Consider the following 44,202-nt stretch of genomic DNA (forward strand, 5'->3'; position numbering starts at 1 on the left):
CTCTTGTTTTCGGATCATTATAGCCACCCACTTTTACTTGATACTTGTATTGTAGCTAAAAAAAGATATGATTCCCATCATAAATTCGAGGAATCATATCTTTTTCGGACTTTTTCAGTGGCCTCCTCACGCTGCACGAGTCTTTTTACTACTTAAACTTTCTTGTTACCTTATATCTACTTATACATAATATTTTTTTAGGATAATCATATCATTTAAATTCAGAAACGCTTATAATATTGTTAGCGAAAACATTTAAGGGGAGGGTAGCCTATGCATCTTTTATCTTATAAAAAGCCAGGCCTAGCTTGGACTGAAGCACTGCCGCTTGGAAATGGAAGAATGGGTGCCATGCACTTTGGAGGGATTGAGGTCGATTGTTTTCAATTAAATGAAGATACTCTATGGTCAGGACCCCCAGTGAGAAAACAATATCAAGATCAATCATCGCTGCGAAAAGTAAGGGGTTACATTGAGGAGGAAAAATACGAAGCAGCGACAGATGAAACGAAAAATATGTTTGGTCCATACACGCAAGCCTATATGCCGTTGGGAGATCTCAACATTCAGTATTTTCATGGGGGAATTGCCCATTCTTACAAGCGTTCTTTAGATATTCAACATGCACTTTCAACCGTTACTTATTCAATAGGAGACATCCAATACATACGGGAGGCTTTTATTTCCCATCCACATCAAGTCCTTGCAATTCGTTTAGCTGCATCTAAGGAAAAAAGTTTGGATGTTCAAGTAGATTTTGCTAGTTTGCTAAAGACGCGTTTACAAAATGAACAAGGAAAAATCGCGATCCAAGGTGTCTGTCCCGAATATTGTGCACCCAATTATTTTCATTGGGATGATGAACCGATTGTTTACGGTGATTTCGAAAAAACGAAGGCGGTTCATTTTGAAGGAAGATTAGGTATTGTCACTCAAGATGGACAAGTGGAGAGTGCGAATGGACAAGTGCTGATCCAGAATGCATCAGAGGTAATTCTCTATCTGGCTGTTGCTACATCTTTTAAAGGGTTTGATCAATTACCTGGGAAAGATTTTGCGACATTAACAGAAAAAAATGAAGCGGTTCTCCTAGAAGCAATGAAGATGTCATATGAGCAACTAAAGAAAGAGCATATTCGAGATTATCAGCAATTATACAATCGAGTGGAATTGATGTTAGGGGATCAGAAATCAGACGATACAGTAGATACAGATCAAAGAATCGTCACACATGGACCGAATGATTTAGAAATGGCCACACTCTTGTTTCACTATGGCCGCTATTTAATGATTTCTTCCTCGCGGCAGGGAACACAACCCGCAAATTTACAAGGAATCTGGAATCATCATTTGCGAGCCCCTTGGTCATCCAATTACACGCTGAATATTAATACAGAGATGAATTATTGGCCGGCAGAAGTTACGAATCTGGCAGAATGCCATTTACCCCTTTTAAATATGGTGAAGGAATTGTCGGTAACGGGACAGACAATGGTTCAAGAACGATATGGAATGAAGGGGTGGACGGCTCATCATAACACTGATTTATGGAGACATGCTGATCCTGTTGGCGGAGAAGAGCGTCATGGCGATCCGATTTGGGCGTTTTGGCCAATGTCAGGTCCATGGCTATCCCGCCATTTATGGGAGCATTATCAGTATTCAGAAGATAAAAAGTATCTTGCTGAAGTTCTACCTGTTATAAAAAGTTCTGTTCAATTTTGCTTGGATTGGTTGATAGAAGATGAAGAGGGCTATTTGATCACATCGCCATCTACTTCTCCAGAGCATCCCTTTTATGCGGAAAATGGCAAGATGGGAACTGTTACAAAGGCAGCGACCATGGACCTGCAAATTATCTGGGATTTATTTACCAATTATGTTGAAGCTGCTTTGATTTTAAAAATAGAAGATCCATTCATTGAACAAGTTTGCCAAGCGAAGGAACGTCTTCATCCTCTCCAAGTTGGAAAGTATGGGCAGCTCCAGGAATGGTTGAGCGATTATGAAGATGTGGAACCTCATCATCGTCACGTTTCCCATTTGTATGGTGTGTTCCCGGGAAGGCAGATTACGGATGGTCCATTGCTGGATGCAGTTCGGCAATCTTTAAATAGAAGGGGAGACGCAGGAACAGGCTGGAGTTTGGGTTGGAAAATGTGTCTCTGGGCCCGATTAAAAGATGGTGAAAGAGTGCAAGCTTTGTTACAACAACTTTTCCGGATTGTTTCGGAAAATAATGAAGTATATGTGGGCGGAGGACTTTATCCTAATCTATTTGGCGCGCATCCACCATTTCAGATTGATGGCAATTTTAGCTATACAGCGGGTGTGGCAGAAATGCTTATCCAATCACATAAGGGGATTGTGGAAATACTCCCAGCACTGCCATCGACATGGATGAAAGGTTCTATCTTCGGATTGCGAATCCGTGGTGGGTTTGAAGTTTCTTTATCTTGGGATAAACTGAAAATGGTACAAATGGATGTCCTGGCAAAGAAAAAACAAACGTTTAAATTAGCATCAACGCAAGCAATTGCAGTGCGTGCAGAAGGAGAAATCATAGAAGAATTTCCATCTATAGATGGTGTTGTGTATATAGAAATGAAGGCTGGTTATAAATATCTATTATCCTATAAATAGGATAATAGATATTTACTTTGGATTAGAGCTCATAAAATGACGCTTGATTTAATGTCCATATAAAGGCAAAATGAAGAATAGAGGATTCTGTTATTCATGTGATCCAATCACTCAATTTATTTTTAGGGTAACTGGTAATCATGACAGTACCATATTTTGGATTTAGAGAATGAATACAAGTTTAGTGTATTCGCATTTTCTATAAAAAAAGATTGAGTGAGCATTTCAAGACCGTTGTGTTCACAGATTGGTGCAATAGAGAAGCTAGGGAATTATTGACCCAAGCGCGAGCGAGACAGAACCTTGAATTTTTCAATTATAAAAAGAGGTGTAAAAATGTCAAAACTAACCTATGATGAAAAGAATTTTTTACTAGATGGAAAGGAAATACGACTGTTAAGTGGAGCAATGCATTATTTTCGTACAGTTCCGGAATATTGGGAAGATCGCTTATTGAAATTAAAAGCTGCGGGTCTTAATACGGTTGAAACCTATGTTGCTTGGAATATTCATGAACCGGAAGAGGGGCAATTTAATTTTGAAGGAATCGCTGATATTGTTCGCTTTGTCGAAACTGCAGAGAAGGTTGGCTTACATGTGATTGTTAGACCTGGGCCTTATATTTGTGCAGAGTGGGAATTCGGCGGATTTCCATACTGGTTAATGACCGTTCCTGGTATTAAATTGCGTTGCTTTAACAAACCGTATCTCGAAAAAGTAGATCGTTATTTTGATGTTTTATTTGAAAAGTTGAATCCGCTATTATCTTCTAATGGTGGTCCGATTATTGCTTTACAAATTGAAAACGAATACGGAAGCTTTGGGAATGATAAGCAATATCTAGAATATATGCGAGACGGTTTGAGGCAAAGGGCTGGCGATATGTTCTTATTTACATCAGATGGTCCGACTCATAGTATGTTTTGTGGCGGTATGATTGATGAGGTATTTGAAACCGCCAACTTTGGATCACGAGGTTATGATGCTTTTCAGATTTTAAAAGAATATCAACCAAATGGGCCAGGAATGTGCATGGAATTTTGGCACGGATGGTTTGATCATTGGGGAGAGGAACATCATACAAGACCAGCTGAGAGTGTTGTAGAATCATTGGAAGAAATTCTCGATCAAAATGGCTCTGTCAATTTCTATATGGCGCATGGTGGAACAAATTTTGCATTCTATAACGGTGCTAATCATAATGAAGAAGTTTATCAGCCGACGATTACTAGCTATGATTATGATGCCCTTTTAACAGAATCTGGTGAAGTAACAGATAAGCTTTATCAGGTAAGGAAGTTATTTGAGAAATATGAGGATCTTCCAGAAATGTCATTACCAGAACCACTGCCGAAAAAAAATTATGGGACAGTGGAATTTACAGAAACTGCTGAACTACTGGGCTCACTAGAGCAAGTATCTAAACCGCAATTTAGCGCAGCTCCTCTCACGATGGAGGAATATGGACAAGGGTATGGATTTATTGTCTATGAAACAACGATTAAGGGAGCCTATGGCCAGCAAAGATTAACAGTTCAAGATGTTCATGACCGTGGGCAAGTATATTTGAATGGCGAATTTGTTGGGCTAGTGGATCGGATTAGTGGAAAATCAACATTAGAGGTAGAGATAACGGCAGAAGAGACAAAGCTGCAAATCATCGTAGAAAATATGGGCAGAATTAATTACGGTCCATTCCTTGTTGATTTTAAAGGAATTACAGAAGGAGTACGGTTAGGAAATCAATTTTTATTTGATTGGACAGTCTATCCGTTGCCATTAACTGATTTAAGTCAGCTATCCTTTTCAAATCAAGCAACGAAAGAGGAGCATCCTTATTTTCATCGTGGCACGCTGCATGTGGAAGAAGTGGCTGATACATTTATCGACGTTTCGGAATGGACAAAAGGTGTTGTATTTGTGAATGGCCATAATCTTGGACGCTATTGGGAAATTGGCCCGCAACAAACCTTATATGTGCCTGGCCCTTACCTTCGTGAAGGGGAGAATGAAATCATTCTGCTAGAATTGCATCATCATAAAAAAGAAATTACGTTAAAAGATACAGCAAATCTCGGTTAACGGGTTGAAGCAAGAGAAAGGAGTATTATACATAAAAAAGCAGGGATCGGCTTTTTATAGATTCTTGCTTTTTTCCTAACAAAGTAACCATTTAAAAGATTCCGCTAATCTCGCTGAAAATTTGCTCCTGCCTGGTTTCTCCGACATATAGTTCTGAGAGAGACCAGGTATATTTTTGTTACATCTAAGAAGAAGGTAGAGTGGAAAATATGTTGAAATTATTTAGAAACTTACAAGTCTATCAAAAAATGATGATGATTTTTGTGTTGATGTTATCCTTATTTTATTTGGTGAGTATCATCTTGACGAATTACGGAAAAAAGAATCTTGAAGAACAGTATTTGGATTCCGTTCAATCAAAAGCCAGTTTTTATGGAGATTTATTGAACAATCAAATTTATTATATTCGCACACGGCAGTTACAGCTTTTTTCCAATTCAGATGTAAAAAAATTAAGCTTTTTAGGAGATCAAGCATCTGGATATGAAGAAGTTGCCTTAATGAACGGAATAAAAGAAAACCTAAATAATTTAAATGATGCTAGTGATCTAATTGCTAATAATGGGATTGTGATGGAATCATACAGCCGTGTCCTTTCTTTCAATGATGGCTGGATGAGAGATGATGGCAGTACATGGAATCAATTGAAAAAAGAGATTGGTCAAAATAGTAATAATATTTTAACGGATTACAAGGGGAAATTTTACTTTATTGCTTTAGATAAAAGTGAAAGCATTTTGTCCTTTATCGAATTGTCTAAATCTCGATTATTAGCAGATTTGTCTCATATTATTGAAGACAAACAAGATGCCGGAATTTTTTTAGCTGACCATTCTGCGAATCACCTCTTAGTTAACCAGGAGAAGCATCAAGAACTGATCCAAGAAATTATCAAAACTGATAAAACTCATGTAAACAAGACAGATAAACAGGATGAGCAAAAAAATGAAACATTTATTGTGAAGAAGGGTCATGCTTCCTATCAAGTCACAAGCAATGAAATTAATGATTTAGGTATGACCCTATACACATATATAAATAGAAAAGAGTTGACGGAAGAGATGTCTCATTTAAGTGCTGGCTTTCTTCTATTAACCGTCGTTTTTTTAATTATCGCTATTTTATTTTCTTGGTCAATCAATCGAATGATTCACCAACCACTTAATAAATTGGTTTCTTTATTCAGAACATATCAGGAAAACAGTCAAAAGACCCCCTTAGATACAAAGCGAGAAGGGGAATTTTCTTATTTATATTCTAGTTTTAACGATATGGCGGAACGATTAGATCAATCGATTAAAGAGAACTATCAACAGAAATTAGCAGTACAAAAGTCGGAATTAAAACAATTACAATCACAAATTAATCCCCATTTTCTATATAACGGTTTCTACAGTATTTATCGTTTAAGTAAAATGGAGGATGTTAAACAAGTAGCTAATCTTTCACAAAAGCTAGCCAGTTATTATCAATTTATTACGAAAAATAGTCAGGATGAAGTGGAATTTGCTAAAGAATATAGGCATGCTTTAGATTATTGTGATATTCAAAAAATTAGATTTTCTAATCGGATTGACTTTCAAGCATCAGCATTAAATGATGACGTAAAATCGATTATGCTCCCACGATTAATTTTACAACCGATCATTGAAAATGTTTTCGAACACGCCTTTGAAAATAGTCACAAGGGGATATTACGGATAACGGTTACCTATGAACAATCAATTTTGGCAGTAACGATAGAAGATAACGGTGAATCATTAACAGATGAAAAACTACTCATTTTACAACAAAAATTACAACAGCCTGAACAAGTAGGTGAAACCACTGGAGTATACAATGTGAATACTCGCTTAAAATTAAAATATGGAAAAGAGAGTGGGTTGTTTGCTGGCAGAAGTAGTTTGGGAGGTTTAAAGATAGAAATGAGAATATGGACTAAGGGAGGATAATCATACATGTATAGACTGCTTATTGTAGATGATGAACCGATTATTGTCGATGGATTGCTTCAATTATTTTCGGAAATTGATCTCGAGCTTGAACTCTATTCCGCCTATTCAGTAACAGAAGCACTGAACTGTGCTCTAAAAGTTAAGATAGATATTGTTATCGCAGATATGAGAATGCCTGAAAAAAGCGGCTTACAATTTGTAGATGAATTGCAATTACTTTGGCCAAAATGCCGAATTATCTTTTTGTCTGGATATGATCAATTTGAATATGTGTATGATGCCGTCAAACGGAATATCGATAGTTATGTATTGAAAACAGAAGATGATGAGGTCTTAATTGCGGCAGTTCAGAAGTCTATTGAGAACATGGAACAAGAAAGGAAGATACAGACCAAGCTTGAAACAAGTGAAAAGCAAATGAAAGAGATTCTCCCACTTCTCAAAAAAGACTTTTTAGACTCTCTTTTAAACACAAACAAGCTAGATTATGCAGTACATAGCTTTTCAATCGTTGAAAATTCATTGGAGATTCAATTAGATGAACAATGGTTCATTATAGCAGGACAAATCACAGATGATCTGTCCGCAGATTTTCAAAACTTACTCCTTCTCAATGAACAGATGAAAAGAGAACTTCATCCTGATGTAAAGCTGGAGTTTTTTATGTATAAACGCGACTTAGCCATTTGGTTTCTACAGCCTCAAAAAAAGCAGGGAATATTCTATGAAAATGACAAGGTAAAGTGGAAAGCATTAAAAGAGTATAGCAAACGATTTTTAGAGAGTACACAAGAAAATTATATGCCGAAAAAAAATATAAAAGCGAATTTTGTTATAGGGAAAAGACCGGTTGACCTCCAAATAATTACAGAGGATTTTCAGCAGATTTGTGATTATTGTCAATTTATTTCTTCTTTCTCTGAAGAGATGATCATTGTTGATCAAGGGAAAGTAGATCCATTCTCCTTTTTAGGGAACGAAATACATGAGCCTCAGCTATGGAAGAAGAAATTAATCGTTTTAGAAAGCGCAATATCAGAAGGGGAAGAGCAAAAGGCAATCAATATAATAGAGGGATTATTTGATCAGATGCTGCATAACAAATATTCCAATATAGATATTACAGATTTCCTTCTATCTATCTCTCAATTGATTCTGGAATTTTTGCGTAATAATGATTTATATCAACATATTATCGAACAAAATGAAGAGGATGTACAAAAAAAATTACAACAGCTTCCTGTTCTATTTGATTCGAAGGAAACAGTTCTCCACTTAGTGAAAGCGATCTGTCAATATCAAGCAATAGCAAGGGAAGCAGGGAAGAATAAAGTAATCTTGACCGTCAATCAATACATCCAAGAGCATATCGCTGGAGATCTTTCTCTTACAGCCATTGCTGATTTTATTCATTTTAATCCATCTTATTTATCACGTTTTTATAAAGAAGTAACAGGACGAAATTTGTCTGATGTGATTAATGGAGTAAGAATGAAAAAAGCCAAATATTATTTAAGTGAAACGCAAATGGCCATACATGAAATTGCGCAACAATTAGGGTTTAATTCCCCATCCTACTTCACCCTCTATTTCAAAAAAAATACCTTACAATCTCCACAAGAATACAGGGATAAAAACAAAGAGGTAAAGAGAGTATAACAAAGTAAAAATTTTATAATTGTAAACGTTTCACCTATAAATCTACAATAAATGTAAGGGATTACTTAAATAAGAAAATGGGGGTTAAACAGATGAAGAGGAAAAATGCGCTGTTATTTGTGGTTATGCTTTTAATCGTAAGTACCGTATTAATGGCATGTCAATCAAAAGAGACAGGAGAAACGAGCAAGTCGAATGAAGTTGCTGGGGATAAAGATCCACTTGGAAAATACGAGAATACTGTGACAGTCCGAGAGGTAGCTGGTTATGGAAATCCAGAAGACTCTAAAACAAAGAAGGGCGTTACTCCCCAAACAAACGCCTATGTTTCCAAATTAAAAGAAATGCTTAATATCGAATTAAAATACGATTGGGAAGTACCTAATGAGCAATTTGAACAGAAATTTTCATTAGCGATTGCTTCTGGTGATTTTCCTGATATTATGCAGATTGATATGAATCAGTTTGAAAAGTTTAAGCAGCAAGGCATCTTAGCAGATTTAACAGACGCTTATAATGATTACGCTTCAGATGAATTACGGTCTTTCATGGACTTTGATGGAGGAAAAACCCTCGATTTATTTACAGAAGATGGGAAAATCCTAGGAATTCCAAGCTATGAAGACCCCTATATGTCTGCTCAATTTCTATGGGTCCGTAAAGATTGGCTCGATAATTTGAACTTGGATGTACCTGAAAGTCTAGAGGATTTGGAAGAAGTTGCACAGGCTTTTGTTGATCAGGATCCAGATGGGAATGGAACAGATGATACGTATGGTATCGCTTTAAATAAAGAATTAATTTCATGGGGATATGATGCTAGAGGACTATTCTATACGATGGGTGCTTATCCAAAGGCTTGGGTTAAAGATGGAGACGGAAAGCTGATTCCAGGTGAAATACAGCCTGAGACAAAAGAGGCTTTGTCGTTAATGAATAATTGGTATTCATCAGGCATTATTGACAAAGAGTTTGCTTTTAAAGATATGGACAAAGTCATTGAAGACTTTGCTGCAGGAAAAGTGGGCATTTCTTTTGGTGAATGGTGGTACCCAAGTGTCGTATTTAATGTTTCCAAAGAAGAAGACCCGAATGCAGATTGGATTCCATTAGAACTTCCAACCTATAAAGGGGAAGAATCCAAAACTTTAGTTCCTGCTTCAAGATTAAATAATGTCGTTGTGGTAAACAAAGACTTTGAACATCCAGAAGCAGCTATCAAAATGATTAATTTTTACCAAGAGTTGGAAAAACCAGAATATGATGAGGAAGTAAAACCGGAAAATGGCTATGTGTATAACTGGTTCCAGCCGCGAATATACAAACCAGATGATTTTCAAACAGCCTTTGAAGAGGTGAATGAAGCTCTTGATCAAGAGGCAGACAAGGTAGACTCTACTAATTCCACGACCTTAAGTGTTTTTGATGCGAGCAAAAAATACCTTGATGGTGACGAGTCTATGTGGGGAATCTATTATAGTCGAGCCGCAAAAGATGGTGGCTGGGCAACTGTCGAGAAAATTAGAGAAAAAGGCAATGTAGTCTACGATGAATTCAGTGGTGGAACAACAAAAACGATGGTCTCAAAAGGGAGTTCATTAGGGAAGATGACAGATGAGACCTTTACAAAAATCATTATGGGCTCAGAATCAATTGATAAATTTGATCAGTATGTGAAAGATTGGAAAAAATTAGGTGGAGATACCATAACAGGCGAAGTGAACGAATGGTATGAAGAAAATCAATAATACAGGAAGGGGGCTTCCCCTTTCTGCATTATTGATTGCTACTTCAAAGAAATGAGGGATTAGGTTGAAACAGAGCTCTTCTTTTAAAAATAACTTTAAAAAAGAATTACCGATGCATATCATGCTCATTCCGGCTGTCGTTCTATGTTTGATCTATGCCTATGGCCCCATGTTCGGGATTATTATGGCATTTCAGGACTTCCAACCCTATTTGGGATTTTTTAAATCTCCATGGGTGGGCTGGGAAAATTTTGAATATATTTTTCATTTACCTGATTTTGGACAAATCTTTTATAATACGTTATTTATTGCAATCTCAAAGGTTATTTTAGGACTCTTAGTTCCATTAATTCTAGCATTATTGTTGAATGAAGTTAGAAAAGTATTATTCTCACGGATTATTCAAACAAGTGTCTTCCTGCCCTATTTCTTGTCATGGGCCGTTTTGGGAGGCGTTATCTTCGAAATCTTTTCCTTGAATGGACCTGTCAATGCTTTATTAGAGTTCTTCCACATCGACCCGATTATGTTTATGGGAAGCAATGGTTGGTTCCGCTCCATTATTATCGGCTCCGATGTGTGGAAGGGAATGGGCTATAATATGATCATCTTTTTGGCTGCCATCGTTGGAATCAATCAGAGCTTATATGAAGCGGCAGAAGTTGACGGCGCTACTAGATGGAAGCAAATGTGGCATATTACGCTCCCAGGCATATTACCCATCGTGATTTTACTAGCGACATTAAGTATTGGGAATATTTTAAATGCTGGATTTGATCAAATTTTAATTTTGTATAATCCAACGGTGTATGAAGGGGCAGATGTTATTGATACATTTGTGTATCGCTTAGGATTGTTTGATCAGCAATATGCACCTGCGGCAGCGGTTGGCTTGTTTAAGTCGGTGATTTCCCTAGGCTTAGTCGGATTTTCATATTATTTAGCCTATCGATTTACGAATTACCGCATTTTTTAAAATAGATTGGGGTGGTTGTATGTTTTATAAAGAATCATTGGGTCAAAGAACGTTTAATATTTTTAATATGATCTTCTTAACTTTGGTTACGTTATTAGGCATTTTGCCTTTTGTTCATTTACTAGCTGTTTCTTTAAGTTCTAATAGTGCGGCAGTTGCTGGTAAAGTGTTTTTTCTTCCTGTAGAATTCACTACAGTATCCTATCAATATTTAGCGGAAAACTCGGCGTTTTTCCTTGCACTATGGGTAACGGTAAAAAGGGTTGTAATTGGGACTATTATTAACATGCTATTAGTTGTGATGACAGCTTACCCACTTTCTAGAAGCAATAAAAATTTTCGAGCAAGAACTTTATATGTATGGTTCTTTGTTATCACCATGTTTTTCGGTGGTGGGTTAATTCCTACCTATATGGTTGTAAAGGAAACTGGCATTCTAGATAGTATTTGGGCTTTGATTTTACCTGGCGCCTTAAACGTTTTTTATATGGTGATGCTGCTAAATTTCTTTCGGAATATTCCTAAAGATCTTGAAGAGGCTGCGGTTGTAGATGGTGCCGGCCATTGGACGTTATTATTTAAAATATTTTTGCCTATTTCCTTACCTTCTTTGGCGACAATCTTATTGTTTACGATTGTAGGGCATTGGAATTCTTGGTTCGATGGTATTCTCTATATGAATCGGCCAGACAACTATCCGCTACAATCGTATCTTTCAACACTAATTACATCACTTAATGTTCAAGCCATTTCGGTAGAAGACTTGAGCAAGTTACAAGAAATGGGTTCAAAGACATTAAGGACAGCGCAAATATTTATGGGGATTCTCCCTGTTCTATTAGTGTATCCCTTCTTGCAAGGTTTTTTTATTAAAGGAATTACAATTGGTAGTGTAAAAGAATAGACTGAAGGAGACGAAACACAGCTAATTTTATTAGCCTTGTAACCAGAAGAGAGGTATGTGTAGATGACTCAGTTAACATTGAAACTGTTGAAAGATGAGTATTGGTGGGGAGGGGCAGTATCAGACGGTATTTCAATGCCCTATGGGAAAGAGAGGTTCAAACGAAATTTAAATCCTTTGGCTTCTCCTAATCAAGCGAATCCTGTTTTGATTTCAAACAAAGGAAGGTATGTATGGTCAGAGAAGCCATTTGATTTTGAATGGATCGATGATTGTTTGCATATTGATAATGCTGTTGGAGAAATCAAATGGGAAGAAGGACATCGTGATTTACGAGAAGCTTATAAAGCAGTGCAAGAAAAATTTTTCCCACCTACTGGTGAGTACCCTGATTTAGCTTTGTTTTCTACTCCACAGTATAATACATGGATTGAGCTCATGTATGATCAAGAAGAGCAGAAAATATTGCAATACGCTGAGCAAATTATGGCCAATGATATGCCTGCTGGGGTTTTTATGATTGATGATAATTGGCAAGAGGATTATGGTGTTTGGCGTTTTCATCCCGAACGCTTTCAAAATCCTAAAGCCATGGTTCAAAAACTTCACGATCTCGGTTTTAAGGTCATGCTATGGACGTGTCCATTCGTCAGTCCTGATAGTGCGACTTATCGGGAACTAAGAGCAAAAGATTTGCTTGTGAAAAACCATGATGGTTCACCGGCGATCCGCGAGTGGTGGAATGGCTATAGTGCGATTTTGGATCTGACGAATAAGCAAGCGTTTGCTTGGTATCAAAAACAATTAGACATTTTAATCGAAGAATACAAAATTGATGGCTTTAAATTTGATGCTGGTGACCCTATTTATTATCGGAATGATGATCAATGTGCTAGGTCCATTCATGCAAACGAGCAGGCGGAATGGTTTGCAAGGTTAGGACGAAAGTATTCATTAAATGAATTTCGTGCTTGCTGGAAAATGGCGGGAGAGCCGGTTGGACAAAGATTATGTGATAAATTACATAGCTGGGATCAAGCTGGGTTAGGATCCTTGATTCCAAATGGAATCGCCCAAGGTTTAATGGGATACGCATTTACTTGTCCTGATATGATTGGGGGAGGAGAATACCAAAATTTCCTGCGAAATGCGAAAAATTTGGATCAAGAATTAGTCGTACGTTATGCCCAATGTTCTGCCTTGTTTCCAATGATGCAATTCTCAGCCGCACCTTGGCGGTTTTTAACGGAAGAAAATAACCAATATTGTTATGAAGCTGCTCAATTGCATGTGAAGTTTGGCGAAGAAATTATAGCACTAGTAAAGCATGCCAGCAAAACAGGAGAACCGATCATAAGGCATATGGAGTATGTCTTTCCGAACCAAGGATTTGCCGAGGTTAAGGATCAATTTATGCTTGGGGAGAATGTACTTGTTGCTCCAGTAGTAGAAAAAGGTAAGCGTGAGAAGGTAATTCAATTTCCAGAAGGAACATGGCATGGGGATGATGAAAGCATCGTAGTAGGCCCATGTACAACGACTGTTCGTGCCCCGTTATCTAGATTGCCTTGGTATAGAAAAAAATAAAATATTGTTCTTTAGAAGTCTATTAAGAGCTCGATTAGTTAGGGAGAAATGAGAGGATGTAATATGAATAAAATCGAAATTGTAGACCGTGATCAGAATATGCCTCCGTTGCTCAAACTAAAGATCCCTCATTCTGGGTATACGCGACGGAGATTTAGAGTGAGGACTGGGATTAGCGAGGGCAGAATGCACAATTTACATGATGTAACTTGGTCGATTAGCCCCTCGGTATCTGGTCTATCTATTGATCAAGAAGGATTGCTTGTTATTCAGCCAAAAGCAAATCCAGCAACAATCGAAGTGATGGCCAGTTCTATAGATGATCCCGAGTTCGTAGCGAAGCAAATGGTGGAAATCGAAAAAACCGCTGGGAAAGATATACCGCCAAATCCACTGGAAAAACCAGGTTGGCAGCTTTATCGTCATGATGAATTTGATAAGGAATATTTAGATCGTTCAATATGGGCAGACCAATATTTAAGAAATTGGTCTGATGATATAAAATCGAAAACAAATTATAAGTTGGAGGATGGGGCAATTGTCGTAAGGGCTGATATTGATTCTGCACCATGGAGCCCGTATGATAGAGCAGAAAATTCAAGTATTACTTCATTTGAGAAGACATATCTTCATAGATTTGGTCATAATAAGTATGAAGATAGTAGAATCATACCGGAGTTTGATGGCTTTGCCACCAAATATGGCTATTTTGAAATCCGCGCAAAATTGCCAAACACAGGGGATGGAAGTCATGTAGCGTGGTGGATGATTGGAGTACAAGATGATCAAAATCTATACGCAGAAATAACGGATCCAACCATCGCAGATAAACGAACATCGAATGAAACGGGTGAAGTCGATATTATCGAAATCGGATTGGATCAATTATCATCTTGGCGTCCAGTCATGCATCCGAACAACAGTACAAGCCTTGAGTATTTACATGTGTCGGAAACCTGGCTTGATTTTGACCCAGGGAACGAGTTTCATATTTACGGTTTTGAATGGGATGAAAACGGTACAAAGTATTATGTGGATAATCAACTTGTACAAACAACGGACCGAACATTCGATTACCGGATGATGACTTTTTTAGGCTTATACCCTCAAGGTGGAATGGGCAAAGCGAACCGGATTTTTCCAAAAGAGTTTATTATTGATTATTTTCGAGTGTATAAGAAAGATGAGCCTTTGAGAGCAAATGATATTCGCTTTGAGAAAGAGGGACTACGATACTGTATTAAACGACCAGAAGGACAGGAATTTGTTTCATTTAAATTGCAAGCAACTGTTCTCGATCAATTTGATGAACCTTATGCGGATAATTCTCTTGTATGGCAATTTTCCGAAACGATCTCGGGAGATTGTGCAAAGAATATTAGCGGGGCAAGGATGGATACTAAAACCGGAGAGATTGTCCTCACGCAAAATATTTCTGAGAACGCTGATTTATTTGTAACAGCCAAAGTAAAATCGAATCCAAAGGTGAAAAAGACATTTCACATCAAGGTGTCAACTGAAGCTTCACAGCCATTGCAAATACAAATCGTTCCCCAGCAAAAAGTAGTGGAGATAAACATTCCGGAGCACGAGAAAATTCAAAATCAAACATTCCACGCTCACTTATTGGATCAGTATGGGGACAAAGTAGGGGGCGAACCGATTGAATGGGCCATTGCGGAAGGAACCACACTGAAAGATATTACAAGGATTAGCGGAATCACCATTTCTAAGAATGGCGTATTACAAGTAACAGAAGACGCACAAAGGGGAAGTTACTTTTTTGTAATCGCGCTCACCTGTATACAAGCCAAGGAACCTGATAGACATTCTCTCGACAGTACAATTTATACTCATCAATTGGTAAAATTAGTATAATCGTAGAGAAAGTAGTAAGAGGAGGGAATGAAAAAATGGCGAATAAGATTGAGAGAGTCGTGATTATTGGCTTAGACGGTGCTGGAAACTTTATTAAAGAGACAGAAACACCGAATATTGATGGTTTGTTAGAAAAAGGAGTGCTTACCTATTCTGCTCAAGCAAATTCACCAACAATTAGTGCAGAATGTTGGGGTTCTTTATTACATGGTGTGTCACCAGATGTACATGGATTGAATAATGATATTGTTGCCACGAAAACATACCCAGAAGATTCCGATTATCCGTCTATTTTTAAAATCATCAAACAAGCAGACCCTGCTAGTAAATTAGCAGCCTTTAGCGCGTGGGAGCCGATCAATCATGGCATTATTGAACAATCCTCTCAAGATCATTCCGTCTCTCAACCTGACGCAGAATTGGCGGATTCTATAGCAACATATATTTTGGAAAACAAAGATGGAAACTTAATTTATGTTCAGTTAGACGGCCCAGATGCAGCGGGACATCAATATGGATATGGGACAAAGTCATATCTTAAAAGTATTACAGAAGCAGATAAACATGTAGGAACGATCCTTAATGCTTTACAAAAAGCCAATTTAGTAGATAGTAGTTTGGTGATTGTAACGGCCGATCACGGAGGTGGAGGAGATGATCCTTATTCACATGGAAGTGATCATCCCCAAGACAAAACGGTTTTCTGGGGCTGCCATGGCCCAGGAATCAATACAGAAATAGAATTAAAAACAGGTTTTCCAATTATGAATACGGCTGCCATTGTCCTCTATGCACTAGGAATAGAGCCACCTAAGTCATTTGAAGCTGAGGTACCAGAGGGACTGTTTTTAAAAGATAAGAAAGTGTAAAGTTTTTCTTAAGATATGCCTGATTGGGTTATTTACCCGATCAGGTTATTTTAGTCTATACTATACTTGCTTCCTAAAGGTAGCCATTGTGTCAGAATGTAACCATCTCGCGCCTATTTAAATACAATGATAGCTGTATCGTTATAAAAATGATTTGCTGTCATTAAAAATATTCATTCTGTTGGAATGTATTGCTTCATAAGGTAAAATAGAGTAAGAGCTTTTAAGAAGATGTTCAAAAAGTCCGGAAAAAAATGACACTGCTAGATAGATGATTTTCGACTAAGTACCGACATGTCCTAGGCCTGACGTCGAAGTCACCACATACGCACAAGTCCGCTCCTTGGAAAAGAAAACATCTTTTCCTTCGTGCGATGTAGATTTGTAGAAACCTTCCTTGTGCTCGAGACTTCGACGTAGAGGATGTACTAGTGTCGGATGTTTGCGATTAACGTCAGCGCTTTTATCCGACTTGGTCATTTTTAACCTCCTTTTTGAACACGCACTCTAAGAAAGGGATGAAAAGCATGAAGGTGACACTTTTTGTCACATGTCTTGTGGATATGTTTAACAGCAATGTAGGAAAAGCGACGGTTGAACTACTTGAGCATTTAGGTTGTGAAGTGGAGTTTCCGGAGTCGCAGGTTTGCTGTGGACAGCCAGCATATAATAGCGGGTATGTGAAGGAATCGAAAGAAGCGATGAAAAAAATGATTGCTGCCTTTTCAGATGCTGAATATGTTGTTTGTCCTTCTGGATCCTGTGCGTATATGTTTCATGAATACCAAAATCTTTTTAAAGATGATCCAAAGTGGGGGCCAAAAGCAAAGGAATTGGCAGGTAAAACCTATGAATTAACACAATTTATCGTCGATGTTTTAAAAATAGAGGATGTAGGAGCAACATTTGATGGGAAAGTGACCCTCCATACATCATGTCATATGACGAGATTGCTTGGGGTCAGGGAGGCTCCTATGAAACTACTAAATCATGTGAAAGGCCTTCAGTTTACAGAACTACCAGGAAAACATAATTGCTGCGGATTTGGCGGAACTTTTTCTGTCAAGATGACAACGATTTCAGAGCAAATGGTCGATGAGAAGGTACAGCATGTCGAGGAAACGGAAGCTGATGTGTTGATTGGGGCTGATTGCGGCTGCTTAATGAATATCGGTGGTCGGATTGATAGAAAAGAGAAACCGATAAAGGTTCTGCATATTGCCGAAATTTTAAACAGCAGGCAAGGAGCGTGAGAATCGATGCCAATGAAAATAGGAACAGAGGACTTTACCCAACGCATTGATAAGGGTATTCATGATTCATTCATGAGAAATGCTGTATCTGGAGCCCAAGAAAGATTGCGCACAAGAAGATTGGATGCGGCGGAAGAATTGGGGAACTGGGAAGACTGGCGGTCACATGGAGAAGAGATACGCCAGCATGTCTTAGAGAACCTCGATTATTATTTATATCAATTAAGCGAAAAGGTTTCCGAAAGGGGTGGTCATGTTTATTTTGCACAAACCCCAGAGGAAGCAAATCAATATATAAAAGAAGTAGCACAAAAGAAAAACGCTCGAAAAATCGTTAAGTCAAAATCAATGGTAACAGAAGAAATTAATATGAATGCTTGCCTTGAAGAGGCGGGTTGTGAAGTAATTGAAACTGATCTTGGAGAATATATCCTACAAGTGGATGATCATGATCCGCCATCCCATATTGTGGCACCAGCGTTACATAAAAACAAGGAGCAAATTCGCGATGTATTCACAGAAAAGCTCCATTACCAAAATACTGAAAAACCAGAGGAATTGGCCACGCATGCACGTGAAATGCTGCGACATGAATATATGACGGCTGATATTGGCATCACTGGCTGCAACTTCGCGGTGGCGGAGACCGGGTCCATCTGTCTTGTGACGAATGAAGGGAATGCCGATCTTGTAGCAGCGTTACCGAAAACACAAATTACAGTCATGGGTATGGAAAGATTGGTTCCTTCTTTTGAAGAATTGGAAGTATTGGTGAGCTTATTAACCAGAAGTGCTGTTGGCCAAAAATTAACAAGCTATATTACAACATTAACAGGTACGAAGGATGAGGGAGATGTTGATGGGCCAGATGAATTTCATCTCGTTATCGTTGATAATGGTCGTTCCGATATTTTAGGAGGAGAATTCCAGTCGATTCTTCAATGTATACGTTGTGCTGCCTGTGTCAATGTTTGTCCTGTCTATCGTCATGTTGGTGGGCATTCCTATGGATCTATCTATTCAGGTCCCGTTGGAGCAGTATTGTCACCTTTACTAGGTGGATATGATGACTACAAGGAACTTCCGTATGCCTCTACTTTATGTGGAGCTTGTACAGAAGCTTGCCCAGTCAAAATCCCGCTCCATGACTTATTGCACAAACATCGGCAGGTGATTGTAGAAAATGAAGGTAGAGCTCCAGTCTCTGAAAAATTATTGATGAAGGCTTTTGGTCTAGGTGCGGCTTCTCCAACTTTATACAAAATGGGATCGAAAATGGCTCCAACAGCTCTAAATCCTCTTACCAAAGATGGGAAAATCTCAAAAGGTGTTGGACCTTTAAAAGCTTGGACAGAAATCCGTGATTTTCCTGCTCCAGGTAAACATCGATTTAGAGATTGGTTTAAAGAGCATAAAAAGGGAGGAGATCGATCATGAGTGGAACCATTCAAAATCGGGATCACTTTCTGCAAAAGATTGCGAAGCAGCTTGGACATGAGGCAGTGCTTGATAAACCAGAAGTGCCAAAATGGAAGTATCAACCTCAAGCGGCTGTGCTCCAAGGAAAAAGCGCAGATGAGTTAGTCGAAGTTTTAAAAGACCAATGTCTCCATATCCATACAGATTTTATCAAAACCACACAGGCGGATTTGGAAGAAACCTTAAAACGGCTTGTAGAGGAGTATGGGGGTGGGCCGATCATTACTTGGAAAGACTCTCGTTTTGCAGCATACGGCTTATCCTCATTACTAAAAGAAAAATGGCCCCAAAAAAAGATTGAGGTTCATGAATGGGATTACCTAAAAGGAAGAGCGAATATCGATATTGCGGAGGCTTGCAATATTGGAATTACAATTAGTGATATAACGCTTGCTGAATCGGGCACAGTTGTGCAGTTTAGTCATAAAGATCGTGGCAGATCAGTTAGCTTTTTGCCGCTAAAATCAATTATGATTGTTCCAAAAAGCTCAATAGTTCCGCGGATGACACAGGCGGCACAAATGATAAGAGAAAAAACGAAAAATGGAGAAAATCTAGCCTCCTGTATAAATTTTATAACAGGTCCAAGTAATTCTGCTGATATTGAAATGGATTTAGTAGTGGGTGTTCACGGTCCTGTAAAAGCCGCTTATATCGTTGTTGATGATATATGATGGTGAAGTAAAAGCTAGATAGAGGTGTTAGCGCCTGTTAGACTTCTTTGTGTTTTGTAGTTTTGAAGCAGGGGTTTTACGGACGCTTGCACCAGATAAAAATAAGATCGTAAATATTGAATAAAACATTGAAACCGCCTATCGTGTATGCTATTCTAGACTTAATAAAGTTGTTGGAGAAAGGGAAAGAGTGGGGATAACATTGGTAAGAACAGGCGATGCCAAGTTAATACGAGAATTAAATACATCAATTATTCTGGATATCATTCGGAAACAAGGTCCCATCTCCCGTGCAGAAATCTCCAAAGTCGTTAAGATTAGTCCAACGACGGTGGCTTCTTGTATTAATGCTTTAATGAAAGATTCGCTTGTCATGGAAAGTGGAACAGGGGTTTCGAGTGGTGGGAGAAAACCCATTCTTGTCCAATTAAATCCAAATGACCGCTTTCTTATTGGCGTGGCAGTGAATGCATCAAAAATTACGATTGCAGCATTCAATTTATATGCTAATGTTCAAAAAAAGATCAGCCATTCATTACTAAACGAGACCTATTCAGATATTAGTGACTTTATGATTAACCTTCTTCAAGAATTTTTAGAAGACTTTGATCAAAAAGAGGATTGTTTAGGGATATCGATTACCTTTCAAGGAATTGTAGATGCTGATAAAGGGGTTGTTGTGTATAATCCTAAATTAAACATGTTAAACGTTTCATTGAAAGACAAAATTGAAGATGCTTTACATATCCCGACCTACATAGATAACGATACAAATGGAAGCCTTTTAGCAGAAAAAGGGTATGGTCATTATCAACAGGCTAAAAATCTAATTTATGTGACGATTGGTGATGGGGTTGGGGCAAGTATTCTGGTCAATGATGCGATTTATCGAGGACATCTTGGTGGTGCTGGAGAATTTGGGCATACAACAATCAATTTTAATGGGCCGGTCTGTGAATGTGGAAATATTGGCTGCTTGGAAAACTATGTAAGTTGGCAAACGATTCACTCTCGAATTGAAGAGGAGCTTGGGCATGGAAGAAAATCGATCATGTCGGAGTGGCTAACAGAGAATGAGCAACTCACGATCGAAAAATTTCAACAAGCTGTTTTACAAGAAGATCCATTGGCACTATCGATATTGGATGATGTGGCTTTCTACCTTGGAATAGGACTTGTAAGCATCATCAACTTATTTAATCCGGAAAAAATCATCGTAGGTGGGGAACTGGCTAACGATAGCCCTTATTTTATTCAAAGATTAAATGAATTCGTTTTAAGCCATTCGTTGGAAACGCATACGAAGGAATTTGCAATCTTGCCAAGTTCTTTTGGCGATGATTCAGAGGTGATTGGAGCAGTATCCATTTTATTGGATGATTTATTCCATTCTACTATTCGTTAGATATTCTGTTCTAAAGAAAATAATGGCAATGCCAATATGGATGGATAAAGAATGCTCCCAATTCATGTGAGATAAAAAGGGATTTAAGTAATGCTATTTTCATATAAAGCAGGTAAAGAAAGAGAAATGATCAAAAAGAACCATGGTGAGGTGGTATGATTGATGAAAATTGCGGTAGTTGGTATAGGGAAGCTGGGACAAAGGCATTTAGACAAATGGAAAGAAATAGCAGATGTTGAAGTGGTTGGAATTGTTGCTAGAAATCAAGAGAAACTCCAAGTAATTGCTGAAAAATATGATGCGAAGCCATTTACTAGTCTGGAAGAGTTGCTGAATCAAGCAAATGTAGATGTTGTTGATGTGTGTACACCGACCGCTACACACGGTGAATTTGTTAAACAGGCGGCACAGGCAAAGAAACATGTAATCTGTGAAAAGCCATTGGCGTTAACGAGCAAAGAAGCGAATGCTATGATTCAAGCATGTGAAGAAAATCAAGTTCACTTACTAGTAGGTCACACACTTCGTTTCTTCCCGGAATATGCGAATGCTAGAGAGCAAGTAAAAAATGGAAAAATTGGACAACCGGGTGTTATTCGCCTGACAAGAGGCGTACCTTTTCCTTCAGGAAGAGAATGGTATGCAGATGAGGAACAAAGTGGGGGCTTATTCTTAGATTTAGGTTCACACGAATTTGATTGGTTGCAGTGGACATTTGGTGATGTCACAAGAGTGATGGCCAAACATATAAAACGTGAACAACTGGAGTATGGGTTTGTTACAGTGAGGATGACAGATGGAACGATTGCCTATGTAGAGCTATCATGGGCAGAAACTCAATTCCAGGCAACCTATGAATTAGCAGGTGATAAAGGGATGCTTACATACGATCACAATGCAACCGTTCCAGTTTCCTTAGATCTGCGCGCATCAGAACCTTCTGTACAATTGCCTAAAAGCTTGATGCATAAGGATCCTTATCAACGTCAATTTGAGCATTTTAAGGATTGTATTACTGGGAAAGCTGAACCAATCGTGACGGCGGTAGATGCAGCGAAAGCCATTGAACTAGCGGAAGCTGCTGTTCAATCTAGTGCAACAGGTCAACCTGTTACTTTAGTGGAAGGGGGACGTTAACATGAAAATTGGGATTATAAGTTTCGCTCATATGCATGCCGGAAGCTACGCCAATTATATTATTAAGCATCCTGAGGCAGAATTGGCTTGTATTTGGGATAAGGACGAAGCGCGCGGAAAAAAAATGAGCGAAAAATTCGATTGTAATTATTACTCTAACTTGGATGACTTTTTAGGAACAGATATTGATGCAGTTGTCATTTGTTCAGAGAATGCCAATCATAAAGAACACGTGATCAAAGCGGCAAACGCGAAAAAGCATATTCTTTGTGAAAAACCAATTGCCACCGAGGTGGAAGATGCAAAAGCAATGATTGCAGCTTGTGAAGAAGCCGACGTCATTTTTGAAATTGCGTATCCAGTCCGTTTTGCACCAGGCTTTAAGCAGGCAAAAGAAGTCATTCAACAGGGGGCCATTGGAGAGGTAGTTGCCATTACAGGCATGAACCATGGAAAAATGCCTGGTGGATGGTTTATTGAAAAAGAACTGTCAGGGGGTGGGGCTGCAACCGACCATATCGTTCATATTATGGATATCATTCGCTGGATGATGGGAGAAGAAGTAAAAAGTATTTATGCGGAAATGGACACTCGCTTCCATGATATTGATGTAGAAGATTGTGGACTCGTCAGTATAGAGCTGGAGTCAGGAGTCATCGTGTCCATTGACCATAGTTGGTCAAGGCCACAAACATTCCCAACATGGGGAGATGCGATTATTAAATTTGTAGGAACAAAAGGTAATCTTGAAGTCGACGCCTTTAAGCAGTTTGCTCTGTATTATAATGACGAAGCGAGCGCTATTACTCAACTCCCATATGCAGAAGATATGGATGATGGATTGGTCAATGACTTTATCGCAAGTGTGAAAGAAGGAAGAGCACCGTTCATTACTGGGGTAGATGGATTGCGTACATTAGAAGTAGTCAAAGCGGCTTATCAATCAAAGGAAAAAGGCGAAACAGTTTTAGTTAAAAGATAATAGTCTAAGCATAAGATAAAGCGGCATATATTTAATAGAATCGATCCTTCTATTTGCTGGATCTGATCAAGAAGAGGTGTTTTCAATGAAAATTGGATTAAGTTCATACAGCTTATTTCAAGCAATGAATGCTGGAGAAATGACCATTCTAGAAGCCATTCAATGGGTTGCAGATCAAGGTGGCGAGCATATTGAAATTGTTCCCATGGGGGATTTAGACTTACTAAGCAAGCCTGAACTCATTGAACAAATCAAAGACAAAGCAAATGACGTAGGAATTGAAATATCACATTATCTGATCGGGGCGAATTTCATCACGGAAAGTCGTGAAGAGTTTGAAGCAGAAGTCGCTAGAGTGAAGCAGCATGTGGATATTGCTAATCAATTAGGCGTGAAGCTAATGCGTCATGATGTTGCTTGGCGTTCTGGAGAAGACGCGACAATTGCACAACTTGAAAAAGATTTACCAATCTTAGTGGAAGCATGTCAGGAAATTGCGGATTATGCGAAACCATTTGGAATTATTACGAGTATTGAAAATCATGGACTTTACGTGCAAGGAAGTGACCGTGTTCAACGTCTAATTACAGCAGTCAATCGTGATAATTTTAAAACAACGGTCGATGTTGGAAACTTTATGTGTGTAGATGAAAATTCTGTAGCAGCTGTGAAGAAGAATCTGCCATATGCTTCATTTGTTCACTTTAAAGATTTTTATTGGCGTCCGTCCTATCAGGCCCCTGGGGAAGGCTGGTTTCAAACCTCGAATGGCAATTATTTAAGAGGAGCCATTGTTGGACACGGCGATATTGATATGCGAGAAGTAGCTAAGGTTATTAAAGAATCTGGCTATGATGGTTATATTTCTGTTGAATTTGAAGGAATGGAAGATTGCAAAAAAGGTTCGAAAATCGGCATGGACAATGTTCGACGGTTTTTAGAAGAGGCATAGGAGGAGAAAAATAATGAGTAAAATGAAAATTGGTGTAATTGGTGCGGGGTCTATTTCTGAAGCCCATTTAAATGCATATGCTAACAATGATAAGGTAGAGTTGTTTGCAATTTGTGACTTGAATGAAGAAAGAGCAAAAGCAAAAGCAGAGAAATATGGAGCAAGTAAAACATATGTCGATTATCATGATCTGATGAATGATCAAGAGATTGAAGCAGTTAGCATTTGTACATGGAACAATTCCCATGCCGACATTGCAATCGCAGCACTTAATAGTGGGAAAAATGTGATGGTTGAAAAGCCAATGACCACAAGCATGGAAAAAGCTCAGGAAATGGCAGAAACAGTGAAGAAGACAGGGAAAAAGTTACAAGTTGGCTTTGTACGCCGTTATGCTGGTAACACACAAGTTTTGAAAAATTTTATTGACGAAGATGATCTTGGTGAAATTTACTATGCGAAAGCGACATGTATTCGTCGACTTGGAAATCCAGGTGGATGGTTCTCAGATGTCGAACGATCTGGCGGCGGGCCTCTAATTGATATTGGTGTCCACGTGATCGACGTTCTTTGGTACTTAATGGGTTGTCCAAAAGTAAAATCGATTTCTGGAAATACCTATAATAAATTAGGGAATAGAAAGAATATCAAAAATCTATCTTTCTATAAAGCAGCTGATTACGATCCAAACAAAAACACAGTAGAAGATATGGCCAATGCATTAATTCGCTTTGAAAATGGTGCTTCTTTGCTTGTTGATGTCAGCTTTACCTTACATGCAAAGCAAGATGAAATCTCCGTTAAATTATATGGTACAAAAGGTGGCGCGGAAGTAGAACCGAGCCTAGCTATTGTGACAGAGAAATATGATACAATGTTAAATCTTGAGCCACAAGTGGATAGCAAAACATTCAACTTTGGCCAAGCTTTCCAAGCGGAAATCGATCATTTTGTCGATGTTTGCTTAGGAGAAAAAGAAACGCTTAGCCCAGTGGAAGATGGAGTCGAAATGACAAAAATTCTTAGCGGTATTTACGAATCCGCCGAAAAGGGCAAAGAAATCTATTTTGATTAATAGCTAAGTATTGAAGCTACCAAACATAGATGTTACGAATGGGTATTTATTCATGCCAAGAATAAATACCCATTTCTTATAGATGATAGAAAAAGAAAATTTTTGGCTAGTGTTTGGATCCAGCTCCAGCGCCTAGCCCTGAGAGGCTCGCAGGATGCGAGTCCATCGGTGTTGCGCCAGGACGGCGCGAACTTAGCCGATGTTCCGCTTAATAACCTGAGCCAATAAAAGTCAAAACCGGACTTTTCTTGTCTCAGAACATTTGCTTGTCGGGGCTGACCAAGACGCTTGCGCTTTTCTAATAGGATTTTTACAGAATTATTTTGCTATAATGGACATACAGTGGGGAAAAGACATATAATAGACTTATGTATACATATATTTGAATAGAATATAAGGGGGGGATATGCTGTGTCAGTGATGCGCGTCATTACCGGATTATGGCGAAACACTACGGAAACTAGTGACAGGGCAAAAGATCCTAAGTTGAAAACACGTTATTATAAGATTGGAAAACGTAAACTATCTGAAACGATTACATCCGTTGTCAACAATAAAATGACGGGTTGGAACGTGACCCATTTTGATTACGATCGTGGTGAAATGCTTATCGAAAAAAGAGGGTTACGTCGTAATCAAATCGTTATCACAATTGTACAAGTAGAACCGTTACGTTGTAGTGTGGATATTGTATCAGCCTACGATGGATTGGGAGATCTAGGAGCCACTTATTTTTTAGTGCAAAAGTTCTTTGAGGTCCTAAACAAGGAAATTCCACCTATCGAAAAAAATTAATAAGCTAGCATGGCCAGTTTCCAATAAGGGGACTGGCTCTCGCTTTATCCACTATAGTATATTTTTAATAGGGAGCGCGGTTTATGTATATGACAATAGCTGAAACAGCTGATTATTTACAAATTAGCCCAGATATAATTGAGAAATTAATTCTCAATCAAAAAATACGGGCATTACATGATGGAGAACAATATTTAATTTATAAAAATCAATTTGATAGCCATTTAGAGCAAATGGAAAAGTATAAGGATATGCTGGCAGAATGGTTAGCAGAACCGATTCCAGAAGACTGGGATGCGAAAGACGAAGATTAAATTTTAAAAATAGTAATGGGATAGTATGTGTTAAGGAGAGGCGATATGATTAAAACAGTCTTATTTGATGTAGATGGTGTTTTGTTAAGTGAGGAACGTTATTTTGATGCATCGGCATTAACCGTTTGGGAGGTTTTATGTAGTGAGCATTATTTAGGTTTATGTCCAAACGAATTTAAAACTCAATATACCGATAATGAAATCGATGAAATTCGTGCTCGAGTTTTTGTTCAAGATCAAGTGCTGAAGTTTTTAAAATCATGTGGGTTAAATGCAAACTGGGATATGATTTACTTAACAGCAGCTTATCAAATTATCCATCTGTTAGAACAAATAAAAGTTACAGAGAAAGAACGAATTACTCACTGGGTAACTCATGAGATCAATCGTGAGATTTTATTAGAAATGAAAGATGTCTTTGCTGAAACTAAATACTCTTTCGACTTTGAGAGTTTTCTCTATGATTTCCAAGGTGCCGAAGCCTCTAAAGCGGGTTTATTTACTCATTTGGACCAGGTTGCTCAGGAAAAACTAGGAGTTGATCATACGGTTTTCGGCGAACAGGGTGAATTGTGGTCAACCTGTGAGCTTATTTCGCAGGAATGGTATGTGGGCGATCCATATGTTCTTCAATCAACAGGACGTCCTTCTGTGCAACTAGGGAAAAAAGGCTTTTTAAGTGACGAAAAGGTATTGGCTGAACCAGAGGCCATTGCAGATTTATTTGGAACTCTTAAAGAAACTGGTATCCGGATCGGAATTGGTACCGGGCGTCCGAAGTTGGAAACCGTAGAGCCATTTCAGCATTTAGGCTGGCTTGAGCATTTTGATCCAAACAATATTGTAACAGCAGATGATGTATTAACAGCCGAAAAAGTGTGTCAGAAACACGCAGGGTTATCTAAGCCACATCCATTTACATATGTGTGGGCATTATCTAATAAACAAAAATCGATTTCCGAGTGTCTCGAGACCGTTTTTCCAATTGAAAATGGAAAAGAGACATTAATTGTAGGGGATTCTTTAGCTGATTTATTAGCCGCCAGGACAATGGGCTGTCGCTTTGCCGCCGTATTAACTGGTCTATCAGGGGAGAAGGCAAGAAAACAATTTGAGGAATATCAAGCCGATTATATTCTTGACAATGTACTAGGTGTGAAAGAACTCGTGCTATCACTCGCTGAGAAATAAATTGGCTGTAGACTTGATGATCGTATCCATGCAATTTCAATGGTTTCAATAAGATCAACCTAAAACAACGTTGAATTAATAATAACCTGAACTTAAGATCAGAAATTTATTCGCAATACAAAAGAGGGTTAGGGAGGCTACGCATCCGAAAAGAGCTAGAGCCGAGGGAAATTGGTACGTAGAGGGTTCTACGCACCCGAAAAGAGCTATAGCCAAGGGAAATTGGTACGTAGAGGGTTTCTACGTACCTGAAAAGAGCTAGAGCCAAGGAAAAACGGTACATAGAAGGTTCTATGCACCTGAAATGAGCTAAAGGCAAGGAAAAGAAGCACATAGGCGATGCTGCGCACTTTAAATAACCCCGAGGCGTTGATGATCTGATTCAAAGAAAGTAAAGGATGCCTTTCTTTGGATCAGATCATTTACATGTCGCCGATTAGCGGTCGTCTTGCAATTTTAAAAGCAATCAGAATAACAAAGAGGCTGGGACATAACTAAATTGTTAAGCTCCAAAGACGAACGAAGGAATATACATAGACTCCTGCGAGAAGTGAGAGTTCGGCAAGACCCCGGAAAGCGAAGTATATTCCCGAAACGAGTATATACACCATACTAGTTCGTTTTTTCTTTGGTGAAAACACTTTTGTTCCAGCTTCTTTATGTTAGTCAAATTTGAATTTACTTCATGTATTAATTCGGAACGGCTACTTTTTCAATTGAGAGCTCTAAATACTGGGCATCTTCAAGTCCTTTTAAAGCTTTCAGGCCAACAAGCACATCGCCTTCTGCTTTTTTATCAAGGGTAAGAACCATGATGGCTTGGCCGCCAACATCCGCACGTCCCACTTGCATAGTGCCAATATTAATATCATAATCACCAAGTGTGGAACCAACACGACCAATCATACCTGGGATGTCAAGATGTTTAATATATAATAGATTTGGTTCTGGACGAACGTCTACTCGATAATCATTCATCTTCACAATTCGAGATCCGTAGCCATTTAAGATGGTGGCGCCAATATTGGCTTTATTTTCTCCACGGTGAAGGGTGACTTCAATATAAGAAGCGAATCCTTTACTTTTTGGATTTTTTAATACATTTGACGCAACACCTTGATCTTTTAATAGATGATGGGCATTGATTAGATTCACGGTATCACCTAAGTGATGGGTTAAAATACCTTTTAAAATATTACGTGTTAAAAGATCTGTACTCTCCACTGCCAGTTCTCCTGCATATGAGATATCTACTTGATCTGGCGCTTCTTTTAATAGTTGAATGGCTAATGTGCCCAATTGCTCGGCCAATGTAATGTATGGCTGCAGCTTCTTCTGCGTTTCTCCAGAGATCTGTGGCATGTTGACCGCATGGCGAATCGATTGAGTCTCAAAAATATCAATCATTTCTTCACTTACCTCATGGGCCACTTTTTCTTGCGCTTCTACTGTAGAGGCGCCTAAATGCGGTGTGACAACTACGTTTGGATGCTGAAGTAATTCAGTATTTGAAGCTGGCTCTGTTTCAAATACATCAATCGCTGCCCCGGCAACTTGACCAGAATTCAGTGCGCGAACAAGGGCATTCTCATCAATAATTCCGCCACGGGCACAGTTAATAATGCGAACACCCGGCTTTGTTTTTGCTAAATAGTCATCATTAATAAGGCCTTTTGTTTCTTTAATTAAAGGGGTGTGGACGGTGATAAAATCGGCTTCTTGTGCAATTTCATCTAAAGATGCTTTCGTGATCCCCATTTGATGTGCACGATCTTCCGTTAAATAAGGATCATATCCGAGAATATTCATGCCAAAGCTTAGAGCGCGGTTGGCTACTTCTGTACCAATTTTCCCCATGCCAATAACACCAAGTGTTTTTTCATACATTTCAACGCCTTTAAACTTATTCCTTTCCCATTTTCCTTCAGTTGTAGAAGCATGGGCAGCAGGAATATTACGCGCAAGAGATAGCATCATCGCCATTGTCAGCTCAGCTGCAGAGATTGTATTTGCACCTGGTGCATTAATAACGATAATTCCTTTTTTTGTAGCTGCTTGAATATCGATATTATCAACGCCGACACCTGCGCGGGCTATTACACGTAGGCTATCGCCATTTTCTAGAATGTCTTCTGTCACTTGGGTTTGGCTGCGAACAATTAGGGCATCATACTCGCCAATAATTCCTTTTAGTTCCTCGGGAGAAAGGCCGGGTTTTTTATCCACAGTAAAATTAGGATGTTCATATAGAGCGGTTAAGCCTGTGTCACTAATTGTATCTGATACTAAAACTTTATACATATTCTCTATTCCTCCTACTTAGTATTATTAATCTTCCAAAATGAAAACGTCCCCATAACAGACGCGTGCGCCTTGTTATGAGGGACGTAAGATCGTGGTGCCACCCTCGTTTACTGTATGGAACAATCCAGTCGCCTATGCTTTTCCTTGTCTAGCTCCAGCGCCTAGCAGATTTACGTCGCTGGACAGGCGCTTCCGCTTTTCCATACAGCCTCGAGAAAGATAACGGTTTAAGACCGGGCAACTGCCAGTTCAGAAGTGCTGGGCTATTCTGAGAAAAAGTCATCGATTTTCACCAACCATCGATTCTCTAAAGGAATTTTTCTTCAAGCCGTCTTCGTCTTCACTGTTGATATGTAAAGAAAGCTGTCAAAGGGACGAATATGTATCAGGGAGATTTTTCATCGTCTTTTTGAAGTTCCTCTTTAAAAATATTTTGAATAAATATACAAAGTATTTTACCATAGAAACAAAATGTTTCAAGAGTCTTTTTACAAACTTTGTTTTTTTCGATAAATTTCGGCATGGATTAATGCAAGAATACGACAAATACAATATAGTATAGATAAGGATCATTAGGAAGGAGACATGACAATGGTACGATTTGGTATTATTGGAACAAATTGGATTACAGATTCCATGATAGAAGCAGCTTTACAAGTAGACGGATTTCAATTAACAGCCATTTATTCTCGAACAGAGGAACGGGCAAAGGAATTTGCAAAGAAGCATGGAATCTCATTCATTTTTACAGATATAGAGGAAATGGCTGCAAGTGATGCGCTTGATGCTGTATATATTGCAAGTCCAAATTCATTTCACGCAAAACAAACTTTGTCCTTTTTAAACCGAGGGAAGCATGTGTTATGTGAAAAGCCAATGACTTCCAATCCGGCGGAACTGGAAGTTTTGATTGAAGCAGCCCGGAAAAATCAGGTTGTTTTAATGGAGGCATTGAAAACAACTTTATTACCGAATTTCCAAGCAATCCAGGAAAATATACATAAAATTGGTCAAATAAGAAGATATGATGCAAGTTTTTGTAAGTATTCTTCAAGATATGATCGTTACAGGGAAGGGAGTGTTTTAAATGCCTTTAACCCCATATTTTCAAATGGATCGTTAATGGATTTAGGCGTGTATTGTTTATATCCGATGGTTGTATTGTTTGGAGAGCCTAAATCAGTCAAAGCGAATGCTGTAATGCTAGAATCAGGAGTAGATGGATCTGGAAGCTTGCTCTTGCAATACGAAGATTTCGAAGCGGTTGTGACACATTCGAAAATTATCAATGCCTATCGCTCCTCGGAAATCCAAGGGGAAGAAGGAACGATCATTATTGATGAAATTTCAACCCCACAACAGGTAAGCATTCAATATCGTGACGGACGCGAAGAAATGATTAGCCATGCGTCTACCTTGCCTTCTATGTATTATGAGGTTGAAGAATTTATTCAATTGATTCAAAAAGGAGAGTTAGAATCTAAGATTAACTCTCATGATCATTCGATGATCACGGCACGAATAATGGCAGAAGCTAGAAAACAAATAGGACTTATTTACCCAGCAGACAAGCAGCATGATTCATCTATTTAAAGAAAGTTGGTGATAAGGATGAATAGGGAAGAAATGTTCATTCAAAAATGTTTTTTTGAACAGTTTTTGCAAGACAAGCCTCATGAGTCTCCTGTTACGGTATTAGGGGAACATTTTTTTCAGGAACAAAAGAAAAACCAAGCGGATCTGACAGAGGTTCGCTTTGCGCAAGGTGAAATCTATTTTCATGCCCAAGACTATGAAACTGCGATTTTTAAATGGGAAAACATTCAAAATGAATGGCAGCCATGGGCCCGAAAGAACATGGCAGATGCCTACTTTGAATTAGATCTGCATGATACCGCAGAAGAAATCTACCAATCAATTAAGACGGATTCACTTCTTTTAAATACGGAAATTGCGCTTCAGTTATTTGGTTTATATGTTCTTCAAAGGAATCATGATGAGGCCAAGCAGATGATTTTAAATGCTGTGTTGCTTAATCCAGATTATCCGAATGTGACAAAATTGGCGCGGGCTTTTTTTGAGGAACAGGAGGACTGGGCAAATGCTGTTGAATTAGCTGTCAATGAGTCAATTAGAACAAAAGAGATAGCATGGTTTCATGTGCTTCTGTCTTATGTGGAGAATGGACATGTCAGTTTTGAACCACCATATTTTGTTCCTGTGCTTGAAAAAGCGTCTTCGGTCGATTTCAAACTATTTGATGATTTGAGTCAATCATTATGGAAGAGGTTTGAAGAACAGGATGTCTTATTTGATTGGTTAAATGACTTTAATACATTAGTGCTTAGCTTAGATATCTCAGAGGAACATAGATGGGGGAATTTATCATCTGTATTTAAGGAAACATACCATAAATTGATGAGTGGTTCATTTTCCCTTCAGAATGTAGAAAAATTGATGCCAACATATTTGGAAGCTTGGTTAAAATTGGAACGAGCATCCGATGCCGGCTTTGTATATTCCGCTATTCTAACATGGAACGATCATTTTCCCGGGAATATTAATCAAAGTATCGTTGATCGATCGCAAGCAACACTTCGAAAAACTAGAACCGAGATTGATGTAAATGACGCCATTGAAGTTTTAATAGATGATGTGAAAAACTGGGCAAGAAGGAACGAAATAGAGTTTGAAGAATGGGATGCACATCCTCACGAAAAGACTGATTCGGCTCAGTGGTTTGTTTATGGGAAAAAATGGATTGACTACTTTATCAAACAGTTGGAAGTATTGAAGAAAAACATCACTGAATTGATTGAAAGAGAGAAAGACATCAGTGATCGTTTGCATGGTTCAACCAATCAATTGAAAGATATAGAAGAGGAAAAAGCTGCTGATATCCGCCAAGCCTTTTTAGCAATTGAAGAGAAAATTAAAGGAAAAATGAAAATGGCGATCCCTGATATGATTAGGGAATTGGCTGGTTCCATAAAGGATGATACGGAATTTCGTACCATTCATCTTGAATTAAATAAGAAAATGAATCAGCGTATTAATGAATATATTCAGGACACTATTATGCCAATTTACGCTTCATCGCTAGAGGATTGGATTCAATATGCAAAGCAAAAGTTAGAAGAATCACAATCACATTTAAAAGAATGGGAAAGAGGATTCAACGAATATTTAGAAGAGCAGCCGCTTGAGCTTAATTGCGATTTCCAAGTTATCGCAGATTGGCAGCGAGATGCCGAACGGATGACCATTCCGATTCAAATTGAGAATGAAAATATTCTTTTGCGTAGAACACCTTCTCAAATCTTATTAAAAGGCGCAGGGAAATTATTTGGTGGACTGACTAAAAATAACGCGGTTTTAGCCAATTCATATCGCAATTTCATTGAAAATGAAAATTATGAAGAGGTTAGTGAATCCATTGCAACGAAATTCTTTTATTCATTTCAATTATTTGAGAAAAGTATAGGACGGGATGTCCAACTATTCTTCCGTGATCCACTGAATATATTAGAAGATCGTGTAATAGAAATTGAAGCAACAATTCAAGAAAATCAAATGAAATTGGAAAAATTCAAACGCAATCCAGACTTATTTTTAGGACCTTTAAAGCTTTTTCAATTACAATTGAATCAATACAAGTGGTTAAATGATGGGAATTCGCAACAATTAGAATTTGAAAAAAGCCAAACACTACAAGGCGACAAGGAGGAATAGAATGAGAATTGCACTTATAGCACATGATAAAAAGAAAGAAGATATGATCCGTTTTACAACAGCCTATAAACTGATTCTTGAAAAACATGAATTATCTGCGACAGGGACTACAGGCTCAAAAATCATGGAAGCTACAGGTTTGTCCGTGAATCGATTTCAATCAGGGCCGCTTGGTGGGGATCAACAAATAGGGGCTTGTATAGCTGAAAACAAAATGGATGTCATTATCTTTTTACGTGATCCCTTAACGGCACAACCCCATGAACCTGATGTTTCAGCGCTGATGCGTCTTTGTGATGTGTACGGCGTCCCGCTTGCAACCAATATGGGTACTGCTGAAGTGTTGATTCGTGGAGTAGATCAAGGATTTATCGATTGGCGCTAAACATTATTTTACTTAAGATGATAATCACAATCACATATTAATTGAGATTCGGCCGAAATTATTATCGGTCGGATCTTTTTTTATCTGGAAACGATAAAATTGCCGCTTGTGAACTTACTTACGTTGCGATAGATGTCTAGCTCCAGGCGCCTTCCGCTTTTCTTGATTAGAAACTGTCAATAGTAGCCAATGACGACCATCTTTTATCGTGATATACTGGGACTAGACATTTTAATTCGGAGGAGATGGAAGGTTGAAATCAAATTCTAAACTTACAACAAAGCTGATCCCTCTAGTCATTGGTTTAATTTTAATTGCAGGACTTACGTTTTGGTCCGTTTTTTCGATAAATAAAGGGGATGTTATTCCATTTTCCTCAATGGAAAAAGTGATTCAAGCACAAAATGGTGAGGTCGTTTCACTTACGGAAATGGCAGATGGCACCATTCATATAAAAACACCAGAAGGAAAATACATTTCCCATTTTCGTCCCAATAGCCCGAAGGTGGAAGAATTAGTAGAGAAGTATAATGTGCAATATAAATTTTCGAGTGGTTCTCAGGCGGGAAATTGGATTTTGGGTGGTTTATTGATTGTATTGATTGGGGCTGGTTTGTTTATCCAGAAAAAAGGTGGTTTTGCTGGCACGAAAATAAAGCATGGCACAGCTAAACCTACGCCCCTACCTTCCATTACACTGAAAGATATCGGAGGATTACCTGAAGAAATGAAGGATGAGATTCATCAGACTTTGGAGATCATCAAAGAACCTGATCGTTCCAAAAAAGTAGGGATTAAGGCGCCAAAAGGAATTCTATTATGTGGCCCTCCAGGAACAGGAAAAACGCTTCTCGCTCAAGCGATGGCTCATGAATTGGGAGCTAGCTTTTTTACAGCAAGTGGATCTGCTTTTACAGAATTATTTGTCGGAGTTGGAGCATCGCGGATTAGGGGATTGTTTGAAAATGCGCGCAAAACTACACCCGCAGTCATTTTTATTGATGAAGTGGATGCTCTTGCTGGAAAAAGAAAACAGCATGGTGGAGAGGAAGCAGAAAAAACACTAACAGAATTGCTTGTTCAGCTTGATGGAGGACATGCCAATGAAGGCATTTTATTCATTGCTGCTACAAACCGCAAGGATATGCTAGATGACGCCTTTTTACGTCCTGGTCGTATTGACTTTAGTTTCCATGTGCCATTGCCTGATATGAAGGGGAGAAAGGAAATCATCGATATCCATACGAAAGGAAAGCAACTTAGTGAAGAAGTCGTTGCTTCATTGGATCTCCTAGCCGATAGCACCTCAGGCTTTTCAGGCGCTGAAATTAGTTCATTATTTGAATCAGCTAGTAGAAAAGCTGTGAGGGAAGGGCGAGAATTAGTTGGAATGGCTGATCTTGATTATGCGATTGACCGTACGATTCTCGGTTCCACGTCACGGGCATTAAACGATTCTGATACGAAGCGAAGAGTGGCTATTCATGAAGCAGGCCATGCGCTTATTCAAGCTTTGACCAAACCAAATACAGTTCGTAAAGCTACAATTATTCCACGAGGACAAGCATTAGGTTATGTAGCACCTATTCAAAAGGAAATGCATCTATCCACTACGAGTGAATTACTTGACCAAATCAGTATGATCCTGGCAGGTGGTGTCGCTGAACGACTGCACTTGGGCGAACATAGTATAGGCGTTAGCGGTGATGTTCAACAAGCGAAAAAACTGTTAGAAGATATGGTTGAAACGGGTATGCTTGAGGATGGTTTCACTTTGACCTTTGATCAACAAGATAAAGATGCTAAAATGCAAGAATTATATAGCAAAGCTTTGGAGAATACAGAGCTAATGCTAAAAGCTCACAGAGATGAATATGAGTATTTAGTAGAAGTGCTAATAAAAAAGGAAACCCTCGATGGCGAAGAAGTTCAAGCGATTGTGAATGGCGAAAGTCTAGAAGTTGCATATGTTTAATTCCAACATCCAGTCTCTGTTATGAAGATAATATGAAGGCTGGATGTTTTATTGTGTCTGCACATTTTCAAAACTCATCACAGTGATAGGAGATTCTTACTACAGTTAATTAAGGGACAATAAATTTCATATAAACAAAATTCGACGAATGTAACTTTTATGTAACATAATTTGATACAATAAATAAAAAGATTATGGTAGATTTTTGTCGCGAAATCATCGAATAGATATCTTGTAGAAATAAAGGAACAACCACCTACATAATTTGCCAAATAGATATGATGATTAGAAAGGTTTTGTCCCGGCATGAAAGAAACGAAATATCCACAAAATAAGAAATTTTCCTTTTATATATTTACCACTCTAGTTATACTCTGTCTTTTTCTAGGGGGGATGTTAATCAAGGTAAAATCAGCAGAGGGCCATGGGGCAAATCCCTCCATGACAATGGCCCAACCCATTCAAGAAACTCTAGGAGAAAAACATGATTTCACCTCATCAAAACTTAATAAATCAATCCGGATAAAAAAAGAAGTTGAACTAGAGAAGCAACAACAAGTAGAGGCACTGAAACAATTGCATAAGGACAGTGAGGCTAAGATTGTATACTTAACATTTGATGATGGTCCTTCTCCCTATACAGATCAGCTCCTTGATCTTTTAAATCAATATCAGATGAAAGCGACTTTTTTCATGTTAGGTCCGGAGATGAAGAGTTATCCAGCTGCTGTGCAAAGGATGGTGGATGAAGACTTTGCTGTAGGAATGCACGGCATTACCCATGAAGCAGAGCAAATCTATCAGTCTCCCAAAGCTCCTTTAAAGGAAATGTTAGAGAGCCAAAAAATCCTTGAAGATTTGACAGGTATCCATTCTAGTTTAATTCGCTTACCATACGGTAGTATTCCTTATTTAACGATGGATATGAGGGTTCATTTAGACCAACAGGGTTTTAAAATTTGGGATTGGAACATAGATAGTGAGGACTGGGCATTAAAGGATAAACGTTTTGTTAACAAAGTGATTCAAGCAACAGCTAATGTAAGCAAGGTAGGTGAGGCGCCCATCATTTTACTACACGATAAACCTGAAACGATTCAGCATCTTCCACAAATCCTTCAATATCTACAAAAAAATAACTATCAAACCAGGGTATTAACAAACGACCAAGCACCTTATACATTTCAATGTAATGGTCGTTGCTACTCCATTAATTAGCCATAAAGAGAAACTTCATTTAGTGGGGGGTCCTTCCCTCACTGAAAGTTAGTTGAACGAATAAGGAATTTACTGACAGTTAATTCGGGATAAAGGGGATCGAAAAAGCAATGAAGTGGTTTAAAAGAATATGTGCAATCGGATTAGTGTTGGTTGCGGCATTTTTTATCGGATCCTTATTCAATCAATATAAAGACCAGAAGCGAATTGATGAAATCATGCAAGCATTGGAGGAATCGGCTCAACTTGAAAAAATATTCGCGAATAATCAACAAGAATTAAGCATTGCGGGTATAGAGGAAATAAAATTATACGATCAATTGATGTCTTATCAAGTGGATCATGATGAGGAAATAAAAAATGCGGTAAACGCTGCGCTTCATTCAGTTGAAAAGCAGCAGCAATGTTTAGAGGAAAGTAAAGAAAACTTTAGCAAGGCTTATACGATTATGGCAACCATTCAGCCAATTAGCCAGAAAGTGAAGAACGCTCAGCAAGCCAAGACTATATCATCTATTGAAAAGCTTAATGAGGAGCGGTATCAGCTATACTTAACCTATACGGAAGATTATCATACCGTCATTACATTAAATAAAAAATTATATCAACAAATAGAAAAACAAAAATTTAACGAAAAAGAATTAGATGACCAAATTAAAGAAATTAATCAACTCTATAAAAAACTGCAGCAACAAGAAAATCAATTCAATCAATATACAACACAATTTAATCACGAGAAAAGGCAGTATTATCAACTTACCAAAAGGCTATAATTATTCATAGAATCAAAGGAGAAAGAACACTCAACCTGAGTGTTCTTTCTCCTTTGAGCTTTACGTTGTGGAAGAGAGAGCAGGATGAACCTGTACTCCGACAGATGTCATGTTTAAGCAATCCACTGTATACTTAGGGAATTTACTTTTTAAATGAGAGACCACTTTATCTCCTTTTCCTTTTTCAACAAGTGAGATAGTAGTTGGGCCGGCTCCACTAATGACTGTACCATAGGCACCTGCTGATTTTGCTTCAAAGCGAATTTGCTCATAGTTAGGAATAAGCTCAGCTCGATAAGGCTCGTGAAATAAATCATGCTCCATCAGTCTGCCGACACGTTCATAATCACCAGAGATGAAGGCGGCGAAAACAATATTAGCAATGGAACTAGCTGCAGCGGCTTCATTACGAGTGAATTGCTCTGGTAAAACCTGCCGGGCATCATCTGTTTTTAATTCGAATTCGGGAATGGAAACAACAAAGTCCAACTGATCATCGATTTTTTGAAACCATTCTAACTCTCCATTTGGTAGTTTCGAGGCGATAACGAATCCACCTAACAAAGATGCGGCCACATTGTCTGGGTGTCCTTCGATCTCTGTAGCGATCGCTAATTTTTCCTGATCAGATAATGAGAGACAACATCGTTGATTAGCCAATTCAATCCCAGCTACAATGGCAGAAGCGCTGCTTCCAAGTCCGCGAGCCAGTGGAATGTCACTTTCTACGAGAACTTTACAAGCTGGTAAAGAAGCATGATAGGCTTCAGCTGCTTGTAAAGCAGATCGATAGATTAAATGCTCACGCGGATCTGTAACAGGTGGTAAATGAACTGAATGATGCTCAAATTCCCACTGATCAGCCTCTTCAATGGTCAAAGTTAAATACTTATTCACCGCTATTCCGACTGAATCAAAGCCCGGACCAACATTTGCACTGCTGGCCGGAACAGAGATGACACACTTATTCATTTGACATAATACCTTTTATATAGTTTAGCACTTGATCTTCATCATTTGGAAGCACTGTTGTATCGATATTGATTTCACCAATAGCTGTTTGTGGATCTTTTAAACCATTTCCAGTCAAGACAGCAACGACTTTAGCTCCTTGCGGGATATTGCCTTTTTTATGCTGCTGTAAGACGCCGGCAATCGAAGCGCAGGAAGCAGGTTCTGCAAATACACCTTCCGTTTTGGCAAGTAATTTGAATGCATTTAGGATTTCAGCATCTGTCACAGATTGGATCATTCCTTTGGACTCATCGCGGGCTGCTTCGGCAAGCTGCCAGCTAGCGGGGTTTCCAATGCGAATTGCCGTTGCCACCGTTTCAGGCTCAGCAATTGGTTTTCCTTGAACAATCGCGGCTGCACCTTCCGCTTCAAAACCATACATTTTCGGTAGACCGCTTTGGTTCATTTCATGATACTCTTTAAATCCTTTCCAATAAGCACTAATATTACCGGCATTTCCCACAGGAATCGCCAAAATATCTGGTGCTTGGCCCAATTGATCACAAACTTCAAATGCAGCCGTTTTTTGGCCTTCCAATCGATAAGGGTTCACAGAGTTTACGAGTGTTACTGGAGAAGATTCACTAATGGTACGAACCATATTTAAGGCTTCATCGAAGTTTCCTTCAATCTCAACAATTTCGGCTCCATACATCATTGCTTGTGCTAATTTTCCAAGTGCTACTTTTCCTTTTGGAATGACAATAATCGCTTTAATGCCCGCTTTTGCGGCATATGCAGCAGCGGCTGCGGAAGTATTCCCAGTTGAGGCACAAATAATTGACTTACTTCCTGCTTCCACAGCCTTAGCTACGGCCATGACCATTCCTCGGTCTTTAAATGAGCCTGTAGGATTTGCTCCTTCAATCTTTGCGTGTAATTCAAGTCCAAGCTCTTTAGATAGGTTTTCTAGATGAACAAGGGGAGTGTTCCCCTCTTGCAGGGTAAGCGCCGGCGTTTCATCTGTTACTGGTAAGTATTCTTTGTATCTTGCTAATAATCCCGGCCATTTCATTACTTTCCATCTCCTTCAACACGATAATAACTAATTACATCATCAACTACAGGTAAATCTCTTAACTTCATTAAAGCTGTTTGGAAATTTTCTAACGAAACCGTATGCGTTACAATAATAATTTCCGCAAGCTCATCCTTACTTAAAGGTGTTTGTAAAATTTGTTCGAAGCTAATGCCAAGCTCATTGAATAAAGAGGTGATTTTTGAAAAGGCACCGACTTCGTCCTTTAAATGTAGACGGAAGTAATATTGGCTAAAACGTTGGTCAGCTGTTTTGAGTTGACCCTCAAATCTTGGTCCGACAAAGCTATGACCATTCACACCGAGCCGCATGTTTTTAATAATCGCAACTACATCAGACATTACCGCTGTAGCAGTCGGCAAGCTCCCTGCACCTGGGCCATAAAACATTGTTTCCCCAACTGCTTCGCCATTTACATAGATCGCATTATATTCATTTTTAACAGCGCCTAATGGATGGCTTTTAGCTAAGAATGTTGGTTGTACGCTTACTTCCAATTGCTGATTTTCAAAATGGGCAAGACCGATTAATTTCATTGTTAACCCAAGTTTTTTACCATAATTTAAGTCTTCTACAGATACTTGGCTAATCCCGTCCACTTCAACATCATCAAGTGCAACATTGGTGAAAAAAGCAAGCCTTGCTAAAATCGCCATTTTTCTCGCTGCATCTAAGCCTTCCACATCTGCCGTTGGATCAGCTTCAGCAAAACCAAGCTCCTGTGCTTCTTTTAAAGCTTGCTCATAAGAAAAGCCATCTTCATCCATTTTTGTGAGGATATAATTTGTTGTTCCATTAACAATTCCCATAAGTTTCTGGATCCTGTCTGAAACAAGTCCGTCTGATAATCCTCTTAAAATGGGAACACCGCCTGCAACACTAGCTTCATAGAACAGGTCGCAATTATTCTCTGTAGCTATTTCTTGGAGTTCAGGACCATACAAAGCAATTAGATCTTTATTGGCTGTTGCTACATGTTTTTTGGCCTTCAAAGCTTCGATAATATGTTCACGGGCTTCTTCGACTCCGCCCATTACTTCAATGATAATATCAATTTCAGGATCATGCAAAATTTTATTTGGATCTGTCGTTAACTCTGTAACTCCAATTTGAATATCGCGATCCTTCTCTATATTACGAACCAATACAGTTTTCACCTTTACATCACAGCCGACTTGATGGAACAGTTCTTCTTGGTGGTTATGAATCAATTGAATCACACCAGATCCAACTGTGCCTAAACCAAATAGACCGATAGAAACACTCTTTTTCAAATTTGTTCACTCCTTAGCTGTCTTTTCTATAAAAACAATTGTCTTTACATGGTAGACATTAATTGCTAAATTGTCAAGGGGTTTTTGGAAATTATTCAACATGAATTTTGGCGATAAGTGCCCGGCGTTTAAGGAAAACAAGAATGTTTAGTGGAGTTCTTTAGAGGTGAATGCATAGACCTGTGATTGGAGTGGGAGGGGCCATGAGGATGGCAGTTGAGATCCTATCCTGGAAAGCGCCATCTAGAGCGTAATCAATTGTGGTTTTCCTATATTAGTTTTGCTTTATTATATTATTGGACTGTCATCCCCAAATGAAAATGAGAAATCTTCACGCGAAATTCACAAAATATAATCAAAAAAGAGGGCTAATCGAAGTATCAAGACTGTCTTGGCTAAATAATAAAACGTCCACCGTTTTCTACTCATGGTGAAAATATATATAAGATCCGATCCTGACGCTATAATCAAACTTTTATGAGAAATAGATCAAATAGAGATGGCTTCTATAGAACGGATAGAACTCAAATATGAATGGAGAAAGAGGTTATGTATATATGCTTACTTTACATACATACAGTATGTATGTTAAAATCAACTCAATAAATATATATAAGGGGTGTAGTGTAATGGCAGTGACTGGGTTTTATCCTGTAATTCTTACTGATGATGTTACTAGAACTGCAGATTTTTTTGTTCGTCATTTTGAGTTTGAAATAGTTTTCGAAATTGATTGGTATGTGAGCTTGCGGATTGATTCATTTGAGATAGCGGTGCTTCATCATAGTCATGATACGGTTCCAATAGATACTCGGCAGAAAATTACCACGGGTCTTATCTTAAATCTTGAGGTGGAAGACGTTGATTCTCTTTACGAGCGTTTAATTTGTAAACATCATCTCCCCATCGTGCTTGACCTTCGAGATGAAGAATTCGGACAAAGACATTTCATTACATCTGACCCGAACGGAATACTTATCGATGTTATTCAGGTAATACCACCATCCGCTGAATTCCAAAAACATTTCACGGACATTGTGTCATGAGCAGTTACATCCCTTTAAAAAATTACTTTGATGCTGAATTAGCTCAATTCCTTGCAAATCAAATATCCCCTCTCTATTCAGGATTTCCTAGCGATACCTTTATTGAAGGAGTGAGCGGCTCAGTCGAAGGATTAGAGTTGAAAGACAGGGTAGCGGTCATTTCTAATGAATTGCACAAAGCACTCGCTTTGCCTTACATGGATGCGATAGAGGTTTTGAAGCAAATTCTTGGGCCTGAAAACAAGACTGAACAAGGAATGTTTACAAATGGGTATTTCCTAATGCCAATCGCTCATTATGTGGAGGTGTATGGGTTGAATGAGTTTGAAGTGTCGATGGATGCCTTGTACAGAATTACGAAGCGTCATACGTCCGAATTTGCAATTCGCCCCTATTTACTGCGTTATGAAAGCCTAGTATTAGAGAAACTTCAAGAATGGGCTGTAGATGAGAACTCACATGTACGTCGCCTCGTTAGTGAGGGAACTCGCCCTCGTTTACCTTGGGCGAAGCGAATAGACGTGTTAAGCGGCGATCCGTATAAGAATCTATCTTTGCTTGAGTCGTTGATCACCGATCATTCCAAGTATGTACAAAAATCCGTTGGAAACCACCTCAATGACTTGTCAAAAATGTATAAAGAGGAGACAATTGAATGGATAAAGAATATGCATATGCTGCATGGGAACAAAATTAATTGGACATTAAAGCATGGACTACGATCATTGATAAAAGTCAATGATCCAGATGTTCTAGAGTTTATGCGTAGGATTGGTGGATAACAGATGAAGAGGACAAAATTTGAAACAGAGGAAACGATACAATTGCTCCTCCGTACGGGAAAACGCCATTTTGCAAAATATGGATACACGAAATCGGCACTAGAAGATATTGTTAACGATTCAGGTCTTACGCGTGGAGCGTTGTACCATCACTTTAAGAATAAAAAAGGCCTCTTTTACGCCATCCTTGAATCTATTCAAAAGAAAATAGCTGACAATATCGTGCAGCAGGCAAGTACGAGTTCAGATCAATGGGAACAATTGTCGCTGGGCTGTCGAGCATTTATAACATCAGCCATTGAGCCTGACCATAAACAAATTATTCTTATTGACGGTCCTGCGATTATCGGTTGGAATAGTTGGCGCCAATTAGATGCAAACCACTCAATGAAACTTCTATACAGTCAGCTTGAACAGATGCAAAAGAACGGTTGTTTTTTGTCTCTGTCAGTAGAATCATTGACACATTCATTATCAGGTGCAATGAACGAAAGTGCATTATGGATCGCCGAGCAAGGCTCCAGTGATTCACTCGATGAAGCAATGCGGATATTAGAAGTGTATTTTGAGGGTCTCAAAAGGGCTAATTAATCGCATTAACAAAGACTTGATAGGAGTGCTACAAATAGCCATTTGATTGTAGGTGTTAGCAAATGCTTGATTTATCATGGGGGGCTATTTTTGATTAAAAAATATGTAAAGTTTGGTGTGATATTCTTTGTATTAATAACAATATTAAAATGGTTATTTAGTTCTGAAATTCATTGGTTAGAAAACATAGGGTTGTCCATCGGAATTACTTTAGTTATCATATTTTTGGATTGGACAGAAAAACCATATGAATACAAAAAAAGAAAGTAATGTATATGGAATAATAAGATCAATTTTTCCGTAAAAAGGTGCATTTCCGGAAGCAACGATAAGGCTCCAAATTCTCAATGTTGATGATGAGGATTTGGGCTTTTTTGATTGTTGAGCGTACTATGTCAAATCCTTTTTTTCCCATTTTTAAGTATAGGAAATACACCTACCACCGTGAATTTCCAAAAAATGGTTTAGTAAGTAGCAACTAACAGTGAACTCTATGTTCATTCACCACGCT

The 44,202-nt window shown here is 38.5% G+C and carries 35 protein-coding genes; 31 read left to right on the forward strand and 4 right to left on the reverse strand.

The genetic code is table 11. The features are described from left to right. Nucleotides 1-273 precede the first annotated feature (273 nt). The 21 genes from KI375_RS25295 to KI375_RS25395 all read left to right on the forward strand — a co-directional run bounded on the left by KI375_RS25295 (nucleotide 274) and on the right by KI375_RS25395 (nucleotide 27,558). On the forward strand, nucleotides 274-2,643 hold the full coding sequence (locus tag KI375_RS25295; protein WP_212976151.1) for a glycoside hydrolase family 95 protein: 2,370 nt from the start codon (nucleotides 274-276) through the stop codon (nucleotides 2,641-2,643). 336 nt (nucleotides 2,644-2,979) lie between these two features. After that, nucleotides 2,980-4,725, forward strand: a complete 1,746-nt coding sequence (locus tag KI375_RS25300) for a glycoside hydrolase family 35 protein (protein WP_212976152.1) — start codon at nucleotides 2,980-2,982, stop codon at nucleotides 4,723-4,725. A gap of 209 nt (nucleotides 4,726-4,934) precedes the next feature. Next, nucleotides 4,935-6,677 (forward strand): sensor histidine kinase, encoded by a 1,743-nt coding sequence (locus tag KI375_RS25305; protein WP_244853074.1) that lies wholly within the window; start codon nucleotides 4,935-4,937, stop codon nucleotides 6,675-6,677. A 6-nt stretch (nucleotides 6,678-6,683) separates the two neighbouring features. Then, the gene (locus tag KI375_RS25310) at nucleotides 6,684-8,339 is read left to right on the forward strand and encodes a response regulator transcription factor (protein ID WP_212976154.1); all 1,656 of its coding nucleotides are present in this window, start codon (nucleotides 6,684-6,686) and stop codon (nucleotides 8,337-8,339) included. A gap of 92 nt (nucleotides 8,340-8,431) precedes the next feature. Continuing rightward, on the forward strand, nucleotides 8,432-10,087 hold the full coding sequence (locus KI375_RS25315; protein WP_212976155.1) for an extracellular solute-binding protein: 1,656 nt from the start codon (nucleotides 8,432-8,434) through the stop codon (nucleotides 10,085-10,087). Between the two features lie 112 nt (nucleotides 10,088-10,199). Then, nucleotides 10,200-11,063 carry an ABC transporter permease gene (locus tag KI375_RS25320; RefSeq protein WP_212976183.1) on the forward strand — a complete coding sequence of 288 codons (864 nt, stop codon included), beginning with the start codon at nucleotides 10,200-10,202 and terminating at the stop codon, nucleotides 11,061-11,063. A 19-nt stretch (nucleotides 11,064-11,082) separates the two neighbouring features. Further along, the gene (locus KI375_RS25325) at nucleotides 11,083-11,967 is read left to right on the forward strand and encodes a carbohydrate ABC transporter permease (protein ID WP_212976156.1); all 885 of its coding nucleotides are present in this window, start codon (nucleotides 11,083-11,085) and stop codon (nucleotides 11,965-11,967) included. A 63-nt stretch (nucleotides 11,968-12,030) separates the two neighbouring features. Continuing rightward, nucleotides 12,031-13,554 (forward strand): glycoside hydrolase family 31 protein, encoded by a 1,524-nt coding sequence (locus tag KI375_RS25330; protein ID WP_212976157.1) that lies wholly within the window; start codon nucleotides 12,031-12,033, stop codon nucleotides 13,552-13,554. 63 nt (nucleotides 13,555-13,617) lie between these two features. Further along, the gene (locus KI375_RS25335) at nucleotides 13,618-15,432 is read left to right on the forward strand and encodes a glycoside hydrolase family 16 protein (protein ID WP_212976158.1); all 1,815 of its coding nucleotides are present in this window, start codon (nucleotides 13,618-13,620) and stop codon (nucleotides 15,430-15,432) included. Nucleotides 15,433-15,467: 35 nt separating this feature from the next. Beyond that, entirely contained in the window at nucleotides 15,468-16,301 is an 834-nt protein-coding gene (locus KI375_RS25340; protein ID WP_212976159.1) for an alkaline phosphatase family protein, read from the forward strand. Between the two features lie 527 nt (nucleotides 16,302-16,828). Beyond that, entirely contained in the window at nucleotides 16,829-17,554 is a 726-nt protein-coding gene (locus KI375_RS25345) for a (Fe-S)-binding protein (RefSeq protein WP_212976160.1), read from the forward strand. A gap of 6 nt (nucleotides 17,555-17,560) precedes the next feature. Next, nucleotides 17,561-18,991: a LutB/LldF family L-lactate oxidation iron-sulfur protein gene (locus tag KI375_RS25350; RefSeq protein WP_212976161.1), complete on the forward strand. Its 1,431-nt coding sequence runs from the start codon at nucleotides 17,561-17,563 to the stop codon at nucleotides 18,989-18,991. Next, complete coding sequence (locus KI375_RS25355) at nucleotides 18,988-19,707, forward strand: LutC/YkgG family protein (RefSeq protein WP_280528686.1); 720 nt, start codon at nucleotides 18,988-18,990, stop codon at nucleotides 19,705-19,707. Before KI375_RS25350 ends, KI375_RS25355 begins: the two co-directional genes overlap by 4 nt. Before the next feature lie 190 nt (nucleotides 19,708-19,897). Beyond that, nucleotides 19,898-21,112, forward strand: a complete 1,215-nt coding sequence (locus KI375_RS25360) for an ROK family transcriptional regulator (RefSeq protein WP_244853072.1) — start codon at nucleotides 19,898-19,900, stop codon at nucleotides 21,110-21,112. A gap of 162 nt (nucleotides 21,113-21,274) precedes the next feature. Then, nucleotides 21,275-22,249, forward strand: coding sequence for a Gfo/Idh/MocA family protein (locus KI375_RS25365; protein WP_212976162.1), 975 nt, complete (start codon nucleotides 21,275-21,277; stop codon nucleotides 22,247-22,249). Nucleotide 22,250: 1 nt separating this feature from the next. Beyond that, nucleotides 22,251-23,231, forward strand: coding sequence for a Gfo/Idh/MocA family protein (locus tag KI375_RS25370; RefSeq protein ID WP_212976163.1), 981 nt, complete (start codon nucleotides 22,251-22,253; stop codon nucleotides 23,229-23,231). Nucleotides 23,232-23,316: 85 nt separating this feature from the next. Continuing rightward, on the forward strand, nucleotides 23,317-24,183 hold the full coding sequence (locus tag KI375_RS25375) for a sugar phosphate isomerase/epimerase family protein (protein ID WP_212976164.1): 867 nt from the start codon (nucleotides 23,317-23,319) through the stop codon (nucleotides 24,181-24,183). Between the two features lie 13 nt (nucleotides 24,184-24,196). Then, on the forward strand, nucleotides 24,197-25,258 hold the full coding sequence (locus KI375_RS25380; RefSeq protein WP_212976165.1) for a Gfo/Idh/MocA family protein: 1,062 nt from the start codon (nucleotides 24,197-24,199) through the stop codon (nucleotides 25,256-25,258). A 411-nt stretch (nucleotides 25,259-25,669) separates the two neighbouring features. Then, nucleotides 25,670-26,053, forward strand: coding sequence for a hypothetical protein (locus KI375_RS25385; protein ID WP_212976166.1), 384 nt, complete (start codon nucleotides 25,670-25,672; stop codon nucleotides 26,051-26,053). An 83-nt stretch (nucleotides 26,054-26,136) separates the two neighbouring features. Next, nucleotides 26,137-26,367, forward strand: a complete 231-nt coding sequence (locus KI375_RS25390; protein WP_212976167.1) for an excisionase family DNA-binding protein — start codon at nucleotides 26,137-26,139, stop codon at nucleotides 26,365-26,367. A gap of 45 nt (nucleotides 26,368-26,412) precedes the next feature. Next, nucleotides 26,413-27,558, forward strand: coding sequence for an HAD family hydrolase (locus KI375_RS25395; RefSeq protein ID WP_212976168.1), 1,146 nt, complete (start codon nucleotides 26,413-26,415; stop codon nucleotides 27,556-27,558). A 690-nt stretch (nucleotides 27,559-28,248) separates the two neighbouring features. On the opposite strand, the gene serA is transcribed toward KI375_RS25395, so the two are convergent. Continuing rightward, nucleotides 28,249-29,859 carry a phosphoglycerate dehydrogenase gene (gene serA / locus KI375_RS25400; RefSeq protein ID WP_212976169.1) on the reverse strand — a complete coding sequence of 537 codons (1,611 nt, stop codon included), beginning with the start codon at nucleotides 29,857-29,859 and terminating at the stop codon, nucleotides 28,249-28,251. A gap of 594 nt (nucleotides 29,860-30,453) precedes the next feature. Between serA and KI375_RS25405 the strand changes: the two genes are divergently transcribed. The 6 genes from KI375_RS25405 to KI375_RS25430 all read left to right on the forward strand — a co-directional run bounded on the left by KI375_RS25405 (nucleotide 30,454) and on the right by KI375_RS25430 (nucleotide 37,945). Continuing rightward, nucleotides 30,454-31,455 (forward strand): Gfo/Idh/MocA family protein, encoded by a 1,002-nt coding sequence (locus KI375_RS25405; RefSeq protein ID WP_212976170.1) that lies wholly within the window; start codon nucleotides 30,454-30,456, stop codon nucleotides 31,453-31,455. 33 nt (nucleotides 31,456-31,488) lie between these two features. Continuing rightward, the gene (locus tag KI375_RS25410; protein ID WP_212976171.1) at nucleotides 31,489-33,594 is read left to right on the forward strand and encodes a tetratricopeptide repeat protein; all 2,106 of its coding nucleotides are present in this window, start codon (nucleotides 31,489-31,491) and stop codon (nucleotides 33,592-33,594) included. 1 nt (nucleotide 33,595) lies between these two features. Beyond that, a complete protein-coding gene (mgsA, locus tag KI375_RS25415) occupies nucleotides 33,596-33,979 on the forward strand; it encodes a methylglyoxal synthase (RefSeq protein ID WP_212976172.1) in 384 nt (127 codons plus the stop codon). Nucleotides 33,980-34,232: 253 nt separating this feature from the next. Next, complete coding sequence (locus KI375_RS25420) at nucleotides 34,233-35,954, forward strand: AAA family ATPase (RefSeq protein WP_212976173.1); 1,722 nt, start codon at nucleotides 34,233-34,235, stop codon at nucleotides 35,952-35,954. A gap of 393 nt (nucleotides 35,955-36,347) precedes the next feature. Continuing rightward, entirely contained in the window at nucleotides 36,348-37,172 is an 825-nt protein-coding gene (locus KI375_RS25425) for a polysaccharide deacetylase family protein (protein ID WP_212976174.1), read from the forward strand. A gap of 110 nt (nucleotides 37,173-37,282) precedes the next feature. Further along, a complete protein-coding gene (locus KI375_RS25430) occupies nucleotides 37,283-37,945 on the forward strand; it encodes a YkyA family protein (protein WP_212976175.1) in 663 nt (220 codons plus the stop codon). A 60-nt stretch (nucleotides 37,946-38,005) separates the two neighbouring features. On the opposite strand, the gene thrB is transcribed toward KI375_RS25430, so the two are convergent. The 3 genes from thrB to KI375_RS25445 are packed head-to-tail and all read right to left on the reverse strand — an operon-like array spanning nucleotide 38,006 to nucleotide 41,272. Then, nucleotides 38,006-38,917 (reverse strand): homoserine kinase, encoded by a 912-nt coding sequence (gene thrB, locus KI375_RS25435; RefSeq protein ID WP_212976176.1) that lies wholly within the window; start codon nucleotides 38,915-38,917, stop codon nucleotides 38,006-38,008. Further along, entirely contained in the window at nucleotides 38,910-39,974 is a 1,065-nt protein-coding gene (gene thrC / locus KI375_RS25440) for a threonine synthase (protein WP_212976177.1), read from the reverse strand. The genes thrB and thrC overlap by 8 nt, the downstream gene beginning before the upstream one ends. After that, nucleotides 39,974-41,272, reverse strand: a complete 1,299-nt coding sequence (locus KI375_RS25445; protein WP_212976178.1) for a homoserine dehydrogenase — start codon at nucleotides 41,270-41,272, stop codon at nucleotides 39,974-39,976. The genes thrC and KI375_RS25445 overlap by 1 nt, the downstream gene beginning before the upstream one ends. Nucleotides 41,273-41,901: 629 nt before the next feature. Between KI375_RS25445 and KI375_RS25450 the strand changes: the two genes are divergently transcribed. The 4 genes from KI375_RS25450 (at nucleotide 41,902) to KI375_RS25465 (ending at nucleotide 43,961) form a co-directional block, all read left to right on the forward strand. Next, entirely contained in the window at nucleotides 41,902-42,318 is a 417-nt protein-coding gene (locus tag KI375_RS25450) for a VOC family protein (protein ID WP_212976179.1), read from the forward strand. Continuing rightward, a complete protein-coding gene (locus tag KI375_RS25455; protein WP_212976180.1) occupies nucleotides 42,315-43,100 on the forward strand; it encodes a DNA alkylation repair protein in 786 nt (261 codons plus the stop codon). The genes KI375_RS25450 and KI375_RS25455 overlap by 4 nt, the downstream gene beginning before the upstream one ends. A gap of 3 nt (nucleotides 43,101-43,103) precedes the next feature. Continuing rightward, complete coding sequence (locus KI375_RS25460; RefSeq protein ID WP_212976181.1) at nucleotides 43,104-43,691, forward strand: TetR/AcrR family transcriptional regulator; 588 nt, start codon at nucleotides 43,104-43,106, stop codon at nucleotides 43,689-43,691. 90 nt (nucleotides 43,692-43,781) lie between these two features. Further along, nucleotides 43,782-43,961, forward strand: a complete 180-nt coding sequence (locus KI375_RS25465; RefSeq protein WP_212976182.1) for a hypothetical protein — start codon at nucleotides 43,782-43,784, stop codon at nucleotides 43,959-43,961. The last annotated feature ends 241 nt before the right edge of the window (nucleotides 43,962-44,202 follow it).

Source organism: Bacillus sp. J14TS2 (assembly GCF_018333015.1).
Classification (GTDB): domain Bacteria; phylum Bacillota; class Bacilli; order Bacillales; family Bacillaceae_C; genus Lederbergia.

What these genes read in the sequence shown, in the direction of transcription:
- KI375_RS25380 (WP_212976165.1), top strand. Translation starts at nt 24,197, where the DNA reads ATGAGTAAAATGAAAATTGGTGTAATTGGTGCGGGGTCTATTTCTGAA.
- KI375_RS25310 (WP_212976154.1), top strand. Translation starts at nt 6,684, where the DNA reads ATGTATAGACTGCTTATTGTAGATGATGAACCGATTATTGTCGATGGA.
- KI375_RS25320 (WP_212976183.1), top strand. Translation starts at nt 10,200, where the DNA reads ATGCATATCATGCTCATTCCGGCTGTCGTTCTATGTTTGATCTATGCC.
- KI375_RS25315 (WP_212976155.1), top strand. Translation starts at nt 8,432, where the DNA reads ATGAAGAGGAAAAATGCGCTGTTATTTGTGGTTATGCTTTTAATCGTA.
- mgsA (WP_212976172.1), top strand. Translation starts at nt 33,596, where the DNA reads ATGAGAATTGCACTTATAGCACATGATAAAAAGAAAGAAGATATGATC.
- KI375_RS25390 (WP_212976167.1), top strand. Translation starts at nt 26,137, where the DNA reads ATGTATATGACAATAGCTGAAACAGCTGATTATTTACAAATTAGCCCA.
- KI375_RS25425 (WP_212976174.1), top strand. Translation starts at nt 36,348, where the DNA reads ATGTTAATCAAGGTAAAATCAGCAGAGGGCCATGGGGCAAATCCCTCC.
- KI375_RS25300 (WP_212976152.1), top strand. Translation starts at nt 2,980, where the DNA reads ATGTCAAAACTAACCTATGATGAAAAGAATTTTTTACTAGATGGAAAG.
- KI375_RS25395 (WP_212976168.1), top strand. Translation starts at nt 26,413, where the DNA reads ATGATTAAAACAGTCTTATTTGATGTAGATGGTGTTTTGTTAAGTGAG.
- KI375_RS25375 (WP_212976164.1), top strand. Translation starts at nt 23,317, where the DNA reads ATGAAAATTGGATTAAGTTCATACAGCTTATTTCAAGCAATGAATGCT.
- KI375_RS25350 (WP_212976161.1), top strand. Translation starts at nt 17,561, where the DNA reads ATGCCAATGAAAATAGGAACAGAGGACTTTACCCAACGCATTGATAAG.
- KI375_RS25345 (WP_212976160.1), top strand. Translation starts at nt 16,829, where the DNA reads ATGAAGGTGACACTTTTTGTCACATGTCTTGTGGATATGTTTAACAGC.
- KI375_RS25305 (WP_244853074.1), top strand. Translation starts at nt 4,935, where the DNA reads ATGTTGAAATTATTTAGAAACTTACAAGTCTATCAAAAAATGATGATG.
- KI375_RS25355 (WP_280528686.1), top strand. Translation starts at nt 18,988, where the DNA reads ATGAGTGGAACCATTCAAAATCGGGATCACTTTCTGCAAAAGATTGCG.
- KI375_RS25430 (WP_212976175.1), top strand. Translation starts at nt 37,283, where the DNA reads ATGAAGTGGTTTAAAAGAATATGTGCAATCGGATTAGTGTTGGTTGCG.
- KI375_RS25410 (WP_212976171.1), top strand. Translation starts at nt 31,489, where the DNA reads ATGTTCATTCAAAAATGTTTTTTTGAACAGTTTTTGCAAGACAAGCCT.
- thrC (WP_212976177.1), bottom strand. Translation starts at nt 39,974, where the DNA reads ATGAAATGGCCGGGATTATTAGCAAGATACAAAGAATACTTACCAGTA.
- KI375_RS25330 (WP_212976157.1), top strand. Translation starts at nt 12,031, where the DNA reads ATGACTCAGTTAACATTGAAACTGTTGAAAGATGAGTATTGGTGGGGA.
- KI375_RS25405 (WP_212976170.1), top strand. Translation starts at nt 30,454, where the DNA reads ATGGTACGATTTGGTATTATTGGAACAAATTGGATTACAGATTCCATG.
- KI375_RS25455 (WP_212976180.1), top strand. Translation starts at nt 42,315, where the DNA reads ATGAGCAGTTACATCCCTTTAAAAAATTACTTTGATGCTGAATTAGCT.
- KI375_RS25340 (WP_212976159.1), top strand. Translation starts at nt 15,468, where the DNA reads ATGGCGAATAAGATTGAGAGAGTCGTGATTATTGGCTTAGACGGTGCT.
- KI375_RS25365 (WP_212976162.1), top strand. Translation starts at nt 21,275, where the DNA reads ATGAAAATTGCGGTAGTTGGTATAGGGAAGCTGGGACAAAGGCATTTA.
- KI375_RS25450 (WP_212976179.1), top strand. Translation starts at nt 41,902, where the DNA reads ATGGCAGTGACTGGGTTTTATCCTGTAATTCTTACTGATGATGTTACT.
- KI375_RS25325 (WP_212976156.1), top strand. Translation starts at nt 11,083, where the DNA reads ATGTTTTATAAAGAATCATTGGGTCAAAGAACGTTTAATATTTTTAAT.
- thrB (WP_212976176.1), bottom strand. Translation starts at nt 38,917, where the DNA reads ATGAATAAGTGTGTCATCTCTGTTCCGGCCAGCAGTGCAAATGTTGGT.
- KI375_RS25370 (WP_212976163.1), top strand. Translation starts at nt 22,251, where the DNA reads ATGAAAATTGGGATTATAAGTTTCGCTCATATGCATGCCGGAAGCTAC.
- KI375_RS25460 (WP_212976181.1), top strand. Translation starts at nt 43,104, where the DNA reads ATGAAGAGGACAAAATTTGAAACAGAGGAAACGATACAATTGCTCCTC.
- KI375_RS25295 (WP_212976151.1), top strand. Translation starts at nt 274, where the DNA reads ATGCATCTTTTATCTTATAAAAAGCCAGGCCTAGCTTGGACTGAAGCA.
- KI375_RS25335 (WP_212976158.1), top strand. Translation starts at nt 13,618, where the DNA reads ATGAATAAAATCGAAATTGTAGACCGTGATCAGAATATGCCTCCGTTG.
- serA (WP_212976169.1), bottom strand. Translation starts at nt 29,859, where the DNA reads ATGTATAAAGTTTTAGTATCAGATACAATTAGTGACACAGGCTTAACC.